Raw genomic sequence first — 57671 nt, 5'->3', positions numbered from 1 at the left:
CAACTTTTTCCGGCCCTTGTTCGGAAAGTTTTTCTGCCAATTCAATTACCTCCGCAACTTTCCAGTCTTCTTTATATGGCGTATCCGTCAAAATACATGCTTCTGTCAGGTTTGGAGTTAAAATATCAGCCTTGCACGCCAACTGCTTCATACGTTGACACATTTCCTCTGTATATGTTGAATACGTTTTTCCATAATCTCCCATAACCGGATCTACGATAACTAATGTATCTTTTGATTTAAATTCAGAAATAAATTCCTGCACGATTCGTATTTGTTCTGCTGAACCTAAAAACCCAGTGCTGATTCCATTGAATTTCAAATCCAACTTTTTCCATTCTTCCATATAAGGCTCCATATTTTTTGTAAAATCTTCAAAAAAGAATGATGGAAAACCCGTATGATTTGAAAAAATAGATGTTGGCAATGGGCAGCACTGTACCTTTAACATTGAAATAATGGGCAGGGACACTGCAATTGAGCAGCGTCCAAACCCAGAAATATCATTTATAACAGCTATTTTCTTTTGATGATTGTGTGATGTCATCTGTTATACTCCTTCTGAGATAAATTTTGAAGCATGGCACTTTTCCATAACAAATCCCAGAACATAGAATCCAATAATTCCAATAATTCCTTCTGTTGTCAGTCCAGGTACCTGTGCAAGTCCTGTCGCAACACTTCCATACATGATTCCACCGGCAATTGTATATCCTGCAATCATAATTACGATAGAAACCACTGCTCCGATAAATGTTCTAGCTGACAGCATACGTGCAGGTGTTTTCCCTGCATGTGTAACTTTTGAACCTGCATATCCCATAATACCCTTAATAATCAAAGTAGGCAATACCCACTGCGGATATCCTGTCAATAAATCTGACAATGCAGAACCAACACCGCCGGCTAAAAGTCCGATATCCCAAGGGAATAAATATGAACACAGAAGAATACAAATATTTCCCAAATGCATATAACCAAGCGGAATCGGAATATGAATGATTGCTGTTGATATGCAGACAAGCGCAATTGATAAGGCTGCAATTGTAATTTTTTTTGCTGAAAATCTTTTCATAAATAATCTCTCCATTCCTCACAGAAACTTTTCTGTATTTTCATTTTTCCAAATCATAACACATGATTGGATTGATAAAAACAGCCAGAATCGTTAAATTTAACCAGTCCAGTTTGCCAAATGGGGACGGGGATAAGTGGCTTTTTCACACGTGAAAAAGCCACTTATCCCCGTCCTTAATTTTAATTTTTTATGAATTTTACATTTTTTTACTTGTCTTCGCAAAAAAAACATTATAGGATATACTACATTGATTATTTCAATATAATCATTTTAACATTTTATAATTATCATATTTAAAAGAAAGGGGTTTTTATTTTTCATGGCTTCTTCAAAAAATGACTCATCCTGGTTCGACGATAATTTTGAAGTTACATATGATGATGATTCAACATTACGACCATCCATTGATTTTGATACAACAAAATTAGAGAATACCTCTCAGAAAAATACAAAGAAGACAAAAAGAAAGAAAAAAGGAAATACTTCTTCTAAAAACAACAACAAATCTGTTGATTTAAGTATTCCAACTAACATTTCACGCGAGGAAGAAAAGGCACAGGCTATTCGTTATGCCCAGCAGCCTTCCAATCGTTACGATGATGACGACATTGATTATGATTATAATGATGATGACGATGACGACTATGACTTTCCTAAATCCAGAAGACGTAAAAGTGGACCCACACGACTTGCAGCACCACTTCAAAAAGGTGGCAACGCACTTTATAAGGTTTCAAAAACATTTATCCGAAATCTGACTATACTGCTTATCCTTATAATCATTGCCATTTTAGCTTACAACTTTTATGTAGGAAGTGCTCCATATGGCGACCTGGAAAATTCACTTGAATCACAAGCTTTCTCGCCAACTTTTCTTGCATATGCCGCTGTAGCTGCAATTGTAATTTTTTGCGAAATCATTGCACTTTTCAGGTCTATGACAAAAGAACGTATACGAGATGAATATGGAGTTCATTGGGAAGATGTAGGACGCGGACGGAATTCATTTATCATACTTTACATTTGTTCCTATGCGGCATTTTTATTCGGTGATTTTATCCCAGAAAATATAGAAGTATTACCTGCAATCATCGAGATTTTAAAAGGAATCAAGGGTGCCCTGGCAGTTTTCGGTTCTCTTCATAACCAATTATTCGGTCTTTGCGTGGCAGGCGTTGTTTCCTGTGTGATTCGTAAGTATCGGAGATAGAGAAGGGAAGCCAGAAGGGACGGGGTTTAGTGGCTCTTTTGTTCGCAAAAGAGCCACTAAACCCCGTCCCTTCTGGCCTCCCCGGCCTCTCGCCTTAATCTAAAATAATCAAAGCCATAAATACAAGGTCTTCTGTTCCTGTATTCTTTAATCCATGTCCGCAATTATCCGGTGTGAATGTCTTATCTCCTGCTTTTACCATGCGTTTTGTTCCATTATCATCATATTCTCCTTCTCCGGAAATGATATAATATGTTTCACTTTCGTTGTGATGTTCGTGGTATCCAAGAGAACATCCAGGCTCGATAGTTACCTGTGCATATAATCCGCACTTGCCATTCAGTTCCTTTGCATCAAGAATTCTTTTTACAATTACATGACCTTCTCCGCCACACATGTTTTCAATACGCTCTGTTGTCATAATATCTGATTCCTTTCTTTTTTTATTATTTACATTATAAAACGCTGTTCAAAAATGTTCAATCACATTTATATCGTATTTTTATATTGAAAGTACTCGAAAGTTGTCGAAAGTGACAATTGACGAAATCTATATTTTATGAGAAAATAAAGTAAGTGTGATGTTAATTAATTATCAAACATTATACGCGAGACAAATCATACATATTTGAAAGGAGTTTTAACATGATTTATTCTAAAGAAGTTGAACTGATGTGTCCGGTTGCTCAGGGTGCAAATCACGGACCAGCTCCAATCCCAGAAGAGGCTAAATGGGTACAGGCAAAAGAAGTGAAAGATATCTCTGGTTTTACACATGGTGTAGGCTGGTGTGCTCCACAGCAGGGTGCTTGTAAACTTACTCTTAATGTAAAAGACGGAATCATTCAGGAAGCATTGGTAGAGACAATTGGATGTTCAGGAATGACTCATTCTGCTGCTATGGCATCTGAAATTCTTCCAGGTAAAACAATTCTTGAAGCATTGAATACAGACCTTGTATGTGATGCAATCAACACAGCTATGAGAGAGCTGTTCTTACAGATTGTATACGGAAGAACACAGAGTGCATTCTCTGAAGACGGACTTGCTATCGGAGCTGGACTGGAAGACCTTGGTAAAGGACTTCGTTCTCAGGTAGGAACAATGTACGGAACACTCGCAAAAGGTCCTCGTTACCTGGAGATGGCAGAAGGATATGTAACAGGTATCGCTCTTGATGAGAACGATGAGATCATTGGATACCAGTTCGTAAGCCTTGGAAAATTCACAGACTTCGTTAAAGCCGGAGATACTCCAAACGAAGCTTGGGAGAAAGCAAAAGGACAGTACGGACGTGTTGCTGACGCTGTTAAGATCATCGACCCACGTAAAGAATAATCACAACGAACGGACTTGTCCGTTTTATGGAAAATAAGCGTTAAATAAATCAGGAGGACAATTAAATGGCTTTATTTGAATCATATGAGAGAAGAATTGATAAAATCAATGCAGTACTGAACAGCTATGGCATTGCTTCTATCGAAGAAGCAGAAAAGATTACAAAGGATGCCGGTCTTGATGTTTACAATCAGATCAAAGGTATTCAGCCAATCTGTTTCGAAAACGCTTGCTGGGCATACATCGTAGGTGCAGCAATCGCAATTAAAAAAGAATGTAGAACAGCTGCTGAGGCTGCTGCTGCTATCGGTGAAGGACTTCAGGCATTCTGTATCCCAGGTTCTGTTGCTGACCAGCGTAAAGTAGGTCTTGGACATGGTAACCTTGGAAAGATGCTTCTGGAAGAAGATACAGATTGTTTCGCATTCCTTGCAGGTCACGAATCATTCGCAGCTGCTGAGGGTGCTATCGGTATCGCTGAGAAAGCTAACAAAGTTCGTAAAAAACCTCTTCGTGTTATCCTGAACGGTCTTGGAAAAGATGCTGCAAAGATCATTTCAAGAATCAATGGATTCACATATGTACAGACAGAATATGATTACTACACAGGAGAACTGAAAGAAGTTCAGAGAATCGCTTACTCTGACGGACTTCGTTCTAAAGTAAACTGCTACGGTGCTAACGATGTACGTGAAGGTGTTGCTATCATGCACAAAGAAGGTGTAGACGTTTCTATCACAGGTAACTCTACAAACCCAACACGTTTCCAGCATCCAGTTGCAGGTACATATAAAAAAGAATGTATCGAACAGGGCAAGAAATATTTCTCAGTAGCTTCAGGTGGTGGTACAGGACGTACACTTCACCCGGATAACATGGCTGCCGGTCCTGCTTCTTATGGTATGACAGATACATTAGGACGTATGCACTCTGATGCACAGTTTGCTGGTTCTTCTTCAGTTCCTGCTCACGTTGAGATGATGGGTCTGATCGGTGCTGGTAACAACCCAATGGTTGGTATGACTGTTGCAGTTGCAGTTTCCGTAGAAGAAGCTGCTAAAGCTGGCAAGTTCTAAGAACTCGCGTAAAATAGCCAGTTCTCAAACTTACAAGAACTGGTAAAAATCAATAAAATTTACTTCATTTGTCGATTATTTGTCGATTACTTGTCGATAGAGACTTGTCGATAATTGCAAAGTAAAAATGATCCCCGGTATTTCTACCGGGGATTTCTATTATTTTACTCGTAATTTCTGCCCGACATAAATCAGATTTGGGTTCGAAATTCCGTTCATCTCTGCGATTCTCTGATAAGTTGTTCCATACTTTGCAGCAATTTCGGAAAGTGTATCATTTTGTTGTACAGTATAATACTGCGTTGATGTTCCATTAACAATGTTTTGTACTTCTGTATATCTCGAACCAAGCACTGCTTTTCTTATATCTCCGTTCCCATATCTTCCAATCCTAACTTCTGCCGCTAATGTTTGAGCTGATGCAGAAGAAATGTGATTGATCATATTCTGCACTTCTGTATATCTCGATCCGAGTGCTTCTTTTCTTGTGTCTCCATCTCCGTATGCCCCTTGCATCACACCGGCAACTAATTCAAGTAGCGATCCCTTGTTAATCGGTTTTGCTTCTACATCGTTTCCTGTTCCAGCGTATTTATTCCATGTGGTGCGGTCTCCGTAGAATTTGTCAAGATCGAGGTATCCTTTCCACCCATCTAACCTTCCTCTTGAACTATACTGTCTCATAGCACAAGAGTACGACTCTTCGTTCCATGGTTTTGTCTGATACCCTGTTGGATTCATATCTGCATACTGGGCAACCCATAATGGATATCCAGCACCTAAAATCCGTCCCATTGCATTCTGCTGAACATATACCATTGGAGCTACATCTGTCTTGTCTTTCACATAATCGCACCATGATTTAACCCAGTTGAAATCATTTACATCAAAAACAGGGTTGTCCTTCGCTTCCCAATCCAGGATAAGAATTGCTTCACCCACTCTATCCCCTACTTGTTTCAAGAAATAATCAGCTTCCGCTTTTACGTTTCCGCCATTCGCATAATGATAAATTCCTAAACATTTTCCTGCATTTTTTGCCTGGGTGTATGCTCTTGTATAATCTGGATTTACATATCCTGTTCCTTCTGTCGCTTTTACAATTACAAAATCGCAAGGAACCACTGATAAGTTAATTCCTGACTGATAACTTGAAATATCAATTCCATTCATTGCCATAATTTTTCCTCTCTTTCTTGCGCCGGCGCAAAAGAGGACGATTACTCGTCCTCTACTCTTCCTTGCCAATCTGCTTAATGATCTGATTCACATAGTTGCTCAATCCTGCGACCAGTATTCCTTGTGTGATTGCCGCAAAGATTGCAGATAAAATATCCTGTGCGGTTGCAAATGCTGCTACCGATGCCACATAGATTCCACATACAAAAATCCCAACAATCCCCAGTACCAGTGGAATATATTTGTCTTTGATAAAGGCAGCCTGCTTAAGCCACATTCCGAGAAAATACAATACCACTGCTACAACTAACAACTCTGGTCTTACATAACTCATAATATCCATACCTAATCCTCCTGATCATGTGCTTGCTTATTTATATGCTTCTCAATCTTGTCTATTGCCTCAGTCACAGGACCATTATATCCCTGCTCCTTAAGTCCTTTCAGACAGGCAAGAATTCCATAGGTCAGCAAGCACTGCTCTGACTTTACTCTTTCAATTTCTACATCCTGCTGATTCTGCTTTAAGTACCACTTGTACACCGCAAAAACAGCAGAAAAAATAACCACTACTGCTGTCAAAAGACTTCCAGCCATAATGATTGTTTCTGCGTCTACATACACTCTATGTACCTCGATTTCTTAATTTTTTCGTAAAATAAAAAGACCTCTCGGTCTTGCACGTATTTCCATATAGTTTTTATATCACCAAAAGCTTTTTGAGCCTGATTATAAGCTTCTTCTGCTCTCTGTTCCGACTTTTTACTTTCTCTGATAGAATATACAGCTAATATTATAGCTAATATTCCAAGTATTATTGATAATATTCCAAGTATTATTGATAATATTGTAGGAAAATCCATCATTCTCTCCCTCCTTCCACCATCATTATACAGCAAAATGAGAAGCGTTCCATGAATAATTATCCGTAATCATACTAACTGGTTGAATTATTACGTATATCAGGTTACACCTTACATTATTCTCTATTCTCCTGTACGTTCATTAATAATTGAAAATATTTTCATGTTTCGTGAAGTTTTTCTTGTATTTATGAAAAAATCATGATAATTTCCTATTAAAAGCAGGACATGACATAGGGAGAATACAAAGCACGTGTTTGCACGTGTATTTCATCGACACACGTGTTAGTACGTGTTATAATATAGTTATGATAAGGAAAGGTGATACAAAAGATGCCTTTAACATCAAATGAAATGCTTAAACTTCTAAAGAAGATGGCGGTTTCTGGATTACATTTCCAGATTTTCCAGAATCTTTCACTGAGGGAGACGACATGCAACAGGCTTATGAATAGCTGTTGATGCATTGGGGCTTAACTTTTCGCAGGTTCTTCAAGAAGCATTGATTTCGAAGCTTTAAATAAAATAAGTCTCACTTATAGCATTAATTAATTAAAATCAGGCATATGCTTTATACTATCAAAGAAAGGATGTGATTATATGCCATTATTAAAAAAGGATATTTACACTGTTGAAGACATCTACGCACTTCCCGCTGGACAGCGTGCAGAGCTGATAGATGGTCAAATTTATAATATGGCACCACCAAGCTATCTTCATCAGAGACTTGTAATGGAACTTTCCGCAACAATCCGAGATTATATCAAATCCCACAAAGGATCTTGCGAGGTTTTGCCCGCTCCCTTTGCCGTTTTCCTCAATCAGGACGACCGAAACTATGTAGAACCGGATATCTCCGTTATCTGCGATTCTGATAAGCTAAATGACAAAGGATGCAATGGTGCTCCTGATTTCATTATTGAAATTGTATCACCTAGTAGCCAACGAATGGATTATTTAACCAAGTTATTCAAATACCGCACAGCTGGTGTTCGTGAATATTGGATTGTGAATCCAATGACACAGACGATTCAGACTTACTTTTTCGGTGACCAGGAAGACTTCCATCAATATTCTTTTAATGATGAGATTGCTGTTGGCATCTATGATGATTTGAATATCTGCATTTTAGATTTGCTGAAATAACAAAAACTGCTCCCACACCAATAGAGAACAGTTACCAATATATAGAAAAGCGACTATGCCTCCAGTTTAACCGGAAAGCATAGTCGCTTCTTTCTGATTTATCACATTTATTTTACTTTATATAGAGCTATTTATGAAATATTTGTATATCCCATCAGTGACTCATCCACAGCCTTTGCTACAGCTCTTCCTTCCGCTATAGCCCATACAACTAAAGACTGTCCTCTGTGCATATCACCTGCCGTAAATATGTTTTTCTTGCTGCTTTCATATTCTCCTGGTTTTGTCGCTACATTGGTTCTATTGGTCAGATCAACACCAAAATCTGATGTTACATACTCCTGACTTCCCAGAAATCCTGCTGCAATTAAAACTATATCTGCCTTTAATTCATGTTCGGTTCCTTTAACTGGCTTGAAGTTCTCAAGTTCTACCGTCTTTACTGCACAAAGCTCGCCTTTTGCATTTTTCAGAAATTCTGTAACCGTTGTTTTAAAAATTCTAGGATCTTTTCCGAATTTATAAATTGCTTCCTCCTGACCATAATCAGTCTTAAGGACTTTCGGCCACTCTGGCCATGGATTATTTTCTGCTCTTTTAAGTGGTGCCGCCGGCATCATCTCAAGCTGGGTAACGTTTTTTGCACCTAATCTTATAGCAGTTCCGACACAGTCATTTCCTGTATCTCCTCCACCGATCACGACAACATTTTTCCCTTTTAAACTACCAAATGAAAAGTCTTTTGCTTTTATTACCTTTTCATCATCGTAGTCATTATCCATTAATTTTTTGCTTACTTCTGACAAGAAATCAACTGCAAAATAAATGCCTTTCGCATCTCTTCCAGGTGCATTGATATCTCTTGGATTGGATGCCCCACAACAGAGTATAACTCTGTCATAGGCTTTTACCAAATCCTTTCCTTTTATATCTTTACCCACATTTACACCACATTTAAATTCTATTCCTGCATTCTCCATAAGCTGCACACGTCTGTCTATGCTTCTCTTATCAAGCTTCATATTCGGAATTCCATATCGAAGCAATCCACCTACACGATCTTTTCTCTCGTATACTGTGACACTATGTCCTCTTCTATTTAAAAGCAGTGCGGCTGTCAGTCCAGCTGGTCCGCTGCCTACTATCGCAATTTTCTTTCCAGTTCTTACCTCTGGTTCCTTTTCTTCTACCAGTCCATTTTCGAAAGCATAATCTATAATCGCTCTCTCGTTACTTTTTGTAGCAACAGGCTGTTCATATATGCCCTGTGTACATGCCGCCTCACAAAGTGCAGGACACACTCTTGATGTAAATTCCGGAAAACAATGTGTCTTGCTAAGTCTATAATATGCCTGCTCAAGATTTCCCATACTAACCAGATCATTTGTCTCTGGAACCAAATTGTGGAGTGGGCATCCTGATGCCATTCCAGCTATCATTGTTCCTGCCTGACAAAAAGGTATCCCGCATGACATACATCTTTTAGCTTCGCATATCTGTTCTTCCTGTGGAAGACCCTTATGAAATTCTTCAAAATTCTGTATTCTTAATTCTACGCTAACTGTCTCTCCCATAATCGTCTCCACCTCCTTATGCATTTTCTTTCTGACTTTTATAAAAAGCTTCTATCTGTGCTTCTTTGATGCTCATTCCGTGCTCGATAAAATCTTCTGTGTACTGAACGATTTTTTTGTAATCGGAAGGAATGATTTTTTTAAATTTTGGAAGATATTCGTCAAAGTTATCTAAAATCAATTTTGCTTTTGCAGAACCTGTGTATTTAGCATGATTTTCAAGAAGCTTTTTGAGTTCTTCTCTGTCAGACTTATGCTCTATGCTTTCCATCAGAACCATCTCTTTGTTCAGGTTTCTATAAAGCGAATTATTTTCATCCAACACATATGCGATTCCACCGCTCATACCTGCTGCAAAATTCTTTCCTGTAGGTCCAATGATCACTGCGACACCACCGGTCATATATTCACAACCATGTTCTCCTACGCCTTCTACTACTGTTTTGGCACCTGAGTTACGTACACAGAATCTTTCTCCTGCCATTCCACCTACGTAAGCTTCACCGGATGTTGCTCCATAAAGAGCTACATTTCCAACAATAATATTTTCCTGAGGATTATATGCTGCATCAGCCGGAGTTTTTACTATAAGTTTTCCTCCAGAGAGACCTTTTCCAAAATAGTCATTGCTGTCTCCCACCAGATTAAGTGTCAGTCCTGCCGGGATAAATGCACCGAAGCTCTGACCTCCAGATCCTTTACAGTTTACAGTAATTGTATCTGCTTTAAGACCATCGTGATGATGTCTTGTAATTTCAGAACCGATAAGAGTACCAAATGCTCTGTCTGTATTTATTACATCTACACCTACAACGGTCGGTTCTCCCTTTATTACTGCATCCATGAATTTGCGGTTCTTTGTCATCAGAAGTTTATCTTTCTTCTCATCCAGCTTGAAATCATAATAGCTCTTATCGTGGAAATCTGCTGAAACCGCACCGGACTCTCCAAGAATGGCGCTAACATCAATTTTAGCCTCCACTCCGCTAAGATCTGTTCTTTTTCTCAGTAAATCTGTTCTTCCGACCAGCTCATCTACACTCTTTACACCTAATTTTGCCATGTATTCACGGAGTTCCTGTGCGATAAAACGCATAAAGTTCTCTACATATTCAGGTTTTCCCATGAATCGTTTTCTTAACTCAGGATTCTGTGTAGCCACACCCATTGGACATGTATCAAGATTACATACTCTCATCATTACGCAGCCTAATGTTACCAATGGTGCTGTTGCAAAGCCATATTCCTCAGCTCCCAAAATTGCAGCGATTGCTACATCTCTTCCACTCATGAGCTTTCCATCTGTTTCTACTACAACTCTGTTTCTAAGTCCGTTCTGGATAAGCGTCTGGTGTGTTTCTGCTAATCCGAGCTCCCAAGGCAATCCTGCATTATGAATTGAACTTATAGGAGCAGCTCCTGTTCCTCCATCATAACCTGAGATAAGAATAACGCCCGCTCCGGCCTTTGCTACACCGGCTGCGATTGTTCCTACTCCTGTTTCAGATACCAGTTTCACAGAAATTCTGGCCGCATCATTGGCATTTTTCAAATCATAAATCAATTGTGCCAAATCTTCGATGGAATAAATATCGTGATGTGGCGGTGGTGAAATAAGGCTTACTCCCGGTGTTGAATGTCTTGTTTTTGCGATCCATGGATATACCTTCTTACCTGGCAAATGTCCACCTTCTCCTGGTTTAGCACCCTGAGCCATCTTAATTTGAATTTCTCTTGCACTGCTTAAGTATCGGCTTGTAACACCAAATCTTCCACTTGCTACCTGCTTGATAGCTGAGCTTCTGTCTTCTTTACTTCCAGCACTTTCCAGTCTTTCATCGCTCTCTCCACCTTCACCACTGTTTGATTTACCATGTAAATGATTCATCGCAATAGCTAATGCTTCATGTGCTTCCTCAGAAATTGAGCCATATGACATCGCACCTGTTTTAAATCTCTTTACGATCTCATCAACGCTTTCAACTTCCTCTAATGCCACTCCCTTTTCAGGGTAAGCAAATTCCATAAGACTTCTGATATATCCTGTCTGCTCTCCGTCTACCATTTTGGTATATTCTTTAAATTTTTCATAGTCGCCCTCTCTTGTAGCCATCTGCAGCATATGAATTGTTGCAGGATTATATCTATGGCTCTCTCCCTGGGAGCGCATTTTATGTCTTCCTAAAGAATCAATAGACATATCTGTAGCCAGACCTAATGGATCAAATGCCTGTGAATGTTGTTTGTCTGTATTCTGTGCAATATCATCCAATGTAATTCCGCCGATTCTTGAAACTGTTCCTGCGAAATATTTATCTATTACACTCTTATCTATACCTAAAGCTTCAAAAATTCTGCTGCCTTGATATGACTGCAATGTAGAAATTCCCATCTTAGAAGCAATTTTTACTATCCCCTGAAGAATTGCATTATCATAATCTGAAACTGCTGCATAATAGTCTTTTTCTAAGAGACCGTCCTCTATCTGCTCTTTTATAGACGCATGAGCCAGATACGGATTGATTGCGCATGCTCCATATCCCAAAAGTGTAGCAAAATGATGCACAAGACAAGGCTCTGCAGTCTCAATTATAAGTGACATAGCCATACATTTTTTTGTCTGAACCAAATGATTGTGAACTGCAGCCACAGCTAACAGTGAAGGAATAGCTACATGATTTTCATCTACTCCTCTATCTGACAAAATGAGCACAGTAGCACCATCACGATACACTCTGTCCACTTCAACAAACAGATGATCAAGCGCTCTGTCTAATGGAGTGCTCTTATAGAAAAGTGTAGAAACCTTCTCTACTTTAAGTCCATCCTGGTTGAGTTTTGAAATCTTTAATAAATCAAGATCAGACAAAATCGGATTCTTTACCTTTAACACCTTACAGTTAGAAGGTTTTTCTGATAAAAGTTCTCCATTTTTTCCAATATATACTGTAGTAGCTGTCACGATTTTTTCTCTGGCAGCATCAATCGGAGGGTTTGTAACCTGAGCAAACAATTGTTTGAAATAGTAAAATAATGGCTGATAATGTTTTGAGAGTACTGCAATCGGTGTATCAATTCCCATCGCACCTACATGCTCTGCACCATTTGTAGCCATAGCCTTTATCTCATCCTTATAATCTTCATAGCTATAACCAAATGCTTTTTGCAGTCTTACCAATTCTTCCTTTGTATAGGAAGGTACTTTTTCATTCGGAATTTTTAAATCCTTCAACTTGCAAAGATTCGAATCCAGCCATTCACCATAAGGCTCTCTTCCTGCATACTTATCCTTAAGCTCTGCATCCGAAACAATTCTTCCCTCTCTTGTATCTACAAGCAGCATTTTTCCCGGGTGAAGACGTTCTTTTCTTAAAATGTGTTTTTCATCTAAAGGAAGAACACCGACCTCTGATGAAAGAATAAGTCTGTCATCATCCATTACATAGTAACGTGAAGGACGCAGACCATTTCTGTCAAGGATTGCTCCCATAACATCACCATCAGAAAAAAGGATCGAAGCAGGTCCATCCCAAGGCTCCATCATTGTTGCATAATATTGGTAGAAATCTCTTTCCTTCTGTGTAATTGTATCGTTGTGTTCCCATGGCTCCGGAATTAAAATCATTGCTGCAAGTGCAGGATCCATTCCACCCATAATCATAAATTCCAGTGCATTATCAAGCATCGCTGAATCGGATCCGGATGTTGATATAACAGGCAATACCTTTGTCAGCTCTTCATCTGTGAAGCAACTTGTATGAATCGTTTCTTCTCTTGCAAGCATCTTATCAACATTACTCTTGATCGTGTTTATTTCCCCGTTATGTACTACCAGACGGTTTGGATGTGCACGAAGCCAGCTTGGATTCGTATTTGTAGAGAATCTTGAATGTACCATCGCTATCGCTGACTCATAATCTGCATCTAACAAATCAAGGAAAAATGTTCTAAGCTGACCAACCAAAAACATTCCCTTGTAAACAATCGTTCTGCAAGACAATGATGGCACATATGTATTATCGTTACTCTGTTCAAAAACACGTCTGATAACATATAGTTTTCTGTCAAAGTCCTGATCATTCTCCATACCTTGTGGTCTTTTGATAAATGCCTGATAGATTGCCGGACAGCTTTCCAAAGCCTTCTGTCCTAGTACAGTCTCTCTGGTAGGAACCTTCCTCCATCCCAGAAACTTCTGTCCTTCTTTTTCTACAATTATTTCAAACATTTTCATAGCCTGACTTCTTTTTAACTCATTCTGTGGGAAAAAGAACATACCTACTGCATATTCTCTTGCTCCACCAATTGTTATATTAGAATCAGATAATACTTTTTTAAAGAATTTATGAGGAATCTGGGTGAGGATTCCTACTCCGTCACCCGTCTTTCCCTCTCCGTCTTTACCGGCTCTGTGCTCTAAATTTTCTACAATTTTTAAAGCATCATCTACAATTGAGTGGCTCTGCACTCCTTTTATATTTACAACGGTACCAATACCGCAATTATCATGTTCAAACGATGGGTCATATAAGCTTCTTTGATTCATACTATTGTTCCTCTTTCATTTCCACTTTTTTTCACTCATTTAATCGTACTATAAACCACTCTCGCCATAATTTGATAAAACTCTGGCAGATGGGTCATCCACATCGCAACCCTCCCACGCTTTGTTTGGCATCCAGAAATCTACAACCATTTCGGCCTGTCCCGGATAATACTCTTCAAAAATTTCTCTGTATAAAAGAGATTCTTTTGTGAAAGGCTTTGCAAAAGAATATTTTTTAATCTTCTCATTGTATTCTTCGTCACTGTATTTTTCCTGTGCATACTCTTTGAGATAATCAACCATTGAATGTCCTACTGCATCAGAAAATGCAGCCTTCTCTCTCATAAGTATGGATTCCGGAAGGTAATCTCCCTCAAATGCATGTCTAAGCAAATATTTTCCTTTATTGTACTTATTCATTTTCATTTCCGGATCAATACTCATTACATACTCTACAAAATCCAAATCACCAAATGGTACTCTGGCCTCCATTGAGTTTGATGATATACATCTGTCTGCTCTCAAAACATCATACATATAAAGCTCTCTTATACGTTTTGCTGACTCTTCCTGAAAGCTCTTTGCATCTGGTGCAAAATCTGTATATTTATATCCAAATAATTCGTCTGAAATCTCTCCTGTTAAAAGCACTCTGACATCTGTCGTATTATGAATTGCTTTGCAGATCAGATACATTCCGATGCTTGCACGGATTGTGGTAATATCATAGGTTCCTAATACTGATATTACTTCTTTCAAAGCTCCTAATACTTCTTCCTTTGTAATAATGATTTCCGTATGTTCACTTCCGATATAGTCCGCTACTTCTTTGGCATATTTTAAATCAATTGCATCCGTACTCATACCAATCGCATATGTCTTTATTGGTTTTTTCAATAATTTTGCTGATACCGCACATACCAAAGAACTGTCGAGACCTCCACTTAACAAGAAGCCAAGCGGTGCATCAGCATCCAGTCTCTTCTCTATGCCTGCGATTAATTTTTCTTTAATTTTGTGACATGCAGTTTCCAGATTATCTTTACTTACTGCCTTTACCTCCGTCATATCTCTATATGAAATGAACTCGCCATCCTTATAGTAATGTCCCGGAGGGAATGGATAAATTTTATCTACTATACCTACTAAATTTTTTGCTTCACTGGCAAAAATGATTTCTCCCTCTTTTGGATATCCATAGAAAAGTGGTCTGATTCCGATAGGGTCTCTTGCTGCTATCAGATTTTTTGTTTCTGCATCATAGATGATACAAGCAAACTCAGCATCAAGCTTTCTAAACATTTCGACACCGTATTTTTCATACAACGGAAGTAATATCTCGCAATCTGAATCACTTTTAAATTCGTATTCTTTTTCTAATTCTTTCTTTATCTTTCTAAAACCATAAATTTCACCATTGCAGACTACCTTGTTATTCTTACAAGAGAATGGCTGCATACCTTCCTCTGTAAGCCCCATAATTGCCAATCTTTCAAAACCCAGAGTCACATCCCCAACTTTTTCAATCCTTTGCATATCAGGTCCACGTGAAATAGTTTTATCAAAATGTTCTTTAATCTGTTCTTCTGTAAGGGATTCACCCTTATATCCTGTTATTGAGCACATATCGTTTTCACCATTTCTTTCTCGTTCTGTTGATTATAATAAAGAATGTGCTTTGCACATTCCGGCACCTGCGGCGGTCGCTTGCGACATCTACATTGTACGCCGCAGTGTGCATCCTGCCGGAGGCTTTTTATTACATAGGAAATGAAATTTTCTATGTAATAAAAAAAGACGCCTTGAGCCATTTAGCTCAAAGCGCCTTTGCTTTTTTATGATTTGTAATATAATCCTTTTATTTTTATTTGTCAATAATTAATTGTAAAAATTTATAGATAAATATTTTAATACAAACAGAATAACTACAAATAAAATTCCAGAAACTATCAATATGGAAAATATTTACACACATTATTACTATTCTTTCCGAATCCTTTCAACAATGCTCTCCCGACTCATCTTTTCAAACTGATACTTTGGTATCACATACGCAATCCCAACCAAAATCGGAATCATAAGCACGCATGGCACTATCGTAAGATGCAGTCGGAAGAAAAATGCCGTACCGAGCGTATTTGCTAAAATCTGCTTTGCTCCAAACACAACTAGCAATACTGCAATCACAAATGCGCCTCCCAAATATAGGAATCCTTCAGCCACCAACATTTTCGATATCTGCTTTTTCGTCATTCCCACAACTTCCAAAAGTGCCAGTTCTTTTTTTCTACTAATTACAGAAGTTGCTGTTGTATTAAAGAAATTCATAATGCCAATAAAGGCTAAAATAACGACAAGAAAACTACCGATCATATAATATTTACTGACATACCGCTGAAAGCTCTCTTTCATGTCCAATACAGAAAACACATTGATCATATCATTTTCTTTCAAAACATTTTCATCAATGTATTCTTTTATCTGCTTATCCGCTCCTTTCTTTGCATCGATGGCAGCATACATGGCTGATTGATTTCCTGTCTGGGTGATATACTCCTCTTCGGGAACCAATACCGTGATATAGATACAGTCCGCATACGGATAATCCAATGCATATGGCATCAGTGCTTCTCCGATGACTTCGTAATCTTTTTGGTTTCCATTTTTGTAATCCATCTGAAAAATATCCCCAGTATGATAATAAGAAACCGGATGCTCTGCATATTTATCACCATAATCTACAAGCACATAATTTCCGCTTTTAAATGTATCCCAAGAGCATTTTTCCCCTCTCCATTCTAATTTGTCAAACACTGACTCGCTGATTCCGAGGAAATGAACACTTACTGTATTGGAAGCCTTTGCCTCTTCCCAAACCTGTTCTTCATAATCGTTCCAGTTCTCTTCATATTTATCTGCAAATGCTTCCCATGTTTTCAGAAGTTCCGGCTCCATCTTGTGGGTTTCCTCCGAATAATACACATATCCTATCTTAGCACTATCAGGACATTCGTCCAGAATCTCTTTGATTTCGGGTGTAATACCGTTAAAATTCGTATTTGACAAACTTCCCGTCATCTGATCCAGTTGAAAATCGGAAGCTAAAAACACTTTTCGGTAAGAATCAAAATCATATCCCTGCACCAGCATCACGATACAGTTTACCACCACCATAGAAAGAGCGATAGAAAGCATAACAATCAATCCCTTTTTCCAATTTCGTAACACATTTTGAACTGCCATCCCCCACCAGGTTACAGAAGTATTCTTTTTTATTTTCCTATGTGACTGCTCTCCTTCTGCCAAACGCAGAGCTTCCACAGGAGATACCCTTTCTACCATTTTACAAGCCTGCAAACTAGAGAGATACACCGTCAAAAGCGTCAAAAGTATCGCTGCAAGAAAAATCAAAGGATTCGCTGATACTACTGTCTGAGCCGTTTTTCCTGCCTGTGCACTAATTGCAGCATCTGCATTCAAGGACGGAGCCATACAAAAACCTGAAAGATAACCACAAAGCAATCCGATTGGAATACCAATAGCTGATAACCTCCACGCCTGCATACGTACAATTTTCTTCAACTGCTTTCCCGTTGTCCCCACATTCTTTAACAATCCGTAAGCCCGGATATCCGTTTTCACAGAAATGTTAAAGATATTATAGATAATCAGGTATCCGGCTAATATGACAAATAGAATCATTACAATTAAGGAAGAAAATGAAAAAGAATCCTCTTCAAAGAGATTATATGCCGGATTGACTTCCATTCCTGTCCCAGCTTTCGTAAATCCCGCTTCCTTAGATATCTTTTCCGTTTTCTTTTCCAGATTCCAAAGGTTCTTGTACCAGACAGAATACTCTTTCCCTCCATTGTAGATGCCATTTTCTAATTCTTCCTGCGTAACGGGATAACGATTCTCCTTTGCATAGTCTTTTGATACCCAGACCATCTGACCTAAAACAGCTTTATCCCCCTGCCAGAATCCACATATCTGAAACGTATCTGTCTTATATTGTTTCAGCATGGGATTTACTTCCCAGGTCAGCGTTACTTCTTCTCCAATCTTTGGTGTAACTCCCAGAGATTCCAATATCGTGCTGCTAAGTGCTACTTCATTTTCTTTCTCCGGCAGTCTTCCTGTAGTTGGCAGACAATTAAAACTTTCTGCCATATTTTCATCTGCATATCGGACCTCTACGGAAAATCCAAACCGTTCGTCCATTCCAGCTCCCAGAAAAATACCGGAACCATATCGCTTAACATCTTCACTCTGTTCAATTGTTTGCTGCAATCGCTTTGCATCTTCTTCTGACAGATTCTGTGCACTGGCATGGGCAGAATCCATAAACTGCTTAATTTCCGTTGCTCTTCTGGAAAGAATCATAGATACACTTCCCACAAAGAGACTTGTGAATAAAAGGGAAGTCAGCATGATTGCAATAACAGCAATAACATTCCTGGCGCGATTCATTTTCATAAAACGCCTCGTTAATAATCGTAACGTCTCTTTATTCTCTACTTTTACCATAAAATCGCCCCCTGCTATACCAGACCACTGTCTGAAACAATTTTTCCGTCTTCTATCTGTAAAATCCGGTCTGCCATCTGGGCAATCTCCTCATTGTGAGTAATCATTACAATTGTTTGATGAAAACGCTTACCGGTGACTTTTAAAAGTCCCAATACATCCTGACTTGTTTTCGAATCCAAATTTCCAGTCGGCTCGTCAGCGAGCAAAATGGCAGGTTTTGCAGCTAAAGCCCTTGCAATTGCCACTCTCTGCTGCTGTCCACCGGATAGAGCACTTGGCAGATTTTCCAATTTTGTCCGAATACCCAGTGTATCAATGATTTCATTTACATAACCTTTTTCAATCTTTTTTCCATCCAGTTTCACAGGAAGAACAATATTTTCCCATACATTCAACATCGGAACCAGATTATACTGTTGAAATACAAATCCAATATTTCTACGCCTAAAAATAGTAAGCTCTTCATCTGTCATATGGCTTAAGTTCTGTCCATCTACAATTACCTGCCCAGATGTTGGATTATCTAATCCTCCAATCATATGAAGCATCGTAGATTTTCCGCTCCCAGAAGTTCCAACAATCGCTACAAACTCTCCCTTTTCCACTTCTAAATTTACACCATCAAGGGCTTTGACTTCTGTTTCTCCCTGCCCATATATTTTTCGTAAATTTACTGCTTTTAATATATTCATGTCATCCTCCCATCAAAAAAGCCTGTATTGATCTTTACAATACAGACTTTATCATAACAATGTCTCCATCTAGTTTCTGAAATATCACAGTTTTGATACTATTCCTTCTTTGCTATCGGAAGAAACACAGAAAATGTAGAACCTTTTTCTCTCTTTGATGTCACTTTTATATACCCCTTTTGTGCCTGAATGATCTCTCTTGCAAGGAATAAGCCAATTCCTACTCCTGGCTGGTCTGCCACTGACAGACTCCGATAAAACCTTCCAAATATCTTTGGTATTTCTTCTTTTTCTATTCCAATGCCATCATCAGTGATGTCAATTCTTACAAAGAAAGAATACCTCTCAGCTTTTATCTGAACAACTCCCCCACATGCTGTATATTTAATCGCATTGTCTACAATATTTCCAAGTGCCTCCACAGTCCATTTGGCATCACACATAACCTGTAAATCCGTGTCAAATAGACTCAGGGAAATATCCTTCTCCATTGCTTTTACATTAAACTGCTGCTGTATAGATGCAAACATCTGTGCAATAGCAGTATCCTCCGGATGTACTGCTATAATTCCGCTCTCCATTCGTGATAATTTGACCAGTGATTGTATCAGAAAATCCAATTTCTCCGTCTGCTCCAAAATGGTCGCTATCTCCCTCTGATTTTCATGATTCGTTTCAGAAAGTATTTCACCATAAATTTTCAAATTTGAAATAGGAGTCAAAGTCTGATGCGCAATGTCGGAAATAAGTTTCTGTATCACTTCTTTTTGTTCCTGTTGGTTTTTTCTTGCCAGAAAATTACTGTCTAAATACTGTTTCATACTGTTTTCAAGGGCAGAATACTTTTCTTCAGATATTTCTGTCCGTTCCAATTCTCCATCTATCGCATAATCCAGCATTTGCTGCAGCCGGTTCAAAAGTCTTTTTTCTTTTTGAAAGAAAAGAAAGTACCAAAAGACGCCGCTCAGGATAAATATTGCTGCAATCCATAAAATTTCTTCTGTCATTCTTTCACCACCCATATGTAACCAATTCCGTAAACCGTCTTGATATATTTAGGCTTCTGCACATCATCTTCTAATTTGTCTCTGAGGCGTTTGATTGCAACAGTCAGAGCATGAGCATCCACAAACTCTGTATCTCCCTGCCATACCTCGTCAATCAAATATTCCCGTTTCAATACTTTTCCTCTGTTTTCACACAGCACTCTAAGGAGCTTTTGTTCTGTCTTACTAAGTTCAATGGGGGCACTGTCTTTAAAAAATTCCATTTTATCGAAATAAAACTCATATCGGTCAATCTTCATTGAATCCTTCGCTGACATCTCTTTATTTCTAAGCTGTACAGCTACTCTTGCACGCAGTACCATTAAACTGAACGGTTTCGTAATATAATCATTTGCCCCAGCTTCCAATCCTGTTACAATATCTACTTCCATGTTATTTACTGTAAGCAGAATAATCGGCACCTGACTGTTTTTCCTTATTTCTCTTACAAAATCAATTCCATTTCCATCCGGCAAGTTCACATCTAATAAAACCAATGTGATATCTTCCTTTTTCAAGATTTCTCTAGCTTCCTGCAAAGTTCTGCACTGATAAAAGAAATAAGCATCATTCTTTAAAGCAAGACGTATTCCATCATTTAATTTTTTGTCATCTTCAACAATCAGTAACTTTTCACTCATATTTTCTCTGCTTTCTTTTAAATAATACTAATTGTATCATTGCCAACTTTACAAATCAAACAGTTATATTAAAATCTCAAACAGAGCTTTCCTTAGAAACAGCAAAAAGCTCCCAAAAGAGATTTCCACGCTTTAAATATGCACTAATTCTTTCAGCACATAATCTTTGATTTCCTGATGGGTTGCTTTCAACTCAGCACTGGTCGCATCCAGTTCGCCCGGAGCTAAGTCAATCTTTATTGCGTCGTCCAGATTTTGTTGGTGTAAAAGAACAATCATCTCCACATATTCTATATATGACACATTCCTATTTTTTAGTGTGCATCAGGAAGTTCTTAAATATTAAAATTCTTCAATAAAAAATCCTCTAAGACAATAGGTGTTTCACTATCTCTTAGAGGATTTTTTTTAATTTAAATGGTATCTGGTAATATTTTTCCAATTTTTCGGAAAACCCATTTTATTCAATAATTCAACTTCACTTATATGCTCTACTTCTCTGTTTACTCGGTCAATCTCTTTTATAAGCTTTCTTTTAAATTCCAGAAAATCTTTTCCAGGTAATAGATATCTAAAAGCAATCACCACAGCAAACAAATCTTGTTTTCCTTTTTCGTACTGATTACCGCTCTGTGGTAATGAAAGTTTTTTGATACTTTTGATTTTAAGGACTGCGGAAACACTCGGAACATTTTTGATAAGTTTCCAACCGTAAGTACATTTGCCAAAACCCATAATGGAATTTCACCCTATGTCTTGCGGTAATAGTTGATATATGTATAATCTGTGGTCGTTGTTGCCCGTTTCAAGGTCGCTATCAACTTTACGATTGTTGCATGATTTCTTTTTGTATTATTATAATTATTAGCATTCAGGTACTGCTTCTGCTCTGCTCCATACATTTCAGTAAAATAGTGTGACATCAAAGAACGCATCTATCACTCAATCTGCAGTAAATATTTAAAGAACAACTCTCTAATCTCTGCATCAAACTTATACAGACTGACTATTTCTTCAAAACTTGTTTCTGCTTTATATTTTTTTGTGTTTGATATTCTAAAAAGATGTTTATATCCTCCCATAAGAGGAAAATATCCTATTTGGCGTAACATCTCTTCCGCATATTCTCTGTCTTTTATTTTTATTCCCTTTTCATCACTGATCCAGGAAACCTAGTTACTAAAAGAAGAGAATTTTTTCGGTGTCTGCATCTCATTTCTCCTTAAAACAAAAGAGGGAGAGACCCGCAGGCTCTCCCCCGCCTGTAGGCTTCGCAAGTTTCTACAGAACGATCACTGAGCTTAGTATACGTCATTTTAAATGTCCTGTCAATATGCCAAAACATTCTCTGTCATATCAGCTCAAAATTATTCTATGCTATTTTTCTCCAAATTATCATTCTTTTTTATCAGCTTTTAAAATTTATTTGATTTAAAAATACATGAAAAAGCGACAGTCTGATTTACCTTTTGTATTTCAGGAAACTGCCGCTTCTTTTTCTTCCTTATTCTGTTTTTCTTCCTCCAACTCCCGGAGGACTTCAGCGCCGTACTTATCAATCATCCGTACCAGAGAATCAATGCACCGCTCAAATTCAATATTCTGTTGCATAAGCTCCTCCCGTTATTGTTTGTTCTGAGCTTATTTTACAGAACCTGCCTGAAAACCACATTGAATCAGGACTATCCGTCCAACGGGTGGTCCTGATTCAACTATTCGTCAAATAAATATACGCATCTTCCAAAGTGATATCATTATCCGGGACACAATTCTCATTTGGCTTTCCTTTGCTTAATACTTTCATATGAATTCCATTTTCTACATACTGCTTAGATGATATAGAATAATTGGCTTCTAACAAACGGGCTTCTTCTGCATTTTGTACCGTACAATTCCAAACACAGCCCTTTGCATTTTCCAGCAACCCACTCACGCTTCCAGAATATAAAAAACTTCCATTTTTCATAATGGCAAGCTGTGTACAGGTTGCTGCTAAATCTTCTACTACATGAGTGGAAAACAGCACAGTTCTATCCTTTGAAAAATCAACCAAAAGATTGCGGATCCTGATTCTTTCTTCCGGATCTAACCCAGTTGTTGGTTCATCAATAATCAAAAAATCCGGATTATTAAGAAGTGCCTGTATGAGTCCGACACGTCTCTTCATACCACCAGATAATTGCCGCATTTTTTTATTCTGATGCTCTGTAAGAGAAGTATTTTCCAGATAATAGGTAATTCTTTGTTCGAGGTCATTTCTGGATACTCCTGACAGTCCCCCCATATATACAAGACATTCTTTCACCGTAAGATTCGGATATAAGTCGATTTCCTGTGGAAGATAACCAATCTTTTTCTGTATTTTTTCATAATTTCCCTCGTTATACAGAATTCCATCAAGCGAAACCATTCCTTCCGTTTGTTTTAAAACAGTTGTAAGAACCCTCATCAAAGTGGTTTTTCCGGCACCATTCTCACCCAAAAGTCCGTAAATTCCCTTAGGTATTTCAAGAGATGCCTTATTTACTGCAACTACACCATTTTTAAATCTAACTGTTAAATCATTTATTCTAATACTCATAATCTATCCTCTTTTCTTTAAAGCCATTGGTAATACTGCAAATAAAAACAGCCCCGCTATAAAAGACACAAGCGTTCCATAAATCCAACTCTCGGACATTAATTGAGTAGGTTCACAAAAGCTGAAAGAAAACAATCCCAGATTTCCGAAAAATGAACTTCCCGCTTTTGATATAAGTCCAATGACAATTCCAAATAAACATCCAATACCTGCCCACATATTTCGAAGCAATGTACACAAAATCACAGAGCATATACTCCAAAGCCAGATAGTTCCGAACATTGCAATGAAATATAAAAGAAATATCTGAATACCCGAAATGCCTTCGTTTACACTGCCCGGTTTTTGCCAGAAAAATAAAACATATCCAACACAGGAAAGTATTAATAAATATAATATTTGAACGCACACTCTCTGTGATATTACTTTTAACTGCTTTTTGTGATCATACAAATGAAATACATCGGCACGCTTACTTTTTACTTCCATCAAATATGTGTCACTACAAAAAATAATTGTTAAAAATGCTATTGGCGACTGAATCGCTGAACCGATTTCTTCATAGTATATAATCGGATGAATAGCACACAATATCAGTATAAATGCACATGAATAAAAAATCTTATATAACGACAAGCAGTTTTTTAGTTCCGTTTTCAATGAACCCTCCTCCTTTTCCAGATTTTAACAGAAATACCTACTAATATAACTGATGAAATTACAAGAATAATCTGATTTATGTTTGACATTTTGGCTGCATGTGTTTCAAAAAATCTGCCAGGGAATCGCACCATAATAGAGAGCGGTCTCATATAATAAATATCATTCTTCATGGTCAGCATATTTGAATATATAATGTGTAAAAACAAGATTGGTGCTGCCGGAAGCGGATTTTTAAATATTACTGCTGTAATTGTATAGACACAACATATCATCAAAAGATTCGGAACAATATAGATCAGAGAATTCACGCAAAAATCAATTGGTGTTACCGGAAAGCCCGATTCTAAAGACGTTTTCAAACACAGCATAAAGAATATAACATTCAAAATCACTAATACTCCCAGCATACTAATGAATCCGCTTATTACTTTCCCACATATATATTGGATTGCCGTAACAGGCTTTGTATGTAATAATTCATAGGTACTTTTTCGTGTATCCTGAATAAATAAAAATGATAGCAAGACTGTTGCAAAAAAGGCCATATGCAATCCTGCAAAATCCGTGAACTTTTTGGCAAAGTACCAGGAAAAAGAATGTTCGGATAATTTCCGCTCGATATAATGATTGATTTCTTCTGCTGTCCCCTTATGAATTTCAAGGTCCTCATAAGCATATATTGCATTATAATAGCCATATTGGGATTCCAAAAACTCAGAAGCAGTCTTTACATCCATATTCTGAATTTCTTTCATTACATGATCTGCTTCCTGCCTGCTAAATCCAAAACCATTTTGGGAGGTGTCCATTAACGTCTCTTTGATCGTATCTTCCCACTCCCTTCTTCTTTCTTTATCATCAGATGTGGGAATGTACCCATCCATGACATCAGCATCTTCCAATGCTACGTCATTTTGTGTGATCTGTTCATTCTGTTTGATATAATGAATTTGCAAATACGATGACAGACATTGATACATACTGGCAACTATAATAATCAAGCCAATCCACAAAACAGGGTTCTTTAAATAATCAAGTATACTTCTTTTTATGATTGTTTTCATTGTATCTCTTCCTTTCTTTATTTCTTTAACAACATCATACAAATCAATTCTCAATAAATTCACAATAAAAAAGACTAAAACCACTTTATTTGTGATTTCAGCCTTATAAAGTATTTTTATTCAGCTTTGAAAAGAGCTTCTACATGAGCACCGCCTTGTCTGGCATTATATATTTTCAAATTTCCTCCATGCTTTTCACAGAAAATACGAGAAATATACATACCAAGGCCAAAATGCTTTAAATCATCTTGTGGATTCTTATGATAAAATGGTTCTGTTACTTTTTCCTCAGTATCCACAAATCCTATTCCATCATCTTCAACAGAAATTATAAGAAAACCATCCTTTTTCTTTATCTGCAAAGCAATACTTTTTTGTGCATATCGAACCGCATTTTCCAGTAAGTTGTCTGTCACTTCCATGACAAGTTCCTCATCCACTTTCACAATGTTTTGTTCCTGCACTCTTTCTACCTTACATAATTTACTTTCCTTCTTGGACAGCATGGCAGCTTCTGCCTCAATCTTTTTTGCCAGTTCCGATAATTCTATCTCTGAGCATTGCAGTTCCCTCTGTTCTAAATGGGACATTTTTCTCATGTTTTCCGTGAAATGCTCTATACGGTCAATCTGATACATGCCTGTTTGTAAGATATCAATAACATCCTCTGTTTTTATACTCTCAGCAGAAACAAACTCTAAGAGCATTTCCTGATACCCACGCAATATGGAAAGTGGAGAACGTATATCATGTGCAATTGCATTCCGCAAAGCCTTCTCGTCATCAATCATTCGCCACATCTTTCTGTTGTTATCTGCTAAATCACTTCGCATCATTTCAAATTCTTTACACAAAGTTCCCATCTCATCTTTATTTTCATAGGACACATGAAAATCCAGTTCATTATCTGCAATCATTTGTGAGGCATCTTTTAGTTCCTGTAGAGGTGTCTTTAACTTATTTTTATAAAAAAAGAATACCGCAACAACACTCCCAACAATCGAAAAAATCAGTACCGAATATGTTTCCATAAAGTCACACATTTCCGAAAGATGATAGTCCAAACGATTCATCTGCGATTGATTAGGTCTTGATATCTCAATCTCGTATTTCTTTCCATATTGCTGAAACACGTCCGTATAATCTGCATAACCAATATATTTTTCCCATATTTTATTCTGCATATTTCTTGCAAAATGAACTGTAAATCCAGATAACAGAAATGCTGCCGTTAAGTTGATCACAAAATAAAGCAGAATTGTTTTTTTCAGTGACAAGTTTCTTATTTTTTCCATCGGTATCCAATCCCCCATACAGTTTCTATGTATTCTTTTTCTGAATAATCCGCTATTTTTTTCCTTATACGCCGTACTAATTCCGTTATCGTTCTACTGTCCCCTTCCGCATCATATCCACAGACTTGTGCATATATACGTTCTTTATCAAACACCTGCCCTGGATGCATGGATAAGAATTCAATAATCTGATATTCAATTTTTGTGAACTCCATCCTGTGTCCAGCTATAGCTACTATTTTTTCAGAATAATCAATCAGCATTTCATCCATGAAACGGTATTCCGTTTTTTGTTGATGCCTTTCTTCTCTCTTTATGTTTGTGACAATCCTTGCTTCCAACTCCCGAAGACTAAATGGTTTCGTAATATAATCATCCCCACCTGAAAGCAACCCATTAATTTTATCATCTTCGTCAACTCTTGCTGTTAGAAATAAAATTGGACATAACACTTTACTGCGTATCAGACGACATACTTCAATCCCATCCATGCGTGGCATATTGATATCCAATAAAATAATATCCGGTTTCATTTTTATTTTATTTAATGCTTCCATTCCATCTGTAGCCGTAATGATTTCATATTGTTTCATATTAAAATAACTACAAAGCATTTTCACCAATTCTTTATCATCATCGACAACTAAAATCTTGTATTTCATCCAAACCACCTCCAGTATCCATATTATACGATAAAAAACAATGAAATCACAACAAGAGTACATGAAGAACGTAAGCACAATATGACTGGATGAATCATTTTAATCCAATACTGAATAAATACAACACCGTTAAAAAGAAACTCAAAGCTAAAGTTACAGAACGGAAAGAACTGAATGTGCAAAAGGATAAAACCAGTATTTTGAATCCCATCCAGCATATAAAATTAAATCAGCAGCTTACCACTATTACCGAAGAAATCGAAGAACTGAAATCAAAGAAAGAGCAGCTAATCTTCCAGGCAGAATGCTCTACAGATAAAGATATGACGAATCTATCCAAGAAATACGGCCAGATGAAGAACAATCTTGATATCCTGAATTCTCAGGACATCTCGCTCAAAAAACAGCTTGAAAAAGATGCCGACGCTTTCCGGGAAGAAAAATTTCGTCCTGAACCTGAACAGTATACAGAATTGCTGGACACCAGAATCCAGATACGTCCTGATTTTCGGGATAAGCTGATCGAACAGCTCAAAGGTACTTTCGGTAAATATTATGACTATCACCGACGTGATATTGCAGCCAATGAGGTGGATTATCTCAATGCGGAAGATCCTGATGTTTTCTCTCATCGTGCATGGGAACTTGAATATCAGAGAAAACAAGAAATGCGGCGAAATCAGCCTGCTCGAACTAAGAAAAAGTCATATGATATGGAATTGTAACCGTCTTTGAATAGATAATATGTTCTTACAAATCTCTTGTTCAAAAATGAGTTTTTCCCAAAAAAGCGTATGGATTTAAAACTTCCATACGCCTTTTTATATTCTACTCTTCAAATTGTCTAAAAGTTGACTAAAAATATATCACCGTTCATACGATGCAATAATTTCTTTGCTATCTGCTGTTTTATAATCAATTGTTCCCAAATTACCAATCAAGTCAAATGTCATATCTGCATTAACCTGCAATTCATCTTCAAGTTTGGCTGCAGACGGCTCATCTTTTAGAAAAACTGTTAATCCATAAGGCTCTGTTTCAGACTGTATCTCTATACTGTCATATGAGTATCCCGCCGGATACTCTTGACCACTTACAATATTTATAACATTTGAAGAATCTCCTACATAATCTGTCTTATACTGCGATAAATCAGGAATTTCGTACAGTTTTTCTTTTTTTCCGCACGCCGAAATCAACATTATTGACATGGCGACTAACATAATTGCAAGTACTTTTTTCTTCATAGAAACACCTCCCGAAAGCTTTATTCAACACTTTTCGATTTGAGTAAAAGGCCAAGGGACTTTAATGTCCCTTATGCTTTTCTCTTTTCTTTCGCTGTTTCAGTTCAAACATTCGCTGCTCTTCTGCCTCTTTTTTCTTGCGTCTTTTCTCTTTGCGTTTATAATCAAGCCATATGGCACGATTAACTTAATTCTATAACTTCTAAGTTACATTCCTCAAAAATCTTCTTGCTTCCTAAGATTCTATCTTCTGTTCAAATCATACCATATGATTAATGCATTTTCTATATACTTTCTTGATACCCAGCAAAAACCAGAAAAAAGCTCCCGAAGGAGCTTTCCACGTTTTAAATGTATGCTAATTCGCTTAACACAATCTCTTCTGCATCATTCCTTATTTCCCATAAAGAATGTTGTAAATTAGTAATATCCACAACGATAACAGGTAATTTAATTATTCGTACTTTTTCCCGATAATGTAAATCGAAACTACCATACCACCTAATATCATAATTAAGAAAATTTTACTTAAAATATCCCATAAAGCTATATTGAGACAATTGATTATTATAATACCTGCAAGAGGATATAGAACAACCGTTGCAAGTGTCCAAATTTTTAAAGTTGTACAGATGTACATCCAATTTCCGTTGTTAAAGGATAAACCAACTAGATGTATTCTAAAAATTCCTTGTGAAACATAATTTATCTTGTTTGCATCATAATATGTTGGTAATATGTCTTTGGCAAAGAAACAAAACCATGCACCAAATAAAAGCATTAACCCTGTAACCAGCAATATATCATCTTTCATCTCAGCTATTGAATTCCCAGATACGACTAACATAATAATTTCTGTAATAGATATTAAAAAGCATAGCAAATATGCTAATATCCAGTTTTTTCTATGCTGATGAATAGAATTCCTAACAGCCATATCGAGAGAGCCTACTACCAATTCCTCGACTTCTTTTGTATCAATATTTTTCTGTGTATCTATTTTTTCTCCACGTAACAATTCTGTAACGGTAACATCTAATATATCAGCTATTGGTATGAGTAATACGACATTAGGCATACTAAGACCACGTTCCCATTTGCTGACCGTTTTATCTGATACATATAATTTTTCAGCCAAATCCTTTTGAGTTAAATTCTTTTTCTTTCTTAATTCGGTTACAAATAAACCGAATTTTTCATTACTAATTTGATACATACATCCACCTCCTGCACACATATTATAATGGGAGTACGCATAAATCAATCGACTAGCAGTAGAATTGCAGAATATTAGCACAAATATATCAAATAATCTCCCCATTATAATTATTTCTGTGAAGTTATATTCGGATATTTTTTAAGCCATACTATGGAATAATTAAATCTGTGTAACTTATAACCATGGCAGAAAAAAACAACCTTCCGGAACTTAGAAATGGTCACCTGATATGGAATTGTAATTTGATTCTTCTTTGAACCCTTACAAATGCAGAAGCTGAACAAATAGGAGTTTTCTTCCTACCTGTTCAGCTCTTTATTTACCTGTAAATCAATTCTTTTAACACAATCTTTTCTTCCATATTACGAATACCATTGGCCCACTTGCGGAACTGCACCGCTCGCTCATTATTAACCTTGAATCCAACCGCAATAATCATTTGAAGATTATAATGCTTTGTATCACGAGTTACCTGACGGGAACCTTCGGTTTGAACTATTCGGAAATTCCGAATAGTTGCAGACTCTTCTAATTCACTATCTGCATAAATCTTTTTAATATGTTCATTTATCGTTGGCAAACCAACATCATACAATGTGGTCATCATTTTCTATGTCAGCCATATATTCTCATCCTCATAGCGCATCTCAATGCTGCCCTGCTGATCACCCACAGAGGCAACATAGGTTAAGTATTCTGCTGCACTGGAACGGATAGTAATTTCGTCTTTTTTCTTTTTCAAATAGGAGGCCTCCTCTTTGTTATTTCTCATTTCAACAATTCAATTGAAAAGTGCCTTTGTAAGCATCTGCGCAAAGTCATCTGAATTAACATCCCAATTCAACTAATACAAATTCCCAATAATCAGAACTCTTAGTTAAATATGCAAAATCCGTCACAAATTCATTACCCAACTTAAATTTGGAAATCACACAATTCATATGCAAATAATGATTTAGCAAAAAGGCATTGGTATGAATATAGTATTTTCCTCAAGAAATTCCTGTATCTGATTTTCTGTATTACCGTTCTTCTCTATAACATCAAAATATTGTTCAAGCAATTTTTCTTCTAACTTCATCAAACTCCCATCTCCTTACTGCCGGATAACTTTATCAGCCAAATTTGTAGAATCAACATATATTCTCCCCATTGTTTGAGCCGCCTTAATTTTGTTATCAAGCATTTCTCTCAGGGTGTACATTCCTTCTGTAATTGGAACTAAATCCCCACCGTCTACCAAAATAGTCCTAAGTGCCTTTCCTGTTGTCAGAGCTTGTACGGAATCAGGCGAAAAACCATTTACAGAAATAAATACTCCTCTTCCATACATCTTCCCTTCTACTTTTGCTGCAAACTGATACAAGCTATCAGATGCACTCCATTTATCATGCCACTTAGCTTCTATTATGTAATGCTCTCCATCATACTTTATTGAGCCATCAATCTGTTCTCCTACAATTTTAAATGGTTCTGTAACTTCTATACCCTCATTTAAAAATAATTTTTTTAGGAATTCCTCAAACAAATATCCTCTTCTCTGTGCATTTATTTCTTTTCCGTTCTGATCTTTTCCACTAAATAAATTTAGGAATATCTCTTTTAATTCATTTATACTAATGCTGATATCTTTCCGCTTTCTTTCCTGTTCTTCTTGTCTTTGTCTTTCCTGCCTTATTTTGTAATCCCGAATTTCTTGAAGTTGTTTTAAATGGCTGATATTTCTTTTTGCTTCGCTCTCACTCAGTTTGTTCAATTTCTGAAAATAATAAGGATTGAAATAATTCCATTCCGTTAGTTCCTTTAACATACACCTAAATTGTCCTATTCCCGAATCACTTCTTTTTTCTAAATTAGTAAAAATTTTATCTACAATTTCAGCCCTATGCAATTCTTTATATTCACTTTCCGGCATCAATTCCCTTGAGGTACAACCAACTTTTTTCATAAAATCGACTATATCTTTTTTCGGCCAAAAAATAGACAAAATGCATCCTTTCATGCAATCCATTATATCTTTAGGAAATGTAGTACCCATTGAAATCTATCGCCTCCCTACTTGTTCTTCTTTTTTATTCAACTCCTCATACCCCATGATGCAAAACAACTTTTGCTAAAAAATATTCCTTCGTCAAAATGTATATCTCCTGTTCCAAAAAACCTATCCCCTGGGGTAAATTTCCGATTATATCATCACTCTACGGAAACAGAAACACACATCTATTTTATTTCCAAAATGGCGAAATTCTTTGATTTATTGGGCTTTTCTCGATAGAAGGCAGACTGTCTCCACATGCACTGTTTCGCAAAATTGATCTACAGCAACCGCTTTCACAACTTCATATCCCCTTGCCTGGAACATCGCAAGATCTCTTGCCAAGCTTGTCACCTTACAAGAAATATACACAATTGTATCTACTCCATAATCCAAAATCTTCGGAAGTGCCTTTGGGTGAATACCATCTCTTGGTGGATCTAATACAATTACATCTGGTTTTTCTTCTATATCATCAAGTACTTTGAATACATCACCCGCAATAAAGCGACAATTTTCCAAACCATTCCGTGCTGCATTCTCTTTTGCTGCCTCTACTGCTTCTTCGATAATTTCCACTCCGATCACTTCTTTTGCAACTGGTGCAAGTACCTGAGAAATCGTACCTGTTCCACTAAACAAGTCAAATACAGTCATATCGTGGATATCTCCGATATAATCTCTCACGATGGTATATAATACTTCTGCACCTCGAGAGTTAGGCTGGAAAAATGAAAATGGTGTGATTTTAAATTCCAATCCAAGCAGGTTTTCATAGAAAAAGTCTTGTCCATAGAGAACTTTCGTCTCATCACTTTGTACTACATCTGACAGCGAATCATTTAATATATGGAGAATTCCTACGATTTTACCTTCTAACTGTAATGCCAGCAATTGTTCTACTAATGGTGTAAGATCATAATCCTCCTGTGTTGTAGTTACGAGATTGATTAAAATTTCTCCTGTTGTATCCCCACGGCGAAGCAATAAATGACGCAAATATCCAATATGTTGCATTTTCTTATAATAGCTTGCACCTAAATTCTGGAAATATTCTAACACGCACATTAAAATCTTATTCATGTCCTGATGTACCAATTTGCAGTCTGATGCTGTTAATACATCATAAGTACTTCCTTTTTTATGAAGTCCCAGTGACAATGGTCCGTCCTTATATTCATCTCCAAATGAGAATTCCATCTTATTACGATAACCAAATTCTTTGGGGCTTGCCTTTACGCCTTCAAATGTAAATGTTTTTCCAGGTGCCATGGCCGATTCCAAAATTTCTCTGACCTGTTCCCCTTTCATCTGCATCTGATCTTCATAAGACATTGTCTGATACATGCATCCACCGCATGCCGGGAAAATGCTACAGACCGGAGTTCTTGTTTCTTTTTCTGATTTTTCTAAGACCTCCAGTAGCCTTCCTTCCGCATTACCGCTTTTAAATTTATTGACAATGAATTTCACTTTCTGTCCCGGAATTCCATTTTTTACAATTACATATCTGTCCTCTTCCGGCACGTATACTTTTCCTTTATTTGGAAATTCAACTTTTTCTATAATTCCTTCAAATATCTGTCCTTTTTTCATAACACTCTCTTTCTGGCAAAAAGAGACAGGGTGCGGTACCTTACCACCACATCCTGTCCTTATGTTTAGCCGTTACTGTTTACATCTGATTTGATGTCTGATAACTTCAAATTCTTTCAAACTAATTAGATCTGATCCTCGTCACTGAAATAATCATCAAAATCATCATCGAAATCTTCGTCAAAATCTTCGAGATAATCCGGTGTAAAGAATCTGTATACTGCATAGGCAATACCTGCTACTGCTGCAACCGCACCGATAATTGCCAATGTCCAAAGGATTGCTTTACATGGTTTTTCTTCTTCCTTTTTGTTTAAAAGTTCTTTCAGTTTTGTCTCAGCAATTAACTCTTCTACTCTGTTCATATCTTACACGCCCTTTCCCTTTTCTTGGTAGAGTTCTTTTCTGATATTATAACACTATCATTTTCAGATTACTACTAAATTCATTGAAAAATTCACAGAAAAACAAATAACTTTATTCTTCCTTTTTTAATTTTGCAAATGTAGCAAACATCTTCTTTACTCCGGCAGTATCAAATTCTACTGTCACTTCATAATCTCGTCCGCCTTCTACAATATCTTTTACAGTTCCTACACCAAATTTAATGTGTCTCACTCTGTCTCCGATTGTATAATCAAGACCTTTTTCTTTTGTCACCGCAAATTGCTTTGCCCCCGTCATAAGAGGTGAAGCATATGTAGTAAATGGTTTTTGTGCAAATGCTTGTTTTGCCTGCTTAAATGCTGTTTGAACAGCAGAATCTTTTTCTTCTTTGACAGAAAACAGCTTCTCTTCTTTTTCGAGCAAATCTTCTGGTATTTCTTTTACAAATCTGGATACACGATTATAATGTGTCTCTCCTCGTACCATACGCATTCTTGCGCAGCTCAGCACAAGCTCTTGTTCTGCACGTGTGATTCCTACATAACACAAACGTCTTTCTTCTTCCAGATCTTCCGGATTATCAATACACATATAACTTGGAAATAATCCGTCTTCCATACCTGCCAGGTATACATTCGGAAATTCCAATCCTTTCGCACTATGCAATGTCATCAAAACAACATAATCCTGTTCTTCATCTAAATTATCAATATCTGCCACTAATGCTACTTCTTCTAAGAAGCCGCTTAATGAAACTTCTTTTTGCTCTGCTGCACAGACTTCCTCATAAGTTGCCACTTTATTAAGCAATTCATCAATATTTTCAATTCTGGCCTGTGCATCTTCCTTATCCTCTGCCTCAAGACTTTCTACATATGCTGTCATCTCAATAATCTCTTTTAACAGATCCGTTAAACTGATTTTTCCAAGTCTGCCTTTGAAATATTCAATCAACGCAACAAATGAATCTAGTTTTGCAGCACTTCTTCCAATCCCCGGAATCAGATCCAGACCTTGCAGTGCTTCATAAAATCCAATTCCTCTCATCTGGGCAGAATCCTGCACACGATTCACTGTTGTAAGACCAATCCCACGTTTCGGGACATTAATAATTCTTCGAACAGCCAAATCATCTCTCGCATTATCTATTGTCTTTAAATATGAAAGTAAATCCTTAATCTCGCGTCTTGCATAGAAATTCACCCCACCGATAATTTTATATGGAATATTGTTTGCCACAAATTTTTCCTCAAAAATACGAGACTGTGCATTTGTTCTATACAAGATTGCGTAATCATTATAATGATTTCCTTTTGCGCATCCACTTTTAATCTGATTTACAATAAATTCAGCTTCATCATATGCTGTATCAAACTCATGCAATTGGATTTTTTCCCCATCTCCTTTTTCCGTCCAAAGAGATTTATCTTTTCGTCCGTGATTATTACGGATCACTGCATTCGCAGCATTTAGAATATTGCCTGTTGAACGATAATTCTGTTCCAGCTTTATTACTTTTGCATCCTTGAATTTCTCTTCAAAACTTAATATATTCTGTATATTAGCTCCTCTAAATTTATAAATGGACTGGTCATCATCTCCTACTACACATAAGTTCTGATATTTCGCTGCTAAAAGACTGACAAATTTAAACTGTACTGTATTTGTATCCTGATATTCGTCCACCATAATATATCTGAATCGATTCTGATAATACTCCAAAACCTCTGCATCCTTCTGAAAAAGCTGCACTGTCTTCATCAGCAGGTCATCAAAATCTAATGCGTTATTCGCCTGCAGTTGTTTTTCATATTCCCAGTATACTTTTGCAATCATCTGTTTTGAAAAATCTCCTACTGCATTCACCTCGTATTCTGCCGGTGTTACCATCTCATCCTTTGCTGATGAAATTGCTCCAAGAAATGTTCTCTCTTTAAATTTCTTTGTATCTATATTCAATTGCTTACATATATCACGCATCAATGTCTTCTGGTCATCACTGTCATATATTGTAAAATTCGTATCATAGCCGATGCGATCGATATATCTTCTTAAAATCCTTACACAAGTGGAATGAAATGTACTAACCCATATACTTTCTGAACCAAATCCAACAAGATTGTCTACTCGTTCACGCATCTCTCCTGCAGCTTTATTTGTAAATGTAATTGCCAGTATGTTCCAAGGATTTACACCCTTTTCTTCTATTAAATATGCAATTCTGTGAGTCAGCACTCTGGTCTTACCAGAACCGGCTCCTGCCAGAATTAAAAGTGGTCCTTCGGTATGATAAACAGCCTCTCTTTGCTGCTCATTCAACGTATCATATATGCTCATAAAACTCTCCCATCTTATCTTCATTTAACCCAAACTCTTGCTTTTATTATCGAACATGCGTTCTTTATTGTCAACTAGAATTTCTACTTCTTTCGCACATCTCTCGGGGAACATCCGTATATCTCATGAAACATTCGGTTAAACAATTTGTAATTCGTAAATCCATTCTCTTCTGCAATCTCCAAAATTCCTTTTTGTGTATTGCAGATATCCTGGTAAATATGCATCAATCGCACCTGATTGACATATCTCAAAAAATTTACACCCATATTTTGTTTAAAAAACCGACTAAAGTATTCTCTGCTCAAATAAAAATGTGACGCAATCTCTTCCAATGAAATCTGCTCTTTATAATGTAATTCTATATACTCTGTAATTTCTCCCAGACGTTCCAATATCGTATTGTGCTTTGAAGTTTGTACATGTTCTTCTCTTGTTGCAAAATGATTCAGCAGCTCAAAGAATACTTCCATCGCAATAGCCTGACTTTTCAACCGATATCCGACAGGATGCATCACGTACATCGGCGGCAAGCCTTTTAACATCTCACATATTTTTAAATATGCCTCCAACTGTTCTTTTTTTAATTTTTCCCTAGTACAGAAAAAACGATATTTTTCTATATCTGAAACATAGTTTTTCATACTGTTTCTTGAAAAATGAATTATCACCATCATTGACGCATTTGCTGCCTTAACTTCATGCATCTGGTTAGAATCCAGCACTACAAAATCACCCGCAACAACCAGATAGTCTTTTCCATCTATCATGATTGACCCATTTCCATTTAATACGTATATAAGTTCTATTGCAGAATGCCAATGTACCGGATTATATTTTCCTTTTCCTGTATAATAATGAATCTGTACTCCCGTTCGTTCCAACTTGAATAATGGTTCATATATCATCCTTTATTGCTCCCTTTAAATTCCAGTTCTCTGTATATCTTTCAAACAGTATTATTATATTAACATATGACACATACATTTTCACGCTTAAAGTTCTTAAAATTCATACGAAATTCATTTTCAAAAATGCTTGCCATCTAGTTTTTAATACTATATAATAACTATATTGAGGTGATAAAATGACAATAGATTCCAATGATATCTTAAACAGTATTTTAAATAGTATTTCACGCATTGATTATATCCACTCTACTGAGATTCCGAATATGAATCTGTACATGGATCAGGTTACTACTTTAATGGAAGAAGGTCTTTCTTCTACCAAGCGTTATGATGACGACAAGATTTTAACAAAGACAATGATCAACAATTACACAAAGAATAATCTTCTGCCTCCACCGGATAAGAAGAAATATTCCAAAGAACATGTCTTAGTATTGATCTTTATCTACTATTTTAAAAATATTCTTTCTATTAAAGATATTGAAACTTTATTAAAACCTATTACAGAAAAGTATTTTCATACTGACGAGAATTTATCTATGACAGACATTTATGAAGAAATCTGCTCTGTCCAGAAGTCACGAATCGATTCTCTGCAGGAAGAGTTAAAAACAGCTTTTGCTCGTTCTGAAGGTTCTTTTTCTAAAGTTCACGATGAAGACAAAGAGCAGCTACAGCTATTTTCTCTACTGTGCGATCTCAGTTTTGATGTATATGTCAAAAAGCAAATCATCGAAAAATTGCTGGATGAAGTACATCCACAAGAATAAAAAAAACGAGAACTGCTATGCACTGAACAGTTCTCGTTTTTCTTTTTGTCTTTAGTTTTCTTTTTTACTTTCAAGTCGTCTGAACACCATATCATATCCGTCATTTCCATAATTCAATGACCGGTTCACTCGACTGATCGTAGCTGTAGAAGCACCTGTCTTTTCCGCAATCTCAAGATATGTCTTTTTCTCTCTCAACATCTTCGCAACCTCGAATCTTTGTGAAAGAGACAACAACTCATTAATTGTGCAAATGTCTTCAAAAAATGTGTAGCATTCCTCTTTATCCTGCAAGCTCAAAATTGCATCAAACAAATAGTCTACTGCCTCTGTTCTTATTTTTTTACTCATATGCCGTACTCCTTTGTTACTCAAAGACTATCTAATATTTTAACACATTAAATTCATAAAATCCACTGTTTTATCATAATAAAGTTCTAAAGATGCAAATATTTTAAATATTTTCTTTGAAATACAATTCCGCATTTCGACAATTAACCATACTTTTTTCACAATTTTTTCAAAATAACACCTATTTTAACATTGTTCTTGCTTTCATAAAATGTTATAATGTTCATGTTGTAAAAATTTATAAAAAATAAGGAGTATACATATGAAGTGTCCATTATGTGGAAAAGATGTTATATTACAGCAGAAACAAGTTGGAACCAATGAGAATGGTGAGCCAATTATGAATCAGTATGCGATTTGCAAAGACTGTAAAAAACAGTGGAATTTAGATAAACAACGTGCAAAGAAAATGGCAGCTAAGAAAGCGGTTGAAGATGCAAAACAAGCTGAACCTACTCGCTCAGACGAAGAGAAAAAAGCTGTTAAAAAGTCTCGCCCTGTTAACGGAGAGGACGCACCTAGGAAGCGCCGTCCTGTCAACGAAGACGGAACTCCTAAGAAACGCCGTCCTGTCAACGAAGACGGAACTCCTAAGAAACGCCGTCCTGTCAACGAAGACGGAACTCCTAAGAAACGCCGCACAGCTGATGGAGAAGCCACTCCTAAGAAGCGCCGTCCTGTCAATGAAGACGGAACTCCTAAGAAACGTCGCACGGCTGATGGAGAAGCTGCTCCTAAAAAGCGCCGTCCTATTGAAGAAGAGGCAGCTCTCTCTTCTGCTTCTGAAACTACAGAAGAGCAAAAATATAGTAATATTCCACCTCAGCATGTTCGTGCAAAACGAGAACATGCAATGCGCAAAGGTTACGAGGATATGCTTTCAACCGATCCATCCTACAAATCAAACAAGATTTCTAACACGGATGATCTTTCCGATTTGAAGCAGCGTACAATGAATGCATATGATGATATGAATGATGATGATGACTGGGATGATGAATACGAACCAAAAGCCAGATTCCGCGTCTTACGTGTTCTTTTAGGAATTCTCTCTATCGGAGGTTTTGGTTTCTGTGTTTATTCTGCACTAATGGCAGGTCTGGATGGTATTCTATCCGGTGATACAGCTTCTGCCGGTATGACTTATGCCATTCTTGCAGCATGTATGTTTGTATCTGCACTGTTATTATTAATTATGCAGAAGTCGAATTCTGTTTTTGCTTTCATTCTACCAATGATTTTATATCTTGGTGGCGGTGTATATGCATTTATGAAACGCCAAGGAGAAGCCAACCTTTTGTATTGTGCAATTGCAGGGCTTGTTCTTGCAGTAATTTTCTTGATTCTTACAATTGCATCCAGAGGAGATTCTGATGATTATGACCCGTCAGATGACTATGATGATCCATTTGAAGATGATTTTGATAATTAATATCTAATACAAAAAATCCCATTAGCTATGTAGTTTTACAATTCCATAGTTAAATGGGATTTTTGTATCTTTTATATATCTTTTTCCCTATTTTTCAATTTTTTTTGGTATTTTCTCTCAAATTATATGGTATTTTCTGTCTTTTCATAGTATAATATATTTATCTTATGAAAAAGCAATATGGGAGGATACTCAATGAAACAAAATAATATGCTTGCTATGATTTTAGCTGGTGGACGCGGCAGTCGTCTTCATGATCTGACAAACAAAGTCGCTAAGCCGGCAGTATCTTATGGGGGAAAATACCGAATCATTGACTTTCCACTTAGTAACTGTGCGAACAGTGGAATCGATACTGTAGGAGTGCTTACCCAATATGAATCAATTCTTTTGAATAGTTATGTTGCTGCTGGAAGACGTTGGGGTCTGGATGCAAAAAACAGTGGTGTTTATGTACTTCCACCACGTGAGAAAGCAGATACTGATCTGGATGTTTATCGTGGAACTGCAGATGCCATTTCACAGAACATTGATTTTATTAACAATTATAATCCGGAATATGTTCTTATCCTTTCCGGCGACCACATTTATAAGATGAATTATGCAAAGATGTTGGATTATCATATCAAATCCAATGCTGATGCTACAATTGCCGTTATTGAAGTTCCAATGAAAGAAGCCAGCCGTTTTGGTATTATGAACGCTAACGAAGACGGACGTATTGTTGAATTCGAAGAGAAACCAGAACATCCAAAGAGCAACCTTGCTTCTATGGGAATTTATATTTTCAACTGGAAACTGCTTCGTAAGATGTTGCAGGCTGATATGAAGGATGCTAATTCGAGCCATGACTTCGGTAAAGATATCATTCCGCAGATGCTTGCAGATGAAAAACGTCTCTTTGCATATAAATTTAAAGGCTACTGGAAAGATGTAGGTACAATTGATTCTTTATGGGAAGCTAACATGGACTTGCTTGATCCTAAGAATGAATTAGACCTCAATGATCCTTCATGGAAAATTTATACAGAGGATTCTACTACTCTTCCTCATATTTTAGGACCAAATGCTAACATTAACAAAGCATTTATTACTCAGGGATGCGATGTCGATGGTGAGATTACAAACTCTGTATTATTTACGAGTGCAAAAGTAGCAACCGGTGCAAAAGTTATTGACAGTGTACTGATGCCTGGTGTTGTTGTTGAAGAAGGTGCCGTTGTAACCCGTGCCCTTGTCGCAGACGGTGTCCGCATTGGTAAAGATGCCGTTGTTGGAAGCGCAGACAGCGAAAATATTGAACTTGTAGCAAAACGCGTAAAGGGGGCAGAATAATATGTGTGACGCATTAGGAATCATTAATTTCTCCAGAAGTCAGATTCATGTGGAGGGACTTCAGGATTACCGTTCAATCGGAGCATTTTCTTTCTTAGGAAGATATAGAATGATTGATTTTCCACTTTCAAATATGACAAACAGTGGAATGGATCAAATCAAAGTTTTTCTTAACAAACAACCACGTTCTTTAGTAGAACACCTTGGTACAGGTCGTCATTATAATATCAATTCAAAACGTGGACATCTTCATATACTATTTTCTGAAGGTGAACGAAAGAATTCATTGTATGACACTGATATTGCAACATATTTAGATAACTTAGCTTACATAGAAGAAAATCCTTTTGACTACGTGATCATTGCTCCTAGCCACATGATATTTAAGCAGGATTTTGATGAGCTTATGAATAAACATGTTGAATCCGGAGCAGATATCACATTGCTTTATCATACAGTAGATAATGCAAATGAGAGCTTTTTCAATTGTGATATTTTAAATTTGAATAAACAAAAAGGTGTCCTTTCTATTGAAAAGAATCGTGCGACCGCAAAGAACCGCAATATTTTCATGGATACTTATGTTATGAGAAAAGATTTGTTCATCGATTTACTTAAGAAAGGGGCATCACATTCTGCATTGTATACACTTCCTCAGGTAGTTAATCATGCTTGCCAGGACTTTGATATACGTGGAATTTCACATCGTGGATACTTTGCCGCTGTTACTGACTTAAAGAGTTATTTCGATGCAAATCTCTCTTTACTGGATGCAAAAACAAGAAATCTTCTTTTCGAAGAGGATTGGCCAATTTATACAAGAACTAGTGATTCTTGTCCAACAAAATATTTAGAAACAGCCAGTGCCCGCTCTTCTATCATCTCAAACGGATGTACTATTGAAGGAGATATTGAAAACAGCATTATCGGACGTGGATGTAATATTAAGAAAGGGGCTGTATTAAAGAACTGTGTTGTACTTCCAAATGTAACAATCGGTGAAGATATACATGCAGAAAATCTGATCATTGATAAGTACGCTAAACTGATTCATGCAAAAGAAGTAATTTGCACACCGGAACAGCCTGGATATATTAAGAGAAGCGATTGTATCTAACCATTATATTACATTTTTCTAAGACAAAAAGAGAAGCGATTAATTCCGCTTCTCTTTTTGTTCGTATTGATAGAAAAATTCACTGAGTCCATTTAATGTTTTAACAAGAACTCCTATCTCTTCTTCATTTAATTGTCTCATTACTGCATCTGTCATCTGCTCATGATATTCTGCATGATGATGATATGCTTTTCTTCCTTTTTCAGTCAGATAAATATTTACAACACGACGATCTTTCTCTCCTCGTTTTCGTTCAGTATATCCTTTATTTACAAGCCCGTTCATAGAAGTCGTCAAGGAACCAACTGTTACTTTTAACTTTGCCGCAATAGAGGACATATTTCCTCCGTCAAGTCCAACCGCCTCAATGATGTGCATATCATTATTGGTGATATCTTTATATTCTTCTGTAATAATTGCCTCTTCTTCCAGCTGCAATATCTCATTAAATAAATGTACAAGAACATCGTTTATTATCTTTCGGTTATCCACAGCGTTCTCTCCTGTCTTTTCTATTGTTTAAGACATATTCCTTTCAAACACTTCACTTTTGTTTTAATATGTCTTATCTTCTCCAATCCAATATAGTATAACACGTTGACAAGATTGAAACCACTATTTTTTAGATATTGCGAAATCGTTTATATCGGTGTTGAACCAATTCTTGTTTTGACAATGCTTTATATTTTTTCAGAAAACAATTTATTTTCTCATCCATGTTATCTTTAAGCTGCATCATATTTTCTCTGGTGAGTGGTTCTTCTTCTCGGATAACCTGTTCAATAATTCCGAGAGCTTTTAAATCCTGTGCTGTCATCTTCATCACATCCGCCGCTTCTTTTGCTCGTTTACTGTCCTTCCACAAAATAGAAGCGAAGCCTTCCGGTGACAAAATAGAATAAATTGCATGCTCCATCATCCAAACTTCATCTGCGACTGCAAATGCAAGAGCTCCACCACTTCCGCCTTCACCGATTACAACAGATAATACCGGAACTTTCAATCCTGACAATTCATATAAGTTTCTGGCAATTGCTTCTCCTTGTCCATTTTCTTCCGCTTCAAGTCCACAGAACGCACCCGGTGTATCAACAAAACAAATTACCGGACGGTTAAATTTTTCAGCCTGTTTCATTAAACGAAGAGATTTTCTATATCCTTCCGGAGACACCATTCCAAAACGGTGTGCAATATTTTCTTTTGTGCCATGCCCTTTTTCCTGAACTAATATCGTTACCGGCTCTCCATGGAATTTTGCAACTCCTCCTATTACCGCCGGATCATCTCGATACAATCTGTCTCCATGCATTTCCACAAAATCTGAAAAAAGTAGTTGAATATAATCTTTTCCTGTCGGTCTGTTTTTATCTCTTGCAAGCTGCACATGATCCCATGCACTCATTTTATCCTGACATTCTAAGTCTTTTTCCGCTGCCATTTGCATCTGTTCTTTATTTTTTACAAAATCAGTATTTTGTTCTGTTTTTGTTATATGCATATCTAAGATTTTTGATAAAGTAGAGCGCATTTCTTTTCTCTCTACGATTGCATCAATAAATCCATGCTCTAATAAAAACTCTGAACGTTGAAATCCTTCCGGCAGCTTTTGCCCAATTGTCTGCTCAATCACGCGCGGCCCGGCAAAACCAATCAAAGCACCTGGTTCTGCTAAAATAATATCTCCAAGCATTGCAAAGCTTGCTGTCACTCCACCCGTCGTAGGATCTGTCAGGACACTGATGTATAAAAGACCTTCATCGCTATGACGTTTTAATGCAGCTGAGGTCTTTGCCATCTGCATCAAAGATACAATCCCCTCTTGCATTCTGGCGCCTCCTGAACATGCAAAAATAATAATCGGAAGTTTTTCTTCTGTCGCTTTCTCAACCGCGCGTGTGATCTTTTCTCCCACAACTTCTCCCATACTCGCCATCATAAAACGACCGTCACATACAGCAACTACTGTAGGTATTCCGTTAATATTTAATTTACCTGTAACAACAGCCTCATCCAGGCCTGTTTTTTCTTTTAATTTATCCAGCTTTTCTTCATAGCCTTTAAACTGTAACGGATTTCTTGTCTGCAATCCTTTATCCCATTCCTCAAAACTATCCGGATCTGCAATCATTTGAATTCTACGATATGCATGCATACGGAAATAGTTCTGGCAATGTGGACAAATATAATTATTTTGCTTAACCTCTTCTACAAATACTGCGGTTTTACAAGCATTACATTTTTTCATCAAACCATCCGGTACTTCTGGTTTTCGTGCTGAAAATCTGGTTTTCTTCTCATTTACTGCATCATTTTTCACAGCAGTTCTTTTAAACATATGCTTAAATTTCATTGATATTTACTCCTGCAATTACATGCGTATTTAAAAATTCAATGTCAAAATTACCTGCCTGATAATCTGGATTTTGTAGTATCTCAAACTGATAATCGACATTTGTATCAATTCCCTCTATAATAACTTCGCCAAGAGCACTCTGCATTTTCGCAATGGCATCTTCTCTCGTTTTACCGCAGACAATTAACTTTGCCAGCATGGAATCATAATATGGTGAAATATGATAGCCACTGTAAATATCCGTATCTACACGGATTCCCTGACCTCCCGGTAAATGTAGCTCTGTAATCTGTCCCGGAGAAGGCCGAAAATGTTTCATTGGATTTTCTGCATTGATTCTGCATTCAATTGCATGTCCCTGGATTTTAACATCTTTCTGTGTGATTGAAAGTGGTTCTCCTGACGCGATTTTTATCTGTTCTTTGATGAGATCCAAGCCTGTCACACACTCTGTTACCGGATGTTCCACTTGTATACGAGTATTCATTTCCATAAAATAAAATTTTTCATTTTTCTCTAATAAGAATTCAATCGTTCCGGCATTTTCATAATGAGCCGCTTTCGCTGCTTTCACTGCTGCTTCTCCCATTTTCTGTCTTAATTCTTCAGAAACCGCTGCCGAAGGAGATTCTTCTATCATCTTCTGATGATTTCTTTGGATAGAACAATCACGCTCTCCAAGATGAATTACATTTCCTTTTGAATCAGCCAGAATCTGAAATTCAATGTGTCGCGGATGTTCTACAAAATGCTCTATATACATGGTTTCATCTGCAAATGCCATCTTTGCTTCCTTTTGTGCTGTCTGAAATGCTTTTGTAAATTCATTTTCTGAATATGCAACACGCATTCCTTTTCCGCCGCCGCCAAGAGCTGCTTTGATAATAACCGGATAACCGATTCTTTCTGCCTCTTTTAATCCTGTTTCCACATCCAGCACAGACTCATCTGTTCCCGGAATGACAGGCACACCTGCACTTGTCATTGTGTTTCTGGCTTCCTGCTTATTTCCAAGACATTGGATTACGGAAGAATTTGGTCCTACAAAGGTGATTCCACATTGTTCACACAACTGAGCAAATTTTGCATTTTCAGACAAAAATCCAAATCCAGGATGAATTGCATCTGCACCTGTCACCATCGCCGCACTGATAATACTTTCCATATTTAAATAACTCTCTGCTGAAGCACTCGGCCCTATACAGACTGCTTCATCTGCCAGCTGTGTATGGAGACTTTCCTGATCCGCCTCTGAATAAACAGCTACAGACTCTATCCCCATTTCTCTGCATGCACGAATAATACGCACCGCGATTTCTCCTCTGTTGGCAATCAATAATTTCTGAATCATACTTCAACACCTTATCCAATCATAAATGTCAATTCTGCTTTTACTGCAACTTTTCCATCAACAGTCGCAATTGCTTCTCCAATACCTACCGGTCCTTTTTGTTTAATAATTTTTGTTTCCAGACGAAGCTTGTCTCCCGGAACGACCTTTCTTTTAAAACGGCATTTATCAATTCCTCCAAAGAACGCAATCTTCCCTTTATTTTCTTCCTGCGAAAGAATTGCAACTGCTCCGGTCTGCGCCAGTGCTTCTACGATCAAAACACCTGGCATTACCGGCTGCTGTGGAAAATGTCCTTTAAAAAAATCTTCACGAAATGTTACGCATTTATATCCGACAGCATATTCCCCCGGTACATAATCTTCAATATAATCCACTAATAAAAATGGATGTCGATGAGGAATGATTTCCTCAATCTGTTTTACATCTAAATGATTCATCTACATTTCCTCCATCTGCCATTTATCAAGACCTCTACTCAACGCAAAATAACGGCTGTCCATATTCTACCGCATCTCCATTTTCCACATAAATTTCGACTATTTTTCCATCAAAATCGCTTTCAATATCATTCATCAGCTTCATTGCCTCAACAATCGCAACGACCTGTCCTTTTTTTACCGTATCCCCAACACTTACAAATGCAGGTGCATCTTCGGCAGGGGCTGCATAGAATGTTCCAACCAGTGGAGATTTAATGATTTTTCCTTCTGGTTCTACTTTCTTCTCTTGCTGTCCTGTTGTTACTGTGTCTTCCTTTAAAATAATCGGTTCTGCATTTTTTTCTGTTGTATTTGTCCCTAATACAACTTTTTTCCCTGCCTTCATTGAAATCTTTGTGTCTCCATTTTCATAATGAAAAGAAGACAATTCTGAAGCAGAGACATGATCTATTAATTCTATAATCTGTTCAAAATCCATGTTTATCCCCTTACATATCACTCTGTATACACTATATGAAATGAATTTTTATGCTTCATATTTTTTAATCAATATACTTCCATTATGCCCGCCAAATCCAAGTGAATTACTCATTGCATATGTAATTTCCTGTTCTGCCGGTGCTCCAACCATATAATTCAAATCAAGTTCCTCATCCACTTCTTGAGTTCCGACTGTCTGGTGGATAAATCCGTCTAAAATAGATTTTACACAGACAATAAATTCTACTGCTCCTGCTGCTCCGAGCAAATGTCCAATCATAGACTTTGTAGAATTGATTTTTAAATTTGATGCTGCATCACCAAAAGCTACTTTCACTGCACGTGTTTCAAACAAATCATTATGGTGTGTACTTGTACCATGTGCATTGACGTATTCAATCTGTTCCGGCTTTACATCTGCCTCTTTCATTGCATCCACCATAGCCCTTGCTGCACCGCTTCCATCTTCTGCCGGTGATGTAATGTGGAAAGCATCTGCTGTGGCACCGTATCCTACAACTTCTGCAAGAATTTGTGCACCTCTTGAAACTGCATGCTCTAATTCCTCCAGAACTACAATTCCTGCACCTTCGCCCATAACAAATCCGTCCCTGTCTTTATCAAATGGAATTGATGCTCTCATTGGATCATTGCTTTCTGACAATGCCGTCAGGCTGGTAAATCCAGCTACCCCAATTGGACAAATGGAACTTTCTGTTCCTCCTGCCAACATCACATCCGCATCGCCATACTGGATTGCACGAAATGCATCACCAATACAGTGTGTACCTGTCGCACATGCTGTTGCTACATTTGTACATTTTCCACGTGCACCTACAGCGATAGATACATTTCCTGCTGCCATATTTGTAATCATTTTAGGAACGATTAACGGGTCCACTCTCGATGGTCCTTTTGTCAGGATTTTCTCCACCCCGGCTTCTGCTGCCTGCAGGCTTCCCACTCCGGAGCCAACGATTACGCCGACACGAAACGGATCTTCTTTTTCCATATCAAGACCTGCATCTTTTACAGCTTCCATTGCTGCTACAACTGCATATTGCGAGAACAATTCCATTCTCTTTGCTGTTCTAAATCCAAGGATATCTTTTCCCGAAAAATCTTTTACTTCCGCAGCTATTTTTACTTTGTAATCTGTTGTATCAAATCGTGTGATTTCACTGATTCCAACATGTCCTGCTTTGATGCCACTCCAAAAAGATTCTACATCATTTCCAATTGGTGTAATCGCACCAAGCCCTGTTACTACTACTCTTCTTTTCATAATGCCTCCATCTATTGTTCGTACTCTTCTACATTGCCATTCCGCCATCTACACACAGCACTTGCCCTGTAATATATCCGGCTTCCTCAGATGCCAGAAATGCTACTGCTTTTGCTACGTCTTCCGGTCGTCCAAATGTTCCCATTGGAATCTGTGTCTTCGTTAATTCTTTTACTTTTTCAGAAAGTACCGCTGTCATATCTGTCTGAATAAATCCCGGCGCAATTGCATTGACTGTAATATGTCTGGATGCAAGCTCTTTTGCCGCAGATTTTGTCATGCCGATAATTCCTGCTTTTGATGCCGCGTAATTTACCTGTCCTGCATTTCCGTGTAAAGCAACTACCGATGCAAGATTGATGATTCTTCCTGATTTCTGCTTTAACATTGGACGTGCCACATGATGAATACAGTGGAACGTTCCTTTCAGATTGATATCGACTACCTCAGAAAAATCAGCCTCGCTCATACGCATCAGCAGACCGTCTTTTGTAATTCCGGCATTATTTACAAGAATGTCAATCCTTCCATAAGTTGATACAATATCCTCTATAAATGTCTTGCATGCCTCGAAATCAGCCACATTACACTGATAAATCACTCCATCTCCACCCTCATTTTGGATTGTTCTCAACGCTTCCTCTGCTTTTTCTTTTGAACCATTGTAATTTATAACAACAAAAATGCCCTGTCTTGCAAGTTCTAAGGCAATTGCTTTTCCTATTCCTCTAGATGCTCCTGTTACAATTGCAATTTTCTTTTCTGACATAGTCTGTAACCTCTCTATTTTCTACTACATTCTTGTACAACTTTCTCGATATCCGCTACCGTCTGTACATTGTATACTTTTGCATTACGATTAATTTTTCTCATAAACCCTGCAAGTGTTTTTCCTGGTCCGATTTCTATAAAAGTATCCACACCTTCTGCTATCATCGCTTCTACACTTTGCTGCCATTTTACAGGTGATGAAATCTGTTTTGCCAGAAGACTTCTGATTTTCTGCTGTTCCTTTACAAATTCTGCTGTTACATTTGTAACGTACGGGATTTGTAATTCAGAAATTGTCACTTTTTCTAATACATCTGCAAGTTTCTCACCCGCTTCTTCAAGCATTGCTGAATGAAATGGTCCGCTTACATTTAACGGAACTACCCTTTTTGCCCCTGCTTCCTGCAATTTTTTGCTGGCTTCTTCTACGGATTCTTTTTTTCCTGTGATTACAATTTGTCCCGGACAGTTATAATTCGCTACACTAACATCCGAAATTGCGTCGACTACTTCATCAATTTCTTCCGCTGTCATACCAAGAACCGCTGCCATTGCTCCTTGCCCCGCCGGAACTGCCTGCTCCATAAGGATTCCTCGTTTTCTTACAGTCGTAATCGCATCTTTCACGCTGATTGCCCCAGCTGTTGCAATAGCACAATACTCTCCAAGACTTAACCCTGCCGAAATATCCGGTTCAATTCCTTTATTTCGTAATACATCTGCCATCGCCAGACAAGTAGTTACTAATGCAGGCTGCGAATACTCTGTCAGATCCAGCTTATCATTTTCCTCAAAGCAAAGTGCTTTTATATCCAGGTCAAGCCATTCGCATGCACTGTCAAATATTTCTTTTACGTTATCAAATGTTTCATAGAAATCTTTACCCATGCCCACTTTTTGTGCTCCCTGGCCTGGAAAAATAAATGCAAGTTTATTCATGGATTTTCGTTCCTTTCAATAAATATTCTGCCTCATTGTTTAACTTTTGGATAAGCTGTGCACAGGTCATTTTTTCTTTTACCATACCGGCACTCTGACCTGCCATTACGCTTCCTGTCGTAACGTCTCCTTCAACAACAGCTTTTCTAAGACCACCCAGTGTCATTAATTCCAGTTCTTCAAAAGATGCTCCTGCTGCTTCTTTCTTTAAGTATTCTCTTGTCATCTGATTGCGAAGTGCACGCACCGGATGACCTGTTGTTCTTCCTGTAACCTTAGTATCGATGTCTTTTGCTTTCAGAATACGCTCTTTATAATTTTCATGAACCTGTGACTCTTCTGTAACAACAAAATAAGTTCCTACCTGAACAGCTTTCGCACCTAGCATAAATGCTGCCGCTACACCGCGACCGTCTGCTATTCCACCTGCTGCAATAACTGGAATGGAAACTGCATCCGCTACCTGTGGAACAAGCACCATCGTTGTAGATTCTCCGATATGACCTCCGGCTTCACAGCCTTCACAAACAACAGCATCTGCTCCACATCGTTCCATACGGACTGCCTGCGCTACGGAAGCAACCACCGGAATCACCTTCACACCAGCTGCTTTCCACATCTCCATATATTTTTCCGGATTTCCTGCACCTGTTGTAACAACCTGTACGCCTTCTTCAACGATTACTTTTGCAACTTCATCGGCATTTGGATTGAGCAACATAATATTTACTCCAAATGGTTTATCTGTCAGTTTCTTTGCCTCTCTTACCTGCTCGCGTACCCAGTCTGCCGGTGCACTAGATGCACCGATAATGCCAAGTCCGCCTGCCTCAGATACTGCTGCGGCAAGGTGATATTCTGCCACCCATGCCATTCCGCCTTGAATGATTGGATATTCAATTCCAAGTAATTCGGTAACTTCCGTTTTCATATAATTAATTGCCTCCCGTATGTCTGCGCTCTTACTTTGCATCAATCAAATTTTCTATGCCTGCAATTTTTCTACTTCTTTTTCGATATCTCCAAGTGTCTTAATATTTTCTAATTCTTCTGTCTCGATTTTTACGTCGAACTCTTCTTCGATTGCCATTACCATTTCAAACAGATCAAGTGAATCTGCTTCCAAATCCTCTTTAAATCTTGTCTCTGCTGTCAATGAATCTACATCTACTCCTAATGAATCTGCTACGATTTCTTTAATTCTTTCCATCATGATTTTAATCTCCTTTTTATTTCCATTTTGTTTTAAATTTGATAGTCTTATTTATCTACTACCACTGGATCAGGCTTGCTCCATATGACAGTCCTGCTCCAAATCCTGCAAGAACAAGATAGGTTCCTCTTTTTAGTCTTCCGCTTCGATTCAACTCATCCAATAGAATCGGGATACTGGCCGATGACGTGTTTCCATATTCTTCCATATTTGTTGGGAAATATTTTATGTCCACTTTCATTCGTTTTGAAACAGATTGCACAATCCGCTTATTGGCCTGATGTAAGATAAATTGGGAAATATCCTCTACGTTTTTCTCTTCTTGTTTTAGCAGTTCTCCAATTGCCTCCGGTACTTTCGATACCGCAAATTTGAATACTTCACGTCCATCCATCTGGATAAATGTTTCTTCTGCACAAGGCTGACTTTCATATTGTTTTTGATTGCGGCAGTCAACCTTTAAAACTTCTCCATCACATCCTATAGACTGTGTATACTGTGCGTATCTTCCTTCTTCTGATGCCTCTAACACAACTGCACCGGCTCCATCACCAAACAAGATACATGTACCTCTGTCTTTCCAATTCACCAGATTTGATAAGCTCTCTGTACCAATTACCAAGATTTTAGAATAAATTCCCTGTTTGATGTAAGCTTGCGCGGTATTCAGTGCAAATAAGAATCCTGTACATGCTGCATTCAGATCAAAACACGTAGCGCGTTTTGCCTCTATCATTGCCTGTACTTCACATGATGTACTCGGCATAATCCTTCCGGGCGAAATCGTTGCAACTAAGATCAAGTCAATCTCTTGTGCTGAGACATTGGCATCTTCCAGTGCCCTCTTTGCTGCTTCTGCTGCCATATATGCAGTTGTTTCATTTTTTCCTGCTATGTGGCGTCTCGCCACACCAGTACGTTCCTGTATCCACTCATCACTGGTATCAACCAATTGAGTTAAGGCTTGGTTATCCCACACTTCTTTTGGAATATAGGAACCTGTTCCGCTTATTCTTCCTACCATAGTCCTCTTCCTGTTGCCGGTCATAATTATCTGATTAGCTCATTTATTAACAGCAACTTCTTTCCGCCATTTATTTTTGTTTTAAAATATTTTGACTATCAAATTATATCATTATAAAAGTATTTGTCAATATGTTTTTGTGATATTTATGAAATTTAATAATCGCTATCCGTGTGTCTAGCACAAGCACTCTTAGCTCGATTCCGCTTCGCTTCATCTCGCTATCCGTGCGTCGCACGATAAATATAAAAAAGAACCCTCGCTCACAAGTAAACTTGTGTCGAGGGTTCTTTTTTATATTTACCTTGCTTGTGCTAAACGCTTACATTCCAGCCTGAGCTGCAACTTCTGCTGCGAAGTCGTCAACTTTTTTCTCAATACCTTCACCTGTCTCGAAACGAACGAATTTCTTAACTGTTACGTTAGCATTGTTCTCTTTAGCTACTTTTTCTACATATTTAGCAACTGTCAGATCACTATCCTGAACGTATACCTGGTCAAGCAGGCAGATTTCTTTCATTTCTTTGTTAAGACGTCCAATGATCATCTTCTCAATGATGTTAGCTGGTTTCTCTGGATTCTCTTTCTGAGCCTGAGCAAGAAGGATTTCTTTCTCGTGATTCATGAAGTCTTCAGATACCTCTGCACGTGATACATATGTTGGAGACATAGCTGCAACCTGCATTGCTACGTTTCTTAAGCAAGCTTTGATGTCATCGTTAATAACATCTGTATCAGCTTCAACTAAAACACCAATACGTCCGCCACCGTGGATATAAGATACTACACATCCGTCTGTTACAACTTTCTCAAATCTTCTGATGTTCAGATTTTCTCCGATTACAGCGATTTTCTCAACAAGAGCTTCTTTTACTGTCTTTGTTGTATCAGCTTCCCAAGCCTCAGCCATGAATGCATCCATATCTGCTGCATCTGAATCTGCTACCTGATTAGCTACTGCCTCAACAAATGCCTGGAAATCAGCATTCTTAGCAACGAAGTCTGTCTCAGAGTTAACTTCTACGATAGAAGCTACTTTATCATCTTTTACTACAGCTTTAACAATACCTTCTGCTGCAATTCTTCCTGCTTTTTTCTCAGCTTTAGCCTGTCCGTTCTTTCTCAGGTATTCTACTGCTGCATCCATATCACCATTTGTCTCACCAAGAGCTTTTTTGCAGTCCATCATTCCTGCTCCTGTCATCTCTCTTAATTCTTTTACCATGCTTGCTGTAATTGCCATGATCTTATCCTCCATTTTTATACTTTTTAAGGAATACTAATTCTTTAGTTTCCATTATTACATATGTTTGTCCATATAGTAAACCCACTTTTGCAAATTTTTTCTATATGAAACAATTCGGGAATGAAAAAATGCTTCAGCCTGATTAATCAGGCTGAAGCATTCGAGTCATCTTACTCTTCTACAGCCTCTTCAGCTACTGCTTCCTCAGCATCTTCATAATATGCTTCTTCTGCTGCTCCCTGGTTTGCTTCGATAACTGCATCAGCCATCTTAGAAACGATCAGTTTTACAGCTCTGATTGCATCATCATTACCTGGAATAACGTAATCCAGTTCTTCTGGATCACAGTTTGTATCAGCGATACCGATCAATGGAATTCCCAATGTGTGTGCTTCCTGTACGCAGATTCTTTCTTTCTTAGGATCTACGATAAAGATAGCGTCTGGGATTCTCTTCATCTCTTTGATTCCGCCAAGGTTTTTCTCAAGTTTAGCCCACTCTTTTTTCAGCTCAATAACTTCTTTCTTTGGCAGTACATCGAATGTTCCGTCTTCTGACATTGTCTCGATGTCTTTGAGTCTCTTAATACGGCTCTGGATTGTCTTGAAGTTTGTAAGCATACCTCCAAGCCATCTCTCATTTACATAGTACATTCCACAACGCTCTGCTTCTGTTTTGATAGCATCCTGAGCCTGTTTCTTTGTTCCTACGAAAAGTACTGTACCACCATTAGCTGCGATATCAGCAATTGCCTGATATGCATCGTCAACCATTCCTACTGATTTCTGCAGGTCGATGATATAGATACCATTTCTCTCTGTGTAGATGTATGGAGCCATCTTAGGGTTCCATCTTCTTGTCTGATGTCCAAAATGAACACCTGCTTCTAAAAGCTGTTTCATTGAAATAACGCTCATGTTACTTTCCTCCATTTGGTTTTAGTCTTCCGCATGTTTATCTTTATTCCCCAAGACCATCTCACATTTCGTGAAATTAGGCACCAGAAAGGGCAATCCACATGCGTGTTTTTTCGCAACGATAATAGTTTAGCATAAACACTTATGAATTGCAAGGCTTTTTTCACTTACTACTATTAGGAGATTTTTCAAGAAAAGAAATCCCTTAAAACACTCTGTGTTTCAAGGGATTTCTTCTTACTTTTAATCTTTTATCATTCGTAATTTATATAAGTAATTATCTTTAGTAACGAACGTAAATCATACCGCCCTGAACAGGTCCTACAATAACGCCAACGCCTTCTGTTGCTGCATGAATCATCTGTCCACCACCGATATAAATACCACAATGGTTTGCATTAACGCAAACATCTCCCGGCTGTGGATCACTTACCTGTGTCCATCCAAGGAATGTATATGTAGTTCCAAGTCTTGTATAACTTCCTGTCAGACAGTAGCTTACGAATCCTGAACAGTCAAATGCTCCCGGTGAGCAAGCTCCCCATACATATGCTGCTCCAAGCTGGCTGTATGCACGGCTTACAACTGAACCTCCATCAACTGATGGTGCTGCCGGTGTTGGTGCCGGTGCTGGTGTAGGTACCGGTGTTGGCGTAGGTGTTGGTGCCGGTGTGACATTTGTTGTACCACCTGTATTTGTCGTACCACCCGTATTTGTTGTTCCGCTATTATTTGTAGTATTGCTTGCAACGGTTGTGTTTGATGCTGCGTTATTCTGTGCTGCTTTTTCTGCAGCTTTCTGCTCAGCTGCTGCTTTTTCTGCGGCTGCTTTCTCCAATGCAACTCTCGCTGCTTCCTGAATCATGCTGTCCAGATTGCTAATTTCCGCACTCTTGCTTTCAATTGTTGTATTCAGCTCATCAGACTGTGCCTGATATTCACCTTCCAGGTTCTGAAGTTTTGCCTGATCTTCTTCCAGACCACTCTTCAAGTCCGTTACCTGCTGTACTGTATTCTGGTATTCCTGCAACTGTGCTCTGTCATATGAATGCACTTTCTGTACATATTCAGCCTGAGTCAGAACTTCCGCGATACTTCCTGATGAGAGGATGCGTTCCATTGCTGAACCATCACCTTCTTCATACATGTATTTAATACGGAGTTTCAAATCTTCATACTGCTGCTGTTCTTTCTGCTGAGCCGCTTCCAGATCAACTTCTGCCTGCGAAATCTGCTGACCTTTCTCAATCAACTGTGTCTCAAGATCATTCATCTTTGTCATCAATGAATTTAACTGCTCCTGCAAAGAACTTACTTCATTCTGCTTTTCAGCTTTCTCTGCTTCCAACGAAGACTGTTCTTCACTCTTTGGTGCTGCAAATACCGGAGTAGCCACCATTGAACAAGATAAAACAACTGCCAGTATTAAGCCTTGTACCTTCTTAAACTTCATCTTACCACCTATTCCTTATTTTATACTTTTATTCCCCTTCAAAATTATAATCCACTGTTCTCCGAACTGTTTCCGTCAAACATTTCAATTCTGGGAATTTTTTCATTTTCTTTATCATACTTTAATAAGTATAATACATCAGTGTCGATTATGCAATAGTTTTTAACAATTCCGTAACATTTGTTTTAATTATTATTTTTCACTCTGCATTTTCTGCTGAACTACTTCCATTGCTTTGTCCAACTGATTATCAGCAGTCGGATCATTTTCGTCTGCCTGATATTCAACTTCTACATCCGGAGTTACGCCTTTCTTATTAATGCTGCGTCCATTCGGTGTAAAATACTCTGCAATTGTAATTTTCATAGCTGTTCCATCGCCAAGATCAAGAATCTGTTGTACAACTCCTTTTCCGTATGTTGTAACTCCGACAATGTCCCCAATTCCATAATCTTGTATTGCTCCTGAAAAGATTTCTGATGCACTTGCACTATATTGATTTACAAGCACTGCTAATGGTTTTGTAAACTCGTGACTTCCGTCAGATTTATACTCTTCAACATTTCCTGCTTTGTCTTTCACAGATACGATTGTGCCTTTTGGAAGAAGCAATTTTAACATATCTGTTACGGTATCCAGATTTCCTCCTGGATTACTTCTCAGATCAATAATCAAGCCTTTCATTCCCTGACCGTCCAGATCATTCAAGGCAGTCTCAAACTGCGAAAGTGTTACTTCGTCAAATTCACTGACTGCAATATAACCAACCTGATTCTCTTTCATTTCATACACAACTGTCGGAGTTTCAAGTTGTTTTCTTGTTGCCTTAAGTTCCAGTTGTTGTCCGCCACGCACAACATGAAGTGTTACATCTGTACCTTCTTCTCCTCGGATCCAGCTCACCACCTCATCGAGGGACTGATCGGATATTGTATGGTCATCTACTTGGTAAATCACATCTCCTTCTTTTAATCCGGCCTCTTCTGCAGGTGAATCTTTATATACTTTAGAAATCACAACTTCATTACTGGTTGTATTCTGCAACAAAGCTGCTCCGATACCCGTATACGTTCCACTTACACTTTCCTGTAAAGCATCTGTTTCTTCTTCATTGTAATACACTGTATATTTATCACCCAAGGCATTTACATATCCTGCATAAATCCCCTGTTCCAAAGCATCCTGGTCAATCTCATCTTCATACAAATAATATTTATCAATAATTGCCTGTATTATCTGCAGTTTATTTTCTACCTGTTTTTTCTCTGATGAGGAAAATATATGTATACCTGATACAATTGCCGTACAAAAAATTCCGACTCCCACAGCCAAACATAACGTAACTGCCGCTCCGCAAAGAACGCCTTTCCAGAATTTTTTCTTTTCTCGCTTTTGTTCTTGTTCAATCTTTTCTTCTAGTTCTGTTTTTTCCTCTAATGGATTCATTATTCATATACCTCATTACAGATAATTCTGTGGATTTACTGCTGAACCATTCAATTCCACCTGGAAATGCAAATGAGCTCCAAATGAATTACCTGTGTTTCCTACATATCCAATCTGTTGTCCTGCTGATACTGTCTGTCCCGCTGATACGCATAATGCAGAGTGATGCATATATTTTGTAACAAGACCATTTCCATGATTGATAACAACCCAGTTTCCTGCACTATTGCTCCATCCTGCAATCACTACAGTTCCCGATGCTGCTGCATATGTCGGTGTTCCCTCGCCTGCCGCAAGATCAAGTCCCTTGTGAAAAGCTCCATCAAAATCACGATAGCCAAAAGTACTTGATACATATGCACCTGGGCACGGATTTACAAATTGACCATTTCCCACCACTGTATTACTTGAACTTGGTGGAACATAAGTACTTCCGCCACTATTTGAATTACTATTTGTACTCTGAGCCGGTTTTTGTGCAGCAGCTGCGGCTGCTGCTGCGGCGGCTGCAGCTTCTTCCTGTTTTCTCTTTTCTTCTTCTGCCTGAGCAATCAACGCTTTCAACGTAGAAGCGTTCTCTCCAATCTGCTTTTCCAAATCTGCAAGCTCCACATTTGTATTATTCAGCATTGTCTGAACTTCTTCTTGCTTACTGATCAACTCATTCTGTAATACTTCCAACTCTGAATATTCTGTCTGTAATGCTGCTTCTTTTTCTTCAACATCTTTTACGATTGTCTGAAACTGATTTAGCATATCCCTGTCATAATTTGAAATTTGTGAAATGTATTCTGCTTTATTTAAAAAATCTCCAATATTCTCACTT

Annotated in this window: 57 protein-coding genes and 4 pseudogenes (2 of these 61 cut by a window edge); 10 read left to right on the top strand and 51 right to left on the bottom strand. The window is 37.7% G+C overall.

The genetic code is table 11. The features are described 5' to 3' along the window. Together LQE94_RS10055 and LQE94_RS10050 are read right to left on the bottom strand one after the other, a co-directional pair. On the bottom strand, positions 1 to 547 hold the 5' portion of the coding sequence (locus tag LQE94_RS10055) for a pyridoxamine kinase (protein ID WP_022075104.1). 293 nt of this gene lie to the left of the window's left edge; only the first 547 of its 840 coding nucleotides appear in the window; the start codon lies at positions 545 to 547; the stop codon falls past the left edge of the window. 3 nt (positions 548 to 550) lie between these two features. Next, positions 551 to 1075 (bottom strand): ECF transporter S component, encoded by a 525-nt coding sequence (locus LQE94_RS10050; RefSeq protein ID WP_172696930.1) that lies wholly within the window; start codon positions 1073 to 1075, stop codon positions 551 to 553. A 322-nt stretch (positions 1076 to 1397) separates the two neighbouring features. Between LQE94_RS10050 and LQE94_RS10045 the strand changes: the two genes are divergently transcribed. Then, on the top strand, positions 1398 to 2288 hold the full coding sequence (locus LQE94_RS10045; RefSeq protein WP_240577611.1) for a hypothetical protein: 891 nt from the start codon (positions 1398 to 1400) through the stop codon (positions 2286 to 2288). Between the two features lie 94 nt (positions 2289 to 2382). Here LQE94_RS10045 and LQE94_RS10040 read toward each other — a convergent pair whose 3' ends face one another. Then, complete coding sequence (locus LQE94_RS10040; protein ID WP_118688650.1) at positions 2383 to 2709, bottom strand: cupin domain-containing protein; 327 nt, start codon at positions 2707 to 2709, stop codon at positions 2383 to 2385. 224 nt (positions 2710 to 2933) lie between these two features. On the opposite strand from LQE94_RS10040, the gene LQE94_RS10035 reads away from it, so the two are divergent. Next, positions 2934 to 3626, top strand: a complete 693-nt coding sequence (locus LQE94_RS10035; protein ID WP_117989330.1) for an iron-sulfur cluster assembly scaffold protein — start codon at positions 2934 to 2936, stop codon at positions 3624 to 3626. A 65-nt stretch (positions 3627 to 3691) separates the two neighbouring features. Beyond that, on the top strand, positions 3692 to 4702 hold the full coding sequence (locus LQE94_RS10030) for a GGGtGRT protein (protein ID WP_118688649.1): 1011 nt from the start codon (positions 3692 to 3694) through the stop codon (positions 4700 to 4702). Between the two features lie 159 nt (positions 4703 to 4861). On the opposite strand, the gene LQE94_RS10020 is transcribed toward LQE94_RS10030, so the two are convergent. From LQE94_RS10020 to LQE94_RS10005, 4 genes are read right to left on the bottom strand one after another with little or no spacing between them, the layout of a single operon-like run. Beyond that, positions 4862 to 5881 (bottom strand): GH25 family lysozyme, encoded by a 1020-nt coding sequence (locus LQE94_RS10020; protein WP_276312732.1) that lies wholly within the window; start codon positions 5879 to 5881, stop codon positions 4862 to 4864. Positions 5882 to 5933: 52 nt separating this feature from the next. Then, the gene (locus LQE94_RS10015; protein WP_240577610.1) at positions 5934 to 6224 is read right to left on the bottom strand and encodes a phage holin family protein; all 291 of its coding nucleotides are present in this window, start codon (positions 6222 to 6224) and stop codon (positions 5934 to 5936) included. Between the two features lie 2 nt (positions 6225 to 6226). Continuing rightward, positions 6227 to 6505, bottom strand: coding sequence for a branched-chain amino acid ABC transporter permease (locus LQE94_RS10010; protein ID WP_240577609.1), 279 nt, complete (start codon positions 6503 to 6505; stop codon positions 6227 to 6229). After that, positions 6496 to 6747: a hypothetical protein gene (locus LQE94_RS10005; protein ID WP_240577608.1), complete on the bottom strand. Its 252-nt coding sequence runs from the start codon at positions 6745 to 6747 to the stop codon at positions 6496 to 6498. Before LQE94_RS10005 ends, LQE94_RS10010 begins: the two co-directional genes overlap by 10 nt. A gap of 386 nt (positions 6748 to 7133) precedes the next feature. Here LQE94_RS10005 and LQE94_RS16545 point away from each other — a divergent pair. Further along, a pseudogene (locus LQE94_RS16545) lies at positions 7134 to 7219 on the top strand (type II toxin-antitoxin system HicB family antitoxin); the annotation flags it as partial. 125 nt (positions 7220 to 7344) lie between these two features. Continuing rightward, positions 7345 to 7890 (top strand): Uma2 family endonuclease, encoded by a 546-nt coding sequence (locus LQE94_RS10000; RefSeq protein WP_240577607.1) that lies wholly within the window; start codon positions 7345 to 7347, stop codon positions 7888 to 7890. 131 nt (positions 7891 to 8021) lie between these two features. Here LQE94_RS10000 and LQE94_RS09995 read toward each other — a convergent pair whose 3' ends face one another. The 17 genes from LQE94_RS09995 to LQE94_RS09920 all read right to left on the bottom strand — a co-directional run bounded on the left by LQE94_RS09995 (position 8022) and on the right by LQE94_RS09920 (position 27187). Beyond that, complete coding sequence (locus tag LQE94_RS09995; protein WP_240577606.1) at positions 8022 to 9464, bottom strand: glutamate synthase subunit beta; 1443 nt, start codon at positions 9462 to 9464, stop codon at positions 8022 to 8024. Positions 9465 to 9480: 16 nt separating this feature from the next. Then, positions 9481 to 14010, bottom strand: coding sequence for a glutamate synthase large subunit (gene gltB, locus LQE94_RS09990; RefSeq protein WP_240577605.1), 4530 nt, complete (start codon positions 14008 to 14010; stop codon positions 9481 to 9483). A 48-nt stretch (positions 14011 to 14058) separates the two neighbouring features. Next, a complete protein-coding gene (asnB, locus tag LQE94_RS09985; RefSeq protein ID WP_240577604.1) occupies positions 14059 to 15636 on the bottom strand; it encodes an asparagine synthase B in 1578 nt (525 codons plus the stop codon). 354 nt (positions 15637 to 15990) lie between these two features. After that, a complete protein-coding gene (locus tag LQE94_RS09980; protein ID WP_240577603.1) occupies positions 15991 to 18540 on the bottom strand; it encodes an ABC transporter permease in 2550 nt (849 codons plus the stop codon). A 14-nt stretch (positions 18541 to 18554) separates the two neighbouring features. Beyond that, on the bottom strand, positions 18555 to 19235 hold the full coding sequence (locus LQE94_RS09975; protein ID WP_240577602.1) for an ABC transporter ATP-binding protein: 681 nt from the start codon (positions 19233 to 19235) through the stop codon (positions 18555 to 18557). A 98-nt stretch (positions 19236 to 19333) separates the two neighbouring features. Next, the gene (locus tag LQE94_RS09970; RefSeq protein WP_240577601.1) at positions 19334 to 20242 is read right to left on the bottom strand and encodes a sensor histidine kinase; all 909 of its coding nucleotides are present in this window, start codon (positions 20240 to 20242) and stop codon (positions 19334 to 19336) included. After that, positions 20239 to 20922, bottom strand: coding sequence for a response regulator transcription factor (locus LQE94_RS09965; protein ID WP_240577600.1), 684 nt, complete (start codon positions 20920 to 20922; stop codon positions 20239 to 20241). Before LQE94_RS09965 ends, LQE94_RS09970 begins: the two co-directional genes overlap by 4 nt. 132 nt (positions 20923 to 21054) lie before the next feature. Beyond that, the gene (locus LQE94_RS09960) at positions 21055 to 21225 is read right to left on the bottom strand and encodes a hypothetical protein (protein ID WP_330638924.1); all 171 of its coding nucleotides are present in this window, start codon (positions 21223 to 21225) and stop codon (positions 21055 to 21057) included. Positions 21226 to 21503: 278 nt separating this feature from the next. After that, a complete protein-coding gene (locus tag LQE94_RS16460) occupies positions 21504 to 21614 on the bottom strand; it encodes a hypothetical protein (RefSeq protein WP_334301596.1) in 111 nt (36 codons plus the stop codon). A 57-nt stretch (positions 21615 to 21671) separates the two neighbouring features. Further along, positions 21672 to 21845, bottom strand: a complete 174-nt coding sequence (locus tag LQE94_RS09950) for a hypothetical protein (RefSeq protein ID WP_240577598.1) — start codon at positions 21843 to 21845, stop codon at positions 21672 to 21674. A gap of 15 nt (positions 21846 to 21860) precedes the next feature. Beyond that, a complete protein-coding gene (locus LQE94_RS16455) occupies positions 21861 to 22004 on the bottom strand; it encodes an Abi family protein (protein WP_240577597.1) in 144 nt (47 codons plus the stop codon). A gap of 394 nt (positions 22005 to 22398) precedes the next feature. Further along, entirely contained in the window at positions 22399 to 22533 is a 135-nt protein-coding gene (locus tag LQE94_RS16230) for a hypothetical protein (protein ID WP_276312731.1), read from the bottom strand. 97 nt (positions 22534 to 22630) lie between these two features. Beyond that, complete coding sequence (locus LQE94_RS09940) at positions 22631 to 23503, bottom strand: ATP-binding cassette domain-containing protein (RefSeq protein ID WP_240577596.1); 873 nt, start codon at positions 23501 to 23503, stop codon at positions 22631 to 22633. Positions 23504 to 23506: 3 nt separating this feature from the next. Further along, complete coding sequence (locus LQE94_RS09935) at positions 23507 to 24163, bottom strand: transporter (protein ID WP_240577595.1); 657 nt, start codon at positions 24161 to 24163, stop codon at positions 23507 to 23509. Then, entirely contained in the window at positions 24160 to 25230 is a 1071-nt protein-coding gene (locus tag LQE94_RS09930) for an ABC transporter permease subunit (protein ID WP_240577594.1), read from the bottom strand. The genes LQE94_RS09935 and LQE94_RS09930 overlap by 4 nt, the downstream gene beginning before the upstream one ends. 116 nt (positions 25231 to 25346) lie before the next feature. Further along, on the bottom strand, positions 25347 to 26525 hold the full coding sequence (locus LQE94_RS09925; protein WP_240577593.1) for a HAMP domain-containing sensor histidine kinase: 1179 nt from the start codon (positions 26523 to 26525) through the stop codon (positions 25347 to 25349). Continuing rightward, the gene (locus LQE94_RS09920) at positions 26513 to 27187 is read right to left on the bottom strand and encodes a response regulator transcription factor (RefSeq protein ID WP_118724401.1); all 675 of its coding nucleotides are present in this window, start codon (positions 27185 to 27187) and stop codon (positions 26513 to 26515) included. Before LQE94_RS09920 ends, LQE94_RS09925 begins: the two co-directional genes overlap by 13 nt. Before the next feature lie 80 nt (positions 27188 to 27267). Between LQE94_RS09920 and LQE94_RS09915 the strand changes: the two are divergent. Further along, positions 27268 to 27912, top strand: a pseudogene (locus tag LQE94_RS09915) (MobQ family relaxase); the annotation flags it as partial. 141 nt (positions 27913 to 28053) lie between these two features. Here the strand turns inward: LQE94_RS09915 and LQE94_RS09910 are convergent. From LQE94_RS09910 to LQE94_RS09870, 10 genes and pseudogenes are all read right to left on the bottom strand, one after another. Continuing rightward, positions 28054 to 28434: a DUF4825 domain-containing protein gene (locus tag LQE94_RS09910; protein ID WP_107617402.1), complete on the bottom strand. Its 381-nt coding sequence runs from the start codon at positions 28432 to 28434 to the stop codon at positions 28054 to 28056. 61 nt (positions 28435 to 28495) lie between these two features. Next, positions 28496 to 28594, bottom strand: a pseudogene (locus tag LQE94_RS09905) (DUF2992 domain-containing protein); the annotation flags it as partial. Positions 28595 to 28888: 294 nt separating this feature from the next. Continuing rightward, positions 28889 to 29650: a helix-turn-helix domain-containing protein gene (locus LQE94_RS09900; protein ID WP_024853912.1), complete on the bottom strand. Its 762-nt coding sequence runs from the start codon at positions 29648 to 29650 to the stop codon at positions 28889 to 28891. Between the two features lie 370 nt (positions 29651 to 30020). Then, a pseudogene (locus LQE94_RS16450) lies at positions 30021 to 30395 on the bottom strand (virulence RhuM family protein); the annotation flags it as partial. Between the two features lie 213 nt (positions 30396 to 30608). Continuing rightward, positions 30609 to 30734, bottom strand: coding sequence for a hypothetical protein (locus tag LQE94_RS16225; RefSeq protein ID WP_022075917.1), 126 nt, complete (start codon positions 30732 to 30734; stop codon positions 30609 to 30611). A 15-nt stretch (positions 30735 to 30749) separates the two neighbouring features. Further along, positions 30750 to 31691 (bottom strand): restriction endonuclease, encoded by a 942-nt coding sequence (locus tag LQE94_RS09890; RefSeq protein WP_240577591.1) that lies wholly within the window; start codon positions 31689 to 31691, stop codon positions 30750 to 30752. A 216-nt stretch (positions 31692 to 31907) separates the two neighbouring features. Next, positions 31908 to 33284 (bottom strand): 23S rRNA (uracil(1939)-C(5))-methyltransferase RlmD, encoded by a 1377-nt coding sequence (gene rlmD, locus LQE94_RS09885; RefSeq protein ID WP_240577590.1) that lies wholly within the window; start codon positions 33282 to 33284, stop codon positions 31908 to 31910. Positions 33285 to 33409: 125 nt separating this feature from the next. Beyond that, a complete protein-coding gene (locus tag LQE94_RS09880; protein WP_022075914.1) occupies positions 33410 to 33649 on the bottom strand; it encodes a hypothetical protein in 240 nt (79 codons plus the stop codon). 112 nt (positions 33650 to 33761) lie between these two features. Beyond that, a complete protein-coding gene (gene pcrA, locus LQE94_RS09875) occupies positions 33762 to 36008 on the bottom strand; it encodes a DNA helicase PcrA (protein ID WP_240577589.1) in 2247 nt (748 codons plus the stop codon). A gap of 83 nt (positions 36009 to 36091) precedes the next feature. Then, positions 36092 to 36916 (bottom strand): AraC family transcriptional regulator, encoded by an 825-nt coding sequence (locus LQE94_RS09870; protein WP_240577588.1) that lies wholly within the window; start codon positions 36914 to 36916, stop codon positions 36092 to 36094. Positions 36917 to 37095: 179 nt separating this feature from the next. On the opposite strand from LQE94_RS09870, the gene LQE94_RS09865 reads away from it, so the two are divergent. Beyond that, positions 37096 to 37689 carry a DUF1836 domain-containing protein gene (locus LQE94_RS09865; RefSeq protein WP_240577587.1) on the top strand — a complete coding sequence of 198 codons (594 nt, stop codon included), beginning with the start codon at positions 37096 to 37098 and terminating at the stop codon, positions 37687 to 37689. A 51-nt stretch (positions 37690 to 37740) separates the two neighbouring features. On the opposite strand, the gene LQE94_RS09860 is transcribed toward LQE94_RS09865, so the two are convergent. Continuing rightward, entirely contained in the window at positions 37741 to 38040 is a 300-nt protein-coding gene (locus LQE94_RS09860; protein ID WP_022075910.1) for a YerC/YecD family TrpR-related protein, read from the bottom strand. Positions 38041 to 38302: 262 nt separating this feature from the next. Here LQE94_RS09860 and LQE94_RS09855 point away from each other — a divergent pair, with 262 nt between their 5' ends. The 3 genes from LQE94_RS09855 to glgD all read left to right on the top strand — a co-directional run bounded on the left by LQE94_RS09855 (position 38303) and on the right by glgD (position 41924). After that, entirely contained in the window at positions 38303 to 39472 is a 1170-nt protein-coding gene (locus LQE94_RS09855; RefSeq protein ID WP_240577586.1) for a hypothetical protein, read from the top strand. A 195-nt stretch (positions 39473 to 39667) separates the two neighbouring features. Beyond that, complete coding sequence (locus LQE94_RS09850) at positions 39668 to 40807, top strand: glucose-1-phosphate adenylyltransferase (protein ID WP_022075908.1); 1140 nt, start codon at positions 39668 to 39670, stop codon at positions 40805 to 40807. A gap of 1 nt (position 40808) precedes the next feature. Continuing rightward, positions 40809 to 41924, top strand: a complete 1116-nt coding sequence (glgD, locus tag LQE94_RS09845; RefSeq protein WP_240577585.1) for a glucose-1-phosphate adenylyltransferase subunit GlgD — start codon at positions 40809 to 40811, stop codon at positions 41922 to 41924. A 39-nt stretch (positions 41925 to 41963) separates the two neighbouring features. Here the strand turns inward: glgD and LQE94_RS09840 are convergent, their stop codons facing one another. The 16 genes from LQE94_RS09840 to LQE94_RS09765 form a co-directional block, all read right to left on the bottom strand. After that, on the bottom strand, positions 41964 to 42416 hold the full coding sequence (locus LQE94_RS09840) for a MarR family winged helix-turn-helix transcriptional regulator (protein WP_022075906.1): 453 nt from the start codon (positions 42414 to 42416) through the stop codon (positions 41964 to 41966). A 130-nt stretch (positions 42417 to 42546) separates the two neighbouring features. Beyond that, positions 42547 to 44274: an acetyl-CoA carboxylase, carboxyltransferase subunit beta gene (gene accD, locus LQE94_RS09835; RefSeq protein ID WP_118724414.1), complete on the bottom strand. Its 1728-nt coding sequence runs from the start codon at positions 44272 to 44274 to the stop codon at positions 42547 to 42549. Beyond that, on the bottom strand, positions 44264 to 45628 hold the full coding sequence (locus LQE94_RS09830; RefSeq protein ID WP_240577584.1) for an acetyl-CoA carboxylase biotin carboxylase subunit: 1365 nt from the start codon (positions 45626 to 45628) through the stop codon (positions 44264 to 44266). Before LQE94_RS09830 ends, accD begins: the two co-directional genes overlap by 11 nt. Before the next feature lie 11 nt (positions 45629 to 45639). After that, a complete protein-coding gene (gene fabZ / locus LQE94_RS09825) occupies positions 45640 to 46068 on the bottom strand; it encodes a 3-hydroxyacyl-ACP dehydratase FabZ (RefSeq protein ID WP_022075903.1) in 429 nt (142 codons plus the stop codon). A 34-nt stretch (positions 46069 to 46102) separates the two neighbouring features. Then, positions 46103 to 46549 carry an acetyl-CoA carboxylase biotin carboxyl carrier protein gene (accB, locus tag LQE94_RS09820; RefSeq protein ID WP_240577583.1) on the bottom strand — a complete coding sequence of 149 codons (447 nt, stop codon included), beginning with the start codon at positions 46547 to 46549 and terminating at the stop codon, positions 46103 to 46105. Positions 46550 to 46597: 48 nt separating this feature from the next. Beyond that, positions 46598 to 47836, bottom strand: a complete 1239-nt coding sequence (gene fabF, locus LQE94_RS09815; RefSeq protein ID WP_118724416.1) for a beta-ketoacyl-ACP synthase II — start codon at positions 47834 to 47836, stop codon at positions 46598 to 46600. 28 nt (positions 47837 to 47864) lie between these two features. After that, positions 47865 to 48605 carry a 3-oxoacyl-[acyl-carrier-protein] reductase gene (gene fabG / locus LQE94_RS09810; protein WP_022075900.1) on the bottom strand — a complete coding sequence of 247 codons (741 nt, stop codon included), beginning with the start codon at positions 48603 to 48605 and terminating at the stop codon, positions 47865 to 47867. Between the two features lie 14 nt (positions 48606 to 48619). Further along, complete coding sequence (gene fabD / locus LQE94_RS09805) at positions 48620 to 49546, bottom strand: ACP S-malonyltransferase (RefSeq protein ID WP_240577582.1); 927 nt, start codon at positions 49544 to 49546, stop codon at positions 48620 to 48622. Continuing rightward, entirely contained in the window at positions 49539 to 50519 is a 981-nt protein-coding gene (fabK, locus tag LQE94_RS09800) for an enoyl-[acyl-carrier-protein] reductase FabK (protein ID WP_276312730.1), read from the bottom strand. The genes fabD and fabK overlap by 8 nt, the downstream gene beginning before the upstream one ends. A gap of 12 nt (positions 50520 to 50531) precedes the next feature. Beyond that, complete coding sequence (acpP, locus tag LQE94_RS09795; RefSeq protein ID WP_022075897.1) at positions 50532 to 50759, bottom strand: acyl carrier protein; 228 nt, start codon at positions 50757 to 50759, stop codon at positions 50532 to 50534. A 58-nt stretch (positions 50760 to 50817) separates the two neighbouring features. Next, positions 50818 to 51783 (bottom strand): beta-ketoacyl-ACP synthase III, encoded by a 966-nt coding sequence (locus LQE94_RS09790; RefSeq protein ID WP_240577580.1) that lies wholly within the window; start codon positions 51781 to 51783, stop codon positions 50818 to 50820. Positions 51784 to 52105: 322 nt separating this feature from the next. After that, the gene (gene tsf / locus LQE94_RS09785; protein ID WP_240577579.1) at positions 52106 to 53026 is read right to left on the bottom strand and encodes a translation elongation factor Ts; all 921 of its coding nucleotides are present in this window, start codon (positions 53024 to 53026) and stop codon (positions 52106 to 52108) included. Positions 53027 to 53199: 173 nt separating this feature from the next. Continuing rightward, on the bottom strand, positions 53200 to 53946 hold the full coding sequence (gene rpsB, locus LQE94_RS09780) for a 30S ribosomal protein S2 (RefSeq protein ID WP_022075894.1): 747 nt from the start codon (positions 53944 to 53946) through the stop codon (positions 53200 to 53202). 283 nt (positions 53947 to 54229) lie between these two features. Then, on the bottom strand, positions 54230 to 55399 hold the full coding sequence (locus LQE94_RS09775; RefSeq protein ID WP_240577578.1) for a coiled-coil domain-containing protein: 1170 nt from the start codon (positions 55397 to 55399) through the stop codon (positions 54230 to 54232). Positions 55400 to 55591: 192 nt separating this feature from the next. Further along, positions 55592 to 56845 carry a S41 family peptidase gene (locus LQE94_RS09770; protein ID WP_240577577.1) on the bottom strand — a complete coding sequence of 418 codons (1254 nt, stop codon included), beginning with the start codon at positions 56843 to 56845 and terminating at the stop codon, positions 55592 to 55594. Between the two features lie 15 nt (positions 56846 to 56860). After that, positions 56861 to 57671, bottom strand: the 3' portion of a protein-coding gene (locus tag LQE94_RS09765; RefSeq protein WP_240577576.1) for a murein hydrolase activator EnvC family protein. The gene runs 362 nt beyond the window's last position; 811 of the gene's 1173 nt are visible here — the last part of the coding sequence; the start codon falls outside the window, past its right edge; the stop codon is at positions 56861 to 56863.

The sequence above is a fragment of the Mediterraneibacter sp. NSJ-151 genome, from assembly GCF_022487435.1.
GTDB classification, from domain to species: domain Bacteria; phylum Bacillota; class Clostridia; order Lachnospirales; family Lachnospiraceae; genus Schaedlerella; species Schaedlerella hominis.
Note: the sequence above shows the minus strand (reverse complement) of the source record. Positions and strands in the feature narration are given on the sequence as shown.

Excerpts from the sequence above, each read along its gene's own strand:
- LQE94_RS09900 (WP_024853912.1), bottom strand. The coding sequence starts at position 29,650 with ATGTATCAAATTAGTAATGAAAAATTCGGTTTATTTGTAACCGAATTA.
- LQE94_RS09925 (WP_240577593.1), bottom strand. The coding sequence starts at position 26,525 with ATGGAAAAAATAAGAAACTTGTCACTGAAAAAAACAATTCTGCTTTAT.
- LQE94_RS09770 (WP_240577577.1), bottom strand. The coding sequence starts at position 56,845 with ATGAATCCATTAGAGGAAAAAACAGAACTAGAAGAAAAGATTGAACAA.
- LQE94_RS10015 (WP_240577610.1), bottom strand. The coding sequence starts at position 6,224 with ATGGATATTATGAGTTATGTAAGACCAGAGTTGTTAGTTGTAGCAGTG.
- LQE94_RS09980 (WP_240577603.1), bottom strand. The coding sequence starts at position 18,540 with ATGGTAAAAGTAGAGAATAAAGAGACGTTACGATTATTAACGAGGCGT.
- LQE94_RS09890 (WP_240577591.1), bottom strand. The coding sequence starts at position 31,691 with ATGGGTACTACATTTCCTAAAGATATAATGGATTGCATGAAAGGATGC.
- rlmD (WP_240577590.1), bottom strand. The coding sequence starts at position 33,284 with ATGAAAAAAGGACAGATATTTGAAGGAATTATAGAAAAAGTTGAATTT.
- tsf (WP_240577579.1), bottom strand. The coding sequence starts at position 53,026 with ATGGCAATTACAGCAAGCATGGTAAAAGAATTAAGAGAGATGACAGGA.
- LQE94_RS09775 (WP_240577578.1), bottom strand. The coding sequence starts at position 55,399 with ATGAAGTTTAAGAAGGTACAAGGCTTAATACTGGCAGTTGTTTTATCT.
- accB (WP_240577583.1), bottom strand. The coding sequence starts at position 46,549 with ATGGATTTTGAACAGATTATAGAATTAATAGATCATGTCTCTGCTTCA.
- fabG (WP_022075900.1), bottom strand. The coding sequence starts at position 48,605 with ATGTCAGAAAAGAAAATTGCAATTGTAACAGGAGCATCTAGAGGAATA.
- LQE94_RS09950 (WP_240577598.1), bottom strand. The coding sequence starts at position 21,845 with ATGTCACACTATTTTACTGAAATGTATGGAGCAGAGCAGAAGCAGTAC.
- LQE94_RS10000 (WP_240577607.1), top strand. The coding sequence starts at position 7,345 with ATGCCATTATTAAAAAAGGATATTTACACTGTTGAAGACATCTACGCA.
- LQE94_RS09830 (WP_240577584.1), bottom strand. The coding sequence starts at position 45,628 with ATGATTCAGAAATTATTGATTGCCAACAGAGGAGAAATCGCGGTGCGT.
- LQE94_RS10045 (WP_240577611.1), top strand. The coding sequence starts at position 1,398 with ATGGCTTCTTCAAAAAATGACTCATCCTGGTTCGACGATAATTTTGAA.
- LQE94_RS09790 (WP_240577580.1), bottom strand. The coding sequence starts at position 51,783 with ATGGTAGGAAGAATAAGCGGAACAGGTTCCTATATTCCAAAAGAAGTG.
- LQE94_RS16225 (WP_022075917.1), bottom strand. The coding sequence starts at position 30,734 with ATGAAGTTAGAAGAAAAATTGCTTGAACAATATTTTGATGTTATAGAG.
- acpP (WP_022075897.1), bottom strand. The coding sequence starts at position 50,759 with ATGATGGAAAGAATTAAAGAAATCGTAGCAGATTCATTAGGAGTAGAT.
- LQE94_RS10030 (WP_118688649.1), top strand. The coding sequence starts at position 3,692 with ATGGCTTTATTTGAATCATATGAGAGAAGAATTGATAAAATCAATGCA.
- LQE94_RS10035 (WP_117989330.1), top strand. The coding sequence starts at position 2,934 with ATGATTTATTCTAAAGAAGTTGAACTGATGTGTCCGGTTGCTCAGGGT.
- fabK (WP_276312730.1), bottom strand. The coding sequence starts at position 50,519 with ATGCAAAGTAAGAGCGCAGACATACGGGAGGCAATTAATTATATGAAA.
- LQE94_RS10040 (WP_118688650.1), bottom strand. The coding sequence starts at position 2,709 with ATGACAACAGAGCGTATTGAAAACATGTGTGGCGGAGAAGGTCATGTA.
- LQE94_RS10050 (WP_172696930.1), bottom strand. The coding sequence starts at position 1,075 with ATGAAAAGATTTTCAGCAAAAAAAATTACAATTGCAGCCTTATCAATT.
- LQE94_RS16455 (WP_240577597.1), bottom strand. The coding sequence starts at position 22,004 with ATGGGAGGATATAAACATCTTTTTAGAATATCAAACACAAAAAAATAT.
- glgD (WP_240577585.1), top strand. The coding sequence starts at position 40,809 with ATGTGTGACGCATTAGGAATCATTAATTTCTCCAGAAGTCAGATTCAT.
- LQE94_RS09865 (WP_240577587.1), top strand. The coding sequence starts at position 37,096 with ATGACAATAGATTCCAATGATATCTTAAACAGTATTTTAAATAGTATT.
- accD (WP_118724414.1), bottom strand. The coding sequence starts at position 44,274 with ATGAAATTTAAGCATATGTTTAAAAGAACTGCTGTGAAAAATGATGCA.
- LQE94_RS09880 (WP_022075914.1), bottom strand. The coding sequence starts at position 33,649 with ATGAACAGAGTAGAAGAGTTAATTGCTGAGACAAAACTGAAAGAACTT.
- LQE94_RS09995 (WP_240577606.1), bottom strand. The coding sequence starts at position 9,464 with ATGGGAGAGACAGTTAGCGTAGAATTAAGAATACAGAATTTTGAAGAA.
- LQE94_RS09860 (WP_022075910.1), bottom strand. The coding sequence starts at position 38,040 with ATGAGTAAAAAAATAAGAACAGAGGCAGTAGACTATTTGTTTGATGCA.
- LQE94_RS16230 (WP_276312731.1), bottom strand. The coding sequence starts at position 22,533 with ATGCAACAGAATATTGAATTTGAGCGGTGCATTGATTCTCTGGTACGG.
- asnB (WP_240577604.1), bottom strand. The coding sequence starts at position 15,636 with ATGTGCTCAATAACAGGATATAAGGGTGAATCCCTTACAGAAGAACAG.
- LQE94_RS09970 (WP_240577601.1), bottom strand. The coding sequence starts at position 20,242 with ATGACAGAAGAAATTTTATGGATTGCAGCAATATTTATCCTGAGCGGC.
- LQE94_RS09930 (WP_240577594.1), bottom strand. The coding sequence starts at position 25,230 with ATGAAAACAATCATAAAAAGAAGTATACTTGATTATTTAAAGAACCCT.
- LQE94_RS09910 (WP_107617402.1), bottom strand. The coding sequence starts at position 28,434 with ATGAAGAAAAAAGTACTTGCAATTATGTTAGTCGCCATGTCAATAATG.
- LQE94_RS09855 (WP_240577586.1), top strand. The coding sequence starts at position 38,303 with ATGAAGTGTCCATTATGTGGAAAAGATGTTATATTACAGCAGAAACAA.
- LQE94_RS09850 (WP_022075908.1), top strand. The coding sequence starts at position 39,668 with ATGAAACAAAATAATATGCTTGCTATGATTTTAGCTGGTGGACGCGGC.
- LQE94_RS10005 (WP_240577608.1), bottom strand. The coding sequence starts at position 6,747 with ATGATGGATTTTCCTACAATATTATCAATAATACTTGGAATATTATCA.
- LQE94_RS10020 (WP_276312732.1), bottom strand. The coding sequence starts at position 5,881 with ATGGCAATGAATGGAATTGATATTTCAAGTTATCAGTCAGGAATTAAC.
- LQE94_RS09870 (WP_240577588.1), bottom strand. The coding sequence starts at position 36,916 with ATGATATATGAACCATTATTCAAGTTGGAACGAACGGGAGTACAGATT.
- pcrA (WP_240577589.1), bottom strand. The coding sequence starts at position 36,008 with ATGAGCATATATGATACGTTGAATGAGCAGCAAAGAGAGGCTGTTTAT.
- LQE94_RS09975 (WP_240577602.1), bottom strand. The coding sequence starts at position 19,235 with ATGAATATATTAAAAGCAGTAAATTTACGAAAAATATATGGGCAGGGA.
- LQE94_RS09965 (WP_240577600.1), bottom strand. The coding sequence starts at position 20,922 with ATGAGTGAAAAGTTACTGATTGTTGAAGATGACAAAAAATTAAATGAT.
- LQE94_RS09940 (WP_240577596.1), bottom strand. The coding sequence starts at position 23,503 with ATGAGTATTAGAATAAATGATTTAACAGTTAGATTTAAAAATGGTGTA.
- LQE94_RS09920 (WP_118724401.1), bottom strand. The coding sequence starts at position 27,187 with ATGAAATACAAGATTTTAGTTGTCGATGATGATAAAGAATTGGTGAAA.
- LQE94_RS16460 (WP_334301596.1), bottom strand. The coding sequence starts at position 21,614 with ATGTTCCGAGTGTTTCCGCAGTCCTTAAAATCAAAAGTATCAAAAAAC.
- fabF (WP_118724416.1), bottom strand. The coding sequence starts at position 47,836 with ATGAAAAGAAGAGTAGTAGTAACAGGGCTTGGTGCGATTACACCAATT.
- fabD (WP_240577582.1), bottom strand. The coding sequence starts at position 49,546 with ATGAATAAACTTGCATTTATTTTTCCAGGCCAGGGAGCACAAAAAGTG.
- fabZ (WP_022075903.1), bottom strand. The coding sequence starts at position 46,068 with ATGAATCATTTAGATGTAAAACAGATTGAGGAAATCATTCCTCATCGA.
- gltB (WP_240577605.1), bottom strand. The coding sequence starts at position 14,010 with ATGAATCAAAGAAGCTTATATGACCCATCGTTTGAACATGATAATTGC.
- rpsB (WP_022075894.1), bottom strand. The coding sequence starts at position 53,946 with ATGAGCGTTATTTCAATGAAACAGCTTTTAGAAGCAGGTGTTCATTTT.